This is a genomic window from Halalkalibaculum sp. DA3122 (assembly GCF_043951865.1).
Lineage (GTDB): Bacteria > Bacteroidota > Rhodothermia > Balneolales > Balneolaceae > JAMQKA01.
In genome coordinates, this window is the sequence record NZ_JBINJF010000005.1 from 57,672 (window position 1) to 115,342 (window position 57,671).

Genomic DNA, 57,671 nt, shown 5'->3' on the forward strand with positions numbered 1-57,671 from the left:
TCCTCCACGTTAAAGGGTTCTTCGAAGAAGTTTTCGGTATACACCTGGTTCCTCTTTTTCCGGTTCCGGTACCGCTTTAACTTTCGAAGAATGATGCGCCGAAACGATGATATCAGGTAGGCCTTTACCGAATGGGGCTGATTGATCCCCTCCCTTTTGTTCCAGAGGGTCAGGAACAGCTCCTGGATACAATCACGCACCAGCTCCCGGCGCGGTATTATATTGTATCCATAGTTGTATAAATTAGAGTAGTACAGGCAAAATAATTTTGAAATAGCCTCTTTGTTTCCCATCTGAAGTTCTGACCAAAGCTTATCCGGATCGATGTCATGCGTATCATCCCATTCCCTGGGTTTTGTAACATTTACTAACATTTAGCAACCCTTCCTGTTTTTGATTGATAATAACTTCGTTGCGATTGCTTACTATCCACCGATTTGTATGGAAATGATCGGCATCCCTTTTTTTTAAATTCGCAAGTCAGTATATTGAACATATGTTCATGACTGAACTATTGTTCTATTAAGTTAACAAAACTGGCTTTAATGTCAACCGGAAATAACGGTTATGAGCGACTTTCATTCAGGCCGTTCGGTAAGCGAAACCGTTGGCCTACTTGTGATAATCGATTTAATCGCTCAATTTTAGTCAGGGGTACAGTGACGTACTGAACCGGCAGGTTTCGTCTGGCGGTTCTGAACATACCGGACGCGTACCTGTACCGGAGCATGACACGTTAACCATCAATCTAATTTTCTATGCCCGGCAGCCAAAACTCGATCGATGTACGCCTGCTCAGCAAGGTGAGTTCACTATATTATGATCAGGATTATAACCAGCAGGAGATTGCCAACCGCCTGCATCTTTCCCGGCCCAAAGTCTCTCGCTTGTTGAAGCAGGCGCGGGAACAGGGCATTGTTCAGATATCTGTTGTCACTCCCAATGCCAATTTCGTGGAGCTGGAGAATGCCATGGAAAAAAAATACGGCCTTCAGGAAGTCGTCCTGGTAGAATCCGACGAGCAGCTATCCTCACAGGTTATCAAACGACAGATCGGCTCCGCCGCCGCTGAGTACCTGCACCGTACCGTTAAAGAGGGAGATTTAATTGGAGTTACGTGGGGTACCACGCTGCAGGCCATGCTGGATGCGATGCAGCCAAAGTCTATTAACGATCTGCATGTTGTGCAGGCGCTGGGTGGCGTGGGGGCCCCTGAAGCAAAAGCGCACGCCACGGACATATCGCGCCGGCTTTCCCAGGCGCTCAACGCCAAACTGACCCTCCTCCCCGCTCCCGGCATTGTCGGAAGCGTACAGGCAAAAGAGGTGTTGCTGAACGACCGGCAGGTTAAGGGGGCTGTCGACCAGTTCGCTGATATCGATACGCTGTATGTGGGGCTCGGGGCTCTTCACACCAACCCGGTTCTCACAGAAGACACGCACGAGATATCCGAGAAGGTGCGCAGGGAGATCACCAACTCCGATGCGGTTGGCGATATCGCCCTTCGTTTTTTTGATATCAATGGTAAAGAGATTGACACTTCTCTTAAAGACCTGGTTATAGGCGTTTCTCCGGAAGAAATGATGGGGATTGACACCGTAGTGGGCATGGCGGGCGGTCCCGATAAAGTAGAGGTTATAGAGGGCGCCCTTAACGGCAAGAATATCGATGTGCTTATCTCCGACAGCCTCACAGCGAAGCGAATCCTGGAGCAGTAGGCGGGGACTTATTGATTGATTGAGTGAGTGATTGAGTGAGTGAATGAGTTGGGTTTGTGGGCTTGAACAGTTCCTGGGACGGATTCTATGGGTACATCCACTGGACAACCGAATGTGCCCCGGTCACCCAACACTGCTTCCCTGTTTTTAAATGCAGGGTCGGGAATGATCGGCTTCCCAAATAGCTTTTAAATTAACAACGAAGGGCTTTGCAAAACCCTCAATTTCTCGTTCTGCAAAGATCCCTGCCAATTAATACTCAGGGTTGGAACCATGTACCTGCCCAAACCATTCGCCCGTGGCATCATTGCCTTGACAGCTATTTTACCGATGGCATGCGGCGAGACCGGAACCGGTACAGATTCAATCATGGAGGAATCCCGGTTTCAGATCAGCTCGATCACTCCTGTTGAAGGCACTTTTGGTACGGAAGTGACCATTTCCGGTCGTGGATTCAGTGACATCCCCGCCGAAAACGTCATCACTTTCAACGGCCTCTCTGCAGAAGTACTGGCCTCTTCCCCCACCGCGCTCAAAACAACAGTGCCAAAGGGAGCAGGATCCGGTGCTGTAAAGGTACGTGTAGGTAAAAAAACGGCGACGGGCCCCTCTTTTATCTACCTCCCGACCGTTCATGTAAGTACCTATGCGGGATCAGGTTCCCTCGGTTTCAGGGACGGGGAGAGCACCCATGCACGCTTCAACTACCCGGTGGGACTGGAACTGGCCCCGAATGGTGAGCTGATTGTCGTTGACCACTGGAACCACAGCATCCGAATAATCACTCCCGATGGCTATGTGCAGACACTGGCCGGCGACGGTACGGGTGGATTTCGTGACGGCCCGGGATCACGGGCGCGGTTCTTTCGCCCCACCGATGCAGAAGTGACAGGCGAAGGGAACATCTTTATTTCAGATTTTGGCAATCATCGCATCCGGTACCTGGCAAATTCAGGTTCTGTAACAACTTTCTCCGGGACGGTCCCGGGATACCGTGACGGTCCGCCCAATGTGGCGCAGTTTAACTTTCCGGCCGGAATTGCCCTCGCTGAAAATGATACGCTCTATGTAAGCGACTCGGGCAGTAGCCGGATCCGCTGGGTGACGTCGTCGGGTGAGGTAGGAACATACGCTGGTTCAGGAGAACGGGGCTTTGAAAACGGCTATGGACAGATGGCACAGTTTCACTTCCCTTTTGGGATGGATCTCGGGCCGGAACGACGAATATTTGTTGCAGATTACGGGAACAACAGCATCCGGCTTATCAGTTCAAAGCGTGTAGTCAGCACCTTTTCCGGGGATGGAGAACCGGGGTACATGGACGAGGCGGCGCGTGAAGCCCGCTTTAATGCCCCTTATGATGTGGCAGTCGACAAACACAACAGAATCTACGTAGCCGACTTTTACAATCACCGTATCAGGCGCATCTCTCCACAAAGAGAGGTGATCAATATTGCCGGCAACGGCGAACCGGGACTGGTTGACGGGGAGCAATCCAACGCCCGGTTTAACGGTCCCATAGGGTTGGCAATCAACGAAGAAGGAACCGTTCTCTTTGTTGCGGACCATCACAACCACGTAATACGCAAGGTTACTATTCAGTAAAAAACCTGAGTTCTATATAACTTCCAGCTTTACATTGATTCTTAGTTTCCCGGGGCAGGCCTTTAATCTTTCCTTCAGGGGAGGGGTATTTATTCTCTATGTCAGACCTGCACCTCCCGACCCACTTGCAAAAACCACGCGATTGGTCCACCCTCCTCAAAGAGGGACTGTTTTCTTGCCATTTCAAGGAAAACAGGCATTCTGTTTGAAATCATCATCTCGAACTCAGGTTAAAAAAGATTTTTACCCATGGATAAAGCCCCAGATTCCGATGTGCTCTCGGAAACAGATTTTGTAATCCACAATCGTGCACAAGCCCGATCCCTCCAGCCGAAGCCAATCGCTACTTTTCCTGGTCCCCGTGTTCTTTGCGTTGATCTAGTTTGAATATCCGCTCCATGAGCTGCCATTTTTCAGCGGCAGAAGCCTCTTCCGTGGTTTCCTGGAACCGGGCTACATGGGCCTCCCACTCAGCCTGCCGGGGTTTGGCTGCCAGCCTTTGCATCGCTTTGTCATGGTCGAAACCGGGCGCGGTATCCATAATCATAAACAGCCGGTTGCCATGAATATAGATCTCCATGTTCAGGATACCGACCTCCCGCATCCCCTTTTTGATCTCCGGCCACACATTCTCGTGCACCCGCTTGTATTCTTCGATCAGTTCAGGATCATTCTTCAGGGTAAGCGTTTTACAATAGCGTTTAAACTGATAGTCTGATTTTTGGCTATTCATCACTACTCATTTTTTGGGTATTGTACATAACTGAAATGCTCTACAAAGCTTTTTATTGTTAATGGTAATTTGTGCCTTAGCAAAGCAACAGCCAATAGTTTTTCTGCTCAGATCGGCATAATCGGTGTTATATGCATTCTGTCTGGGAAAGCCCGGATCCAGTGTTTGATCACTATACTACAGTTTTGCCGGATCATATTTTTTATTCAGCCATCCGTACAGGGCGATAATGAAAAAACAGATCAGGGGTATCCAGTATGAAATATTAATACTCCCGGTGGCATCCGAAAGGAGTCCTTGCAGCGGTGGCAGTGCAGCCCCGCCGCCGATCGCCATGATCAGTCCCGAACTGCCGATTTTGGTATCTTGCCCAAGTCCCTCTGAAGCCAGCCCGAATATGGTTGGAAACATCAGGGACATAAAGCCCGAGATGGCCACCAGCGCAATGACTCCCAGGTACCCGCTGCCCACTATGACCAAAAACGTAGATAGAACAGCCAGTAAAGCCGACCCGATGAGAAGATTTACCGGTTTGATAAATTTCATCAGGTAGGTGTTGATAAACCGGAAAATCGTAAAGACGACAAGAGCGGCAATGTAATAGTTGGAGGCTGCTGACTCAACCAGGCTCAGCTCCTCCATCACGTACCGTATCGTAAACGACCATACACAGATCTGTGCTCCCACATAAAAAAACTGGGCTAACACTCCCAGAACGTATTGCTTCCTTTTGACAAGTCGCTTGAGGGTGGGCCACAGGTCGATCGTGGTGCTCTCGGTTGAAGCCTTCGGCATTTTGGTAAAGGCGATCACAAGCCAGATTCCCAGCAGTATCAATCCCAGGGTGACGTAAGGACCCATAACAGCATCCAGTTCAGCCTGCTGGATCTGCTGCAGCTTTTCTGCGGACATGGCCGCCCTCTCCTCTGCACTGGCCACATCCAGGTTCGAAAGGATATAGAACTTGCTGATAACAACACCTGAAATCGACCCGATCGGGTTGAAGGACTGCGCCAGGTTTAACCGGCGGGTTCCGGTCTTTCGATCTCCCATCGCGATGATATAGGGATTACAGGCCGTTTCCAGGATTGAAAGTCCGCCCGCAAGAATAAAAAGCGATCCCAAAAAGAACCCGTAGTCCATCGCAATACTGGAGGGGTAAAACAGGAGGGCCCCGGCCACGTACATCCCCAGCCCCAGCAAGACACCTGATTTATAGGTGAATCGTTTAATAAACACTGCAGCGGGCAGAGCCAGGCAAAAATAGGAGCCGTAAAAAGCCATCTGGATCCAGGAGGTCTGGAAATCACTCATGCTCATGATCCGCTTGAAGGCGGCCAGCAGGGTATCGGTCAGGTTATTGGCCAACCCCCACATAAAAAAGAGGCTTGTTATAAGTATGAATGGCACCAAGGGGGCCCTCAGCCCCTTGCCTTGCTTTGTAAATACCTCTTTAATTTCTGTCATAGAAATCGGTTTTATCAATATTGCTATTGCTGTTCATTATTCAGACCCGGATCAATGTTCAGAGGGCTTTGTAAAACTGTTTTATTTGCCCAATTCCGGCATTTTCTCTCATCTACTCTGTTGAAATCTCCTGCCAGATTTTACCCTGTGGATAGGCATACTCGCGCAAGCTATTTTTCTTCATTTCGATACTGTATCCAGGTCGTTCCGGGGGCATATAATGAGCGTTTTTGATGATTACCGGATCCAAAAAGTGCTCATGCAGGTGATCCACGTATTCGGTCACCCTGTTTTCCATGCTTCCGCTGATGGCGATATAATCGATCATGGAGAGGTGCTGCACATATTCGCACAGCCCCACCCCGCCAGCATGGGGACACACCGGGACTTCATTCTTGGCAGCCATCAGCATAATCGCCAGGTTCTCATTGACCCCGCCCACCCGGCAGCTGTCGATCTGGCAAATATCCAGGGCCCCGGCCTCGAAAAATTGTTTGAACATCACCCGGTTCTGGCAGTGCTCACCTGTAGCTATGTTGATCGGCTCAATAGCCTTGCCGATCTCGGCATGACCCAGGATGTCGTCCGGGCTGGTCGGCTCTTCGATCCACCAGGGATTAAACCGGGCCAGCTTTCGCATATTGGCAATCGCCTCATCCACATCCCAGGTTTGATTTGCATCCATCATCAGCACCCGGTCGTATCCGATCTCCTCGCGGATAATGGCGGCCCGACGCATATCGTCCTCCAGATCGGCTCCCACCTTCATCTTAAGATGGGTCCATCCCTCCTGCACCGCCTGGCGGCATAAATTTCGAATTTTGTCGTCGGAATATCCCAGCCAGCCGGCCGAGGTGGTATATGCCGGGTATCCCTGCTGTTGCAGTGTTTCGATGCGCTGCTGTTTGGTGGGTTCCAGCTTTTTGAGCAGCCCCACCGCTTCTTCCGGAGTTATCGAATCGGTGATATAGCTAAAGTCAACGCACCGAACCAGCTCTTCGGGAGTCATATCGGCCAAGAGTCGCCAGAGCGGCTTTTCTTCCACTTTGGCATACAGATCCCACAGCGCATTGACGACCGCCGCTGTCGCAAGATGCACCACCCCTTTTTCCGGGCCCAGCCAGCGCAATTTGCTGTCCCCGTTTAATTTCTTCCAGTATCCGCCAAAATCACCTGTAATGTTACCCAGTGGTTCGCCCACCACTTTTTCAGCAATTAATTCAATCGCCGCCCCACAAAGGTCATTCCCTTTCCCAATCGTAAAGGTAAGCCCATGCCCTTCCAGTCCATCCCTATCGGTTTTAAAAATGAGGTAAGCCGCCGAATAATCGGGGGCTGTATTCATGGCATCCGAGCCGTGCAGTTCACGGCTGGTGGGAAAACGGATATCGTGTACGCTGAAATCGGTGATTGTAATAGGCATAAATTATTTTCCTTTAATAAAGCTGATTAAATCAAATACTTGTCAGCATCTTTGTTGTTAACAGTATCTTTTGTAGCGTTCACAAAGTAAAATTCAATTATCTAATAATAAATTTACTCTTTACCCCTCTTCTGCAGACAGGGAAAACTACTTTTTTGCAATATTTGTTTCACTCAGAATCTCTCACACTTTACATTTATAACATTTTAGTGCAGTCTTTCCAGTCATCTTCTTACCAATGGCAATACATTCTTAGCGACACTTCATTGTCTTTTTTCAAATGTCATGCTGTATCAAAAGATCTCAAATTGATCTTTTCCCACTGTTCTACTTACAGGATATTTATTAAAAGTATCTCGAACTACTAACTACTATTTTTTCAACGGATGATCGTACTTTTTTTGCTTTTGCTGGTTTAGTAGTCCAGATATTATTACTCTCATATTTTAAAATTCATATAGTTAAATAACATGGCGATGGATGATAAAAATAAACTAGACCGCAGGGAATTTTTAAAGCGGTCATCAAGCTCACTCCTGTTTCTTTCTTTACCGTCAATTTCAATCATAGGATCTCAGAACCAAAAAGGAAAGTCTCCTGTTTCCCAAACCAATCAACCTGCAAAACTTTGGTACGATGCCTCTGATTGGGAAAGTCTGAATCCAGGATATTGGCAGGCACAGGAACAAACACTTCGGCGAAAATTGAAAAACGTGGGAGACCGTGCCCGCAACACCGGATTTCCTTTTCATTATGAAACGCACCGGTTACAGTCCGGTCCCGATTCTCCGGAGGGTATTATGGATGTTGACTACGATCCCTCCCTGCCACTGGGCATCATGTGGAACCGGAAATGGAAATTGAAAGAGAATTACGCGATTACCCTGAGTGGTACGATCATGGCTCTGGCTCACGATCCGTTGCCAGATGACAACCCCGAGTGGCGCATGTATAAAAAGGGGAACGGTGTTATCGGTATTGCCATCGGCGGAAAGACCCAATTTGACAGCTTCCATCCTCATGAAAATGCTCCCTGGATGGCGGTGTTGGATGATGCCTCAAATTTTGGCATAAAACGACACACCCAATGGGAGCTGGAAGAAGTCGGTGGCCAAACTAATACTGAAATGGCCTCACTCGCCAAGGGAGACACCTTTACCATACGAATAGAAGTTCGTCCAGAAAATAAGGAGCAATCACGGGTATCTGCCTCCATTACTATCAATGACGGGGATCAACAAACAATTACAGCAGTTACGGATGATCCTGAAATGATAACAAATGGGTATTTTGGTATTGCTTGCAGGGGCCTGCTGGATGTTGAAATTAGGGAACTGAGCCTGACTCCCTTAAACAATACAAAACTGAATGCTCCCCTCAATGAGTGCCACTCCTGCTACGTGTTGGGCGATACCTTGCAACAGGATACCGATGGCAACTGGCAAGCGCGTTTTATGGGCCTCTTCAGAAATAACGGCCAACAGGCTTCCATTAAAATTAGTGACTCTCCCAACCCCAGCGGTGGATGGGAGCAGGTAGAAACAGCTGGAAACGGTCAAATAGTAAATAATGACTTTCGACTCAACACAGCTGTCATTGATGCCAAACTTCCCTTTAGTCCTGCTGAAAAAACGATGTATTACACCGTGTGGAAAGATGGGAAAAATGTGACCGGGGATCCCCGTATCGGCACGGATTCCTGTGGACCGGGTACCGGTTTAGTTGGGGATGTGCCATCTAATGGCAACTATGTAGGTCGACTTCCACAGCTTAAAGCCCCTTATAAACTTTGTGGATTAAGCTGCCACGCTATTCACCAAAATCACACAACCCTGCCGCAAAGTGAGTCCGGGGAAGGCTTTTTTGTGCACGACCAACCTCGCTACGGCTCTTTCGAGCATCTGGATGAATATGATTTTCAAATAATGCTTTGGGAGGATGATATCTGGTATATGGAGCTGCTGCTATACCCACCCAGCACACCCGATGCCTACAAGATCGTTACGACTACTATATGTGGGCCAACCAGCCGCTGGCAGATGATGCGTCACTGGAATGTCCTAAACCCGGGCGATCACGATCACGGTATGGATGATGTAAAGGGACCTGAACAGATCGCCCTCCGTAATATGAAAAACCTGGGGCAGGATCCTGAATACATGATTCGCAACTTCCAGATTGTAAGTCACCTGATGACGGGGAAAGAGGATCCAAGTGGAACGGACAACCCCAAAAGATGGCGAAAATGGAAGATGCCCAACCAGGATTTCACCCTCATGATTATGGATTCCCGGTTATGGCGTACTTCCCAGGATACCAACATATGGGACGATGAAGGCTGGGGACATAAGGAAAGTATCTACAAGCGTACCGACCCAACCCGGGCCCTGCTGGGCGAAGAGCAATTTGCATGGCTACAGGAAAACATTCGTACTGATTCATCCAACATTATCTGCCTAACCGGCATTAACGGGTTACATACCATCTGGGCTGGGATTCCCTATGGTCAACCTAAACCATGGCCGGAGTTTGGTCAACGCGACCGCGTGGCCGCCGACTATGCAGGATGGGTGACCGCAGGCGCCGATCGTGTAATTGAATTACTGGGAAGTAGAAGTGGCGTTGTCAGTGTCTATGGTGATGTACACGCGGGGAGCATCATCAAAAACAGTACGTACAATTTGTATGAGTGCTCCTTTGGTCCGATTGGGAGACATGGCGGGCGATTACTAACGGAGGACTGGGGGCCTGAAATGGAGGATTACGATGGACGTAAACTTGAGGCCATCGCCCTCTATCACCAGGATTATGACAACCCCAAACTGGAGAAGAAAGAAGGTCCGGTATACTGGAATTTCCTGGAAATGAGTTTTGATCCGACGAAGAAGGACCCAGAAATTAGTTTTAATATCAGGAATATCGCGGATCGTCCGGACGAAATTCCCCGGGGAGGAGGCTACGTTAAGACTACAGCCCGTACAACGGGCAAGGCTCCCAACAGTCATCTTCCGGCTATTAGCACGCTGGCTAATGCCGACGTTCGCTTTATGAGGCTGGATGGAATTCCCATCAGGGCTTGCCGCAGCTTTGAAGATGGCACGCTACCCAATATTGGACTGCCGGATGTCGTACCCGGAACTCGTATCCTGATGGTTGCAGAAGATGATAAACAGAGCAGGTCAGAAATTATACGAACTGTTTGATGCAATTAAATCCATATAATTCTGATAAGTTTTAATCTTCACTGACCTCATCTTGTGCCATTGTACCACGGCGGCGACACTGTAGATACACTTCGTCTTTACGACTTTTCTCTCATTTCATCTTATTTATAAACGTGAGCATGATTTAAGAATTCAGCAGAATATATCTTCACTTGTCAATAAAAACTTTGTGTTGTTGTTCATTTTTTGAACGACGAAAAAATGAACCAAAAACATCGCCGGCGGGTGAAATTTTTATTGCGTTCCTTGTGCCTTCGCTAAAACCATTTAACTCGATCCGCTGAGAAGCACGGATCTCAGATATAAATGGTTTCTTAACGCTTAGGCTCCAGTCACTCGGCCAACAAAAATTTCAAAGGCCGGAAAGAATAATTGCAACGAAATAATTGAGTATCCTTATCCTCAATTAACGGTATCTTGAAAATCGGTATTTGATCATTATTCAAAGGTCCATCCAGTCGAGCTCGGCCCACCGTTCCGGGCCGTCATTTTCCTGTGGAATGCCGGGTGTACTACGACCTTCCCGGATGTACTTTTCCAGGAGTGCTTTCAGTTCTTTAACTTTTTCAGGATAAATATAAATTAAATTTTTGGTTTCTGCCGGATCCTGCTCCAGGTTATATAACTGAAATGGAGGCAGTCCTCTTAACTGTTCTTCTGTATTGGGATAGCTCCACCCGCCGGAACCCGGCCATAGAATTAGCTTCCAGTCTCCTTTTCTGATGGCAAAACGCCCTTCAACAGAATGAAATACGGTAGCTTCCCGGAGCGGTTTATTAAACTGCTGTTGCATCAACACTGGAAGGAAACTATAGCTGTCCTCTCCCTCATCTTCCGCCAGGTCTTCTCCCATAATGTCGGCCATCGTGGCCATCAGATCTACCGTACTTATCGTCTCATTGCTGACAGATCCATTCGTTATTTTGCCCGGCCAGCTTACGATGAAAGGAACCCGATGTCCTCCTTCATAAATATCGGCCTTGTGTCCACGGTAAATATAACTTGGATCGTGTCCGGCTCTTGCAAGCTCCTCGAAATCTGCCCGGGGTGATGCCCCGTTATCGCTGGTAAAGATAATCAAGGTCTCCTTGAGCATCCCTTGCTCCTCCAATTGGTTCACAATTTCTCCGACGACGAGATCCACCTGCATTACGAAATCCCCGTATAGGTTGGCATTACTTCTCCCGATAAATTCCGATGTGGGAAGTATGGGGGTATGGGGAGCGGGAAGCGCATAGTACAGGAAGAAAGGCTTATCACCCTCTTCCTGCCTGGAAATAAATTCCAACGACTTATCCGTCATGTGCGGCAACACCTTTGTATGGGTAAAATCCGGAGCCGTTAGTCCTTTCCGCCAAAAGCCCTTTTCATCATAATTGACGGTCTTTTTTGTTGGGATTGATGTGGGGCTGCCGTTCTCAACATAAACATAGGGAGGCATATCGAGTGAACCGGAGATCCCATAAGAATAATCAAAGCCGTGTTCAGAAGGGCCGTTTTGTATGGGTTGGCTAAAGTCGACTTCGGGCCGGCTATCCAGTGCATCGATATTTTCCGGCTGTCCGGTGCCGGTGAACTCCCAGTTCCATCCAAGATGCCACTTCCCTACAAAAGCAGTCTGGTAATTGCGCTGTTTGAGCAGCTCGGGAAGAGTTAGCCGCTCTTGCTCGATAAGCGACTTTGAATACCCGCTGAGCACAAACTTTTTTAGTCTTGATCGCCAGTTATACCGCCCCGTCAACAGGCCGTACCGGGTAGGCGTACAGACCGCAGACGTGGTGTGCGCATCCGTGAATTTCATTCCATCTTCTGCCAGTTCATCAATATTCGGTGTTTGAAAAGCTGCTTGATCATTGTAGGATGAAATATCTCCATACCCGAGATCATCTGCTAGAATAACCACAATATTCGGCCGCTCTTGGCCTGGTCCCTGTGCGAAAAGCGAATTAAATGAACATAATAATGCTGTTAGCAGTAATAGTCTTTTAGAAACCATTTGTAATCGTTTTAATCGTGTTAAAAAACAATGTCCCCGTACACTTTAATTCATCCTAAAGGCCTGTATAATCTCATCATTGTTAACTATCAGCAGAACTTGCTGATTCTTAGTATTTATAATCTCCATTTTGCTAACCTGGTATGGAGCCAGCAGCCCACTTTCGAATGGGGACCGCTCGTTAAAGCCACCGTTTCCATCTCCAATTAATATCAATCCATTGCCGGCATCATTGCGGGCCGTTTCCGGCTCCGTGTAGTAGTTATTACCTGCTATAATAAGATCCAGGTTCCCATCCTTATTGATATCCGTTGATATAATATCATTGACTGATGAAATTTGTGCTGAATTTGGAAGTTCAGATACCGTAAATCCATCTTCTCCCCTGTTTTCAATATAAACACTCGCAAACGTATCTACCTGCAGGTGCAGTGCATCCTTCATGAGTTTGCTGCCCAAAATGTCTTCTATAGTCACCTCGGAGAAAGCTTTAAAGGTCTCAAAATTGTGATTAATGCCGGGGATGTGCTGTCCCAGCTTGGCCTTCCCGTAGTAAGGATAGTGCTCGCCGTCTTGCTGGATGGAAAACAGTAGGTCCATTGTTTGGTTTTTATCGAAATCAGAGGCATAGACCTCAAACTTTTGGTCTTCATTGGTTTGATAGGCGTAATTCATCCCCAAATTACCCGCTACAAAGTCCAGGTCACCATCATTGTCAAAATCTCCCTGTTCAAGGCTGTACCACCAGCCGCGGTTGGAAGTCATTCCCATCTCTTCAGTGACTTCAGAAAACGACCCATCGACATTTTTATAAAATTGAACCGGCAGCCATTCGCCCGTCGTTACCAGGTCTACCTGGCCATCGCCGTTGTAATCGCTCCACGTGGCATCAGTAATCATTCCGGGTTTTGTCAATTCAGGGGCTACCTGTGAAGTCACATCGGTGAATGTGCCATTATCGTTTCGCAACAGGTAGCTTCGGGGTGGTCTGGGATACTGGCGCGGGACCATTCGACCGCCAACGAACAGATCAAGATCACCATCACCGTCAAAATCGGCGGGTCTAACGCAGCAACTGCTTGTCAACATCCGGGGAAGTGCTTTATCATTTTTCACGAAACTGCCGTTACCGGTATTGAGGTAGAGTCGATCCTGAAGCATGCTCGAAGCAGGTGAAAACTCATAGCCCCCGCTTGCCACGTACAGGTCGGGGGCACCGTCACCGTTAGCATCAAAGAATGTGGCCCCGACATCCTCAAAATCCCTGTCTTTAACCCAAGGGGCATTCAGTTTATATCTCTCAAACGTACCACCTTCAGTCTGTATGAAAAGGGTTCCGGACTGACCAGCTGCACCACCAACAAATAGGTCTGCCCGTCCATCGTTGTTGACATCAGCAGTTGCGGCCGGCGGACCTGGTTTCGACAACTGATATGGCAGAAGGCCTTGGATATTGTAGTCATTATAGGTGTTCTCCCGGTGGTTATATTCCAGCCCGGTCCGACCGGTAATATTTGTCATCATTTTATCTGTTGAACCAAAATTTGACGGTCGTTCTTTTTTGCCGTCTGCCTCTGCATCTTCATAGTTAAGAGTAATCTGCCGGTTGGCTTCAACATCCGTTAGCAACTGCCGGCGCCCGTCGGGCCATATCACCTGGAGTGAATCAACCTGCTTTTGATCTTTTAAGCCAAAATGAATGCGGCTGTCCATCGACGACTGGTATCCTCTATAGGGTGATACATACTTATACTGCTGAGCACTCCCGTTGTTAAGGATTATTTTGGCTCCAATTCCGTCAATATTTAAGGGACTTCCGATAAGCTCAATCGACAGGTAGTTATGATTCCTCAGTGTATCCGAATTATTCCGGTATATGGTCACCGGTTCATTTATATTGTTGACGATGATATCCAGGTCCCCGTCGTTATCCAGGTCGGATTGTGAGGCGCCGTAAGAAAAGCCTGGTTCACCGAAACCCCACCCTGATGTTTGGTCAGAAAATGTAAGATCGCCTTCGTTCCTGAAGATGTGGTTTGGCACTTTTATCTCCTTGAGGTCTTCCAATAGTTCAAGCTTTTCCTGCTGGCGGTATTCCCCCGTCCCAAATTGCTGGCGTTGATTTATTTCAGTCAGGTAGTCGTAATTATTAATCGCCTTTGGGAATCCATTGGTGATTAACAGGTCTTTATAGCCATCATTGTCATAATCGCCAAACAAGGTACTCCAGCTCCAGTCGGTGTAGGCCACCCCGGCCAGACGGGCGATGTCACTGAAAATAACCTCTCCCTCCATATTTACACCATTACTCAACTGCAGGGTATTCATCGAGTATTGATAGGTCAATCCCATTTCAATCATCTCCTGGTGACGGCTATAGCTGATACCGCCACTCATCTGCTTGCGCTCTTCCAGCGCTTTGGGCATCATGTCTACCTGGGAGATATCGGGCCAGCCATCATTATTAAAATCAGCGATATCGATGCCCATGCCCGCAAAACTGGTATGCTTCAGGTATTCATCAATTTTATCGGAAAACGTCCCATCCCCGTTGTTGATATACAGCACGTCATCCGGTAATATGTCGTTGGAGATGTAGATGTCCGGCCAGCCATCGCGATTGATATCGGATACTGCCACCCCGAGACCAAAGCCTACTTCTCTCGATAAACCTGCCTGCTCAGTCACCCGGGTAAAAGAACCATTCCCGTCATTTCTATACAGTTCATCAAAACTTTGATAGGCTTGACCATAAAGCATTTCCGGTCTGCGTGTATCCTGGTTTCGAGAAAAGGAGCCCGGGGAATGATTTAGCAGGTAAACATCAAGATCACCGTCGCGATCATAATCCAGGAATGCCGACTGTGTGGTAAATCCTTTGTAATCTAGATTATAATCTGCTGCGGATTCGGTAAATGTGGAGTCGCCATTGTTTATAAACAGCAGGTTCGCCCGTTCGTCCGGCTCAATGTATTCGGGAGAAACCATCGACACGTAAATATCCAGGTTCCCGTCGGCATTGATATCTACCATTGCAATCCCGGAGGCCCACCCACGGGTTTGTACCCCGGCCGACTCTGTAATATCCTCGAATTGCAAATTGCCTTTATTCAGGTATAAGCGGCTCGAGACCATATTACCGGTTAAGTAGAGATCCGGCAGCCCGTCGTTATTTATATCTCCGATAGCGACCCCGCCCCCGTTAAACATGAAGGGATAGTTTTGGATATTCAGCGAGTCGAATGAAGTGACGGTATTGGTAAAATGAACGCCTGTTTCCCGAGGCTCCAGCGATTCAAAAAGCGTAGGTTCTTCTTTTCCACTACAGGCAGAAATTATCAAGACCAAAAACAGGAATAGTAATGTATGTTGATACCCATCTGCCAAATCGGAATAATCCTTAATTCTTAATATTTCACAGTTTATTTCTCGCTGTATTGACTATACAACTTTGCACCATAGAGATCAAAAATCTAATTTTTTATTTATCAATTACACCAAGTTTTAGACAAATTTTATAAGTATCTACAAATAGTCTTGTGATTATGAACAAAGAAAGGACATTTTTCAATCTAGTTTACCCAACGCCCATTTTGCAATGAGTACATATTAAAGAATGACCATACAAGAGCACTTCTGGGTTCCACTTTCTAAATGAATGGGAATCTCTTGTATGGTCACTAAATTAGCTGGTAAGAGGATCAACGACAGCTGATTCTCTTGTTCCGATATTTTTAGTATCCCGGGTTTTGTACCAGCTTGGGATTGGAGTCCATATCCTGTTGCGGTATGGGCAAATATTCGTGTTTACCTGCCTGGAAGTTCATGCCCGCATTCTCACGCAGCTCGGGATTGTTGGTAAAACGATCTGCCATGACGCCCCAACGCAGCAGGTCCAGTACACGATCGCCTTCCAAGGCCAATTCGAGCACACGCTCATCACGAATTTCCTGGCGCAGCTGTGATTGATTCAGCCCGGATTGGATATCCGGCATATTTACGCGCTGCCTGACTTGGTTAATCGCATCATAAACGGCACTAGAAGGGCCGTTAGCCTCATTTTCAGCCTCAGCATACATAAGCAGGACATCGGCATAGCGAATCATGCGGCGGTTGTTGTCGGAATAAGCCCAGCTGCCCGGTGTTAGCGAACTGGTTCGATCAAAATTCAGGTACTTTCTGACAAAAACCTTGTTCAGATTGTCTCCACTAAACGCTTCGTCAAAATTTTCCTGGTACACTTTTGCGTCCGGGTAATTCCATAGCAATGTAGCATAGGCGCGGGGATCGGTTTCACCCGCATTGGTCTGTTCCTCCGTAAAAAGATCGAAAACCCAGTCATTGATGGTAACACTCTGCTGGCTGGTAAATCCGGGAGGTGCGATGTCGGGCTCCCAGGCCTGTCCCCGCATGGGGTTGGGCGTTCCACTCCGCCCCCAGTTTCCATTGGGCGTACTCTGATATTGCAACTCAAATACGGATTCGGCGTTGTTATTCGTTTCTGCCATGAAATTGTCCTGGTAGTTGTCGACCAGTTCATATAACCCGGAATCCATCACCTTTTTGAATTCTACAGCAGCAGAAGACCAATTTTCCTGGTACAAGTATGCTTTGCCAAGCATGGCCGTGGCTGCCCCCCAGGTGGCTCTTCCCACATCACTTTCTGGCCATTCATCGGGCAAACGCGACTGCGCCTCCGTGAAGTCCGATATGATATTATCCCAAACTGCAGAGGGATCTGCTTGTTCTACATTGAGTTCGTCGGCACTGGTAATGGCGGTGGTCAATAATGGGATATTCCGCCACATATTTACCAGGTAGAAATGAGCAAATCCCCTGAGAAAATATGCCTCACCCATGATTTCTGATTTACGAGTCTCATCCATCTCAATATTAGGCACATTCTCCAGTACCTGGTTAGTTCGGGCTACAATCGCATTTAATTCGGACCATCCCTCATTCACACGTGCATCGTTCGGAGTTAGCGTAAACGTCCCGATATCATAGACGTTCGGTTGCGGATTGGTGTCAACAATATCCGACCGGTGAATGGTTAGGATGGCTCCAAGCATTCGGCCCCATCCCTGTATAGTCGTCAATGGACCATACGCACCTACAATGGCCTGTTCTGCATCTTCCCCACTTTGCCAGAACGTATCCGGTGTTAAACGATTGGGATCAGTTACTTTCAGGCTTTCATTGGTGCATGTGTTGACGGACAAGAAGAAAAGGATCAGGCCTGTTCCAACGACAATTCTTTGTATAAAGTTATTCATTCTAAAATCCATAATAGATTCCTGTAATTTCAATGGTTAAAAGGAGATATCAATACCGAGAGTGTATGTTTTCGGGTGGGGATGTGCATTGGTATCAACCCCCTGGCCGAACAGTCCTGTATTGCGGAATCCGCTGTTTCTACCTACTTCAGGATCATAGCCCGAATAGCTGGTTATGGTTAACAGGTTCTGGGCCCTCGCATATATTTTAACATTGCTAAGGTTGGCAATGCTGCTCACTTTTTGAATCACATTACTCGGCAGCCGATACCCGACCTGCAAACTTTTTACCCGCAGGTACGATCCATCTTCAACAAAGAAGCTGGATGCCCGCTTGTTGTTGGCCGGATCAGAAAAGGTGGCTCGTGGAATATCGGTATCCGTGTTCTCCGGCGTCCAGGAATCCAGCACATCGGTGATCTTGTTTCCACCGGCGTTATCCAGGATATATTGGAATTTCTTGGCATTCCAGAGCTCATTACCCTGTACGCCCTGCACAAAAAGACTTACGTCAAACCGCTCATACGATCCACTGAAATTGACGCCGTATTCAAAGTCTGGTTGATAGGTCCCCAGGTACGTTCGGTCTTCGTCGGTCAGCTGCCCATCGCCATTCAAATCCTTAAACCGGAAGTCGCCAGGCTGTGCCTCACTACGCCCATCGGCATCTACTTCTCCCTGGTTCTGGTAAATACCATCAACGACATATCCGTAAAAACTGCCGATTGGATGACCGGGAGCCGTACGAGTAGCCTGGAATCCCTGCTGGGTAAAGTTACCCCCGGATATCGGATTCACACCCTCACCCAATGCCAACACTTCATTGCGTATAAAGCTGATATCACCCGTAATTGTATAGTCAAAACCCGAGGATGCCTGGTGATGATAGGTGCCTGAAAATTCAAAGCCGTGATTTTTTATATTGGCTGCGTTGGTCAGTACGCTGGAACCGACTCCACCATACACCGGAATTGGCACCTCTACCAACACGCCTTCCGAGCGCTTGTCGAAATAGTCTGCAGTAAATGAAAATTTATCTTCCATAAAGGCTACATCGACTCCAACATCAAAGGTTTTGGAGGTCTCCCAGATAATATCGGGATTTGTAAAACTGGTGAGTGCCGTACCCTGCTGAACTCCCCCGGCAAAAAAGTAACTGGCATCAATATTAAGCCCGGTAATGGTGGCATATTCAGCAATATTTTGGGATCCCAGCTCCCCGTAACTGGCGCGAATTTTTAACTCGTTGAAGAAATCCGGGATAAACGGTTCTTCACTGATACGCCAGCCAATGGATCCCGACGGGAAGGTACCCCACCGATTTCCTTCTGCAAATCTTGATGACCCATCCGCCCGGAGTGTACCGGAAAGGAGGTACTTGTTCTTGAAATTGTAGTTAATTCGCCCGAACCCAGACTTCAATACACTTTTCAGCAACTGGCCGCTGGCATCTACCACTTCGGTCGCTGCATCAACCGTTCTCAAATCGTTATTTGGGAAACTTGTCACCGACGCTCCCACGGTGCGTATACGGTTTGTCTCCTGCGTATACCCGGCCAGCAGATCAACATTGTGATTGCCCAGCGAGACATTATAATTGAGTGTGTTCTCGATAAGCAAACCGACGGCCCGGGTTGAATATTCACCAAGGTCAGCTTCATCGTTAAAGGCTTCCTGGGAACGACTCTGGAAAAAGGCGGGCATGTAATTTACGTTTTGGTTCATCCCGTAGTCTAGTCCCAGGTTCAACTTGTATTCGAGCCCTTCGATAATTTCGTACGTGGTGGTCATGTTACCCACGATATTATCGGTTGTGATCTCATGATCATTCAGAACAGCCACACCATACCAGTTAATACCTCTTGCCACACCATGATATGAAGGCCGTACGCCCGCAAATCCACCCAGGTTTTCTTCATTATAGACCGGGATTACCGGCAATGCTCCACGCTCTCTGCCGAAATAAGAGTTTGGATGATTTATTTCCCTTGTAGCAGAGAAGGACTGATCTATCGTAAACTTATCCAGGGAAAAACTGGAGTTTACTCGCAGACCAAAACGCTGGAAGTCAGCCTGCTTGACCAAGCCCAGCTGGTTGAGGTGTTCGCCGGAAACATAGTAAGATGAATTTTCACTGCCCCCGGACAAACTCAAGCTATTTCGAACGACCGTGGCGTCAAATGGATCGTTTAACTGTACATCCTGGAAGTCAGTATCTACAGAAGGATCAAAATTTTGATCATTGTAGGCGGGTGCTCTAGGCAGACCGTCATTATCGTGGAAAGCATTATTGTGCTGTGCATATTGGCTGGCATTCAGGAAATCATATGTACTTGTTGGGCTCTGTATGCCTACGCTACTGCTGAAATTAATTTGCGTGTCTTGCCCTTTAGTTCCACTTTTGGTTGTAATAATGACAACGCCGTTCGCTGCCCTGTTTCCATAGATAGCAGCCGTTGACGCATCTTTAAGCACCTCAATCGATTCAATATCTTTTGGATTTATAAATGACATCGAGTTGGTAATCATCCCATCAATGACATACAAAGGTTGGTCATTGCCAAAAGTTCCGGTCCCCCTGATAACCACTGTTGCTTCAGCGTCTGGGGCGCCACCGCCACTGGTAACCCGCACTCCTGAAACCCGACCTTGCAACAGAGACGCCGAGTTCGAGGCGCTTACGTTCTCAATATTTTCACTTGAAACCGATCCAACGGCACCCGTCACATCTTCCCGACGCTGGGTCCCATAACCGACAACAACAAGTTCTTCACCACTTACTAATTGTTGTGCCATGGATACGTCAATATTAGTGCGACCTTCGATCGGAATCGTTTGGGTCACGTATCCTACAAAAGAAAACACCAGCGTGTCTGATAATGAGGAAACGTTGAGTTCATAATTTCCATCCATATCAGAGGTGGTTCCTGTAGTCGTACCCTGCACGATTATATTTACACCGGGTAGTGTTTCCCCGGTGCTACCGTCTGTAATAGTTCCGCTAACCTGTTGACCATAAAGATTTGTAGTCGATACAAAGCATATGGTCAAGAGGGGAATCAGGTATTCTATTCGTAGTTTTCGTAAATGTTTACGCATGTCCCATCCCTTATTTAGTTATTGTGAAAGATAGATTTTGTCTTCTCCTATTAAAGAGACAACCGTTTTATGATTCTACTTAAACCAGAGCAATAAATTTATGAGCTGCTGTTATCCCTAAGTTTATTACTGTGTAATTTGGCCTAATTTTGATATTGGCGATACTCTTCTCAACAAAAAACATGACTACCCCTGATACTATTTTTGCAGTTGCACCTTATTTACCGCCCGTTTTTCATGTATTTCCGAGTTGTGGCATCTCCATAATTTTTAATCAACGCTATATTTTGCGTACAAATGCTGGATGGCTGGATCATCTGAAATCTAGTACCTGTTACTGAGAAGTTCTCATCATACTATAAGGCTCAGGGGTAATGTTAAAACTGTAGGCCGGCGCTCCACTTTCGTAATCAGCCGGGAGTACAATTTGCAGGTTGTTGCCCTTTTGGGACCATTCCAACTCTTCCGAGCTCCCGAGCATTTGGATGGGCGTGTTATCGTCCACAACCAGTGATTGTATTTCAATAGGGTCGCCTGATGGTGCATCCAAAGGATTGCGTAGGTTGCATTTCCCTTACTTGTATATCGTACACGCAGGCTATCCACAGTCTGTCCGTGCGCCTGTACCCAGGGACGAGTTTCAAAAATAGCTTCCCCATTTATATCCAGCCAGCTGCCAAGTCCACACAGTCGTTCAACCTGTAACTCCGGTATAGAGCCATCTGCACGGGGACCCACATTCAGTAACAGGTTGCCATTTTTACTGACGATATCCACAAACATATCTACCACTTCATCAACGGTAGGCATCTGCTTCGGGGTTGAATTGCGGTTGAATCCGAAGGAATAATCAACACCACGGGTGGACTCCCATTTTTCAGGGGTGATCTGATCATATTGAGCATATTCCGGCGTCGTAAAATCGTGCACATCCCGACCCCAGCGGTTGTTGATTACTCCATCCGGTTGTTCATTATAGTAATCGGCAAATATGTTCAGCGCTTCTCCCTTTTCCGGGTAATTGATGTCATTCCTGAGTATGGCCGGTTCATATTCGTCAATGAGCTCACGCCAGTGGGCATCAACGTAGTCGGCGTATTGACCCGATTGAGGCGTTGAGATCCCAAACATTTTCATCCCAGCAATTACTACAGGTTTGAACGACCAGTCGATGCCACCGGAATAGTAAAGCCCCAGTGAATAAAGATACCCGGTTTGGCATCTTCAAACCATTATGGCACCTCATGGCTTTGTAAAGATTCAACCGTTGACTGGTATTGCTGTTGTTGACTCTGGGCCGACACTTCCTGTAACCCACCAATTAATGCTACCATCATCAAAAAAATTATGATGGTATTATGCCCTTTTAATGTGACCTTTATCTCCTTACGAATGTCCACATCAAATTCCCCCAATTATAAATTAAGGTTGAAATTACCGGAGTTGAACTCATAAAATAGTAACAGAACCTGCTAACACTACCAGTATACCGAGCCGACGTATTCCTCTCGCAAGGTCAGGTAATAATTCAACCCTGACTGAATTATCATTTTTCGAAACCCGTCCCCATATTTCTACTATCTGATTGACATTTGATTGTACTAATATTGCTTAATAAGTGAAAAAGTTGACTTTTAAATCAAAATTGTTCAAAGTAGAGTATTGAATAAGGGATTATATCGTTTATAAAAAAAGGGATTGTGATGGAAGCAGAACTCTTAAAACGGTCTATACACCACAACCGCTCGTTTGTCGTAGAAAACCATTCCTATAAAAACTTTTTAAAAGTATGGCATTATCATCCTGAAACTGAACTGGTCATTATTTTGGAAAGTTCGGGCACGCGGTTTGTGGGAGACAGTATAGAAAGATTTAAGCCGGGTGAAATTGTACTTATCGGTGAAAGTTTACCTCACCTCTGGCTCAATGATGATAAATACTTTGAGGAGGATTCCGACCTACAGGCCAAGGCAAATGTTATTCGGTTCAATAAGCAATTTGAGACGGGCTTGTTAAGTATCCCGGAGATGAGACCTATATTGAACCTTTTTGGTCGGTCTAAACACGGTATCAAATTTGAAGGGACGTCGAATCCGAAAATCCGGGAGCTTGTTAATTCCCTTTTTGACCTGCACGGATTAAAAAAAGTTAAAGTGTTATTGGATATCCTGGAATATTTGGCCCTGCAGGAAGAGTATAGCATCCTTTCCAGCCCAGGTTTTGTTCGCTGTTTTGAAAGAAAGAAAGACAGTAAAATTCTGCAGGTGTATGAATATGTAATGGAAAATTTCACTAATGATATCTCTCTTGACGATGTGGCGGACCTGGTAAATATGAATCCATCTGCATTTAGTCGGTATTTCAAGCGGATCCAGAAAAAGACATTTACTCAATTTCTAAAAGAAGTAAAGATTGGGTATGCCTGCAAGCTGCTGTTGGAACAAAAATATAATATTTCAGAAATATGCTACCGATCCGGTTTTAATAATATTTCCAACTTCAACCGGCAGTTTAAATCGGAAAAAAATATGACGCCGACTATGTACATCGATAAACACGCCGCTGCGGCTACAGACTAATGCAGCAGTATGTCTTGGGCACTGAAACTGACGATGTTTAAACTTTTACTCTACTCCCTGGCTCATAAATTTCCAGGTCACCTCACCCACGGTATTGGGTTTCCCAGGTTCGGGTGGTGAGATACTACCTTTTAGCTTCCCATCGCGGGTCTTTATTACGGTAAGTTCACGAAATTGGTATTCCCCATCCTCATAATCATAGGTGGTACCGTCGTCATCATACAGCCTGTAGCTCCCCTCTCTTTGACCATAATGACGGACTTCTATATCCACTGTTTGGCCAAGTTCGGGAGCGTGCATCATCGCCGGCATCATTGGAATTATCCCACCGTCTTTTACATATACCGGTATCTTGTCCAGACCAGGAGAAACAGTAATCACTTCTCCGCCACCCACGTAATCGCCGGTATAAAAATCATACCATCGTCCTTCCGGCAGAACCACCTCCCGGCTCTCTTGGCCTTCAAACATCGGGGCTACCAGCAGGTACTGACCCGCCATGTACTGGTCTGTGATCTCCTGTCGAACCGCCTCGGCATAAGGGTTTTCTTCGAGACTGGTTTCTGCTTGCTCCATCTTTAGATTCGAGCTAAACCCCTCCTCCAAGTTCATCGCCCGAAATGGCGGGATGCCTTTGAAATGATATTTGGCGTATTCGCTGTACCAATAGGGCATCATGCGCATGCGTAGCAGGAACATCTCCCGAACTTCATCCGCTACCTCGGGAAACGACCAGGGTTTGGTGCCACTGGACCACGCGTTGATCATGGCCATCGGTGAGAATACCACTGATTGGACTCGCCGCAGCCACTCCTCACCTGTATCAGAGGCACGCACTTCCGGTGTCCACAGCACCCCGGCGAAGCTGCTGTTGATCAGGGCCGTGATAAAATTCCGGTGATTGTAATAGTCGTTGTAAATTACGTACGGGAAGGAGGTTCCGCCCCCATTGGATGCCCGCACAAGCCCGAACGTACGCCGGTTGCGTTCCTCAAACATATCTTCACTATAGCGTTGCACAAGCAGGCCATAGGTCTGCCGCATCTGTTCACCCGTCAATCCAGAAGGAAATGTAGCCACATCGGGCCAGAGCCAGTGATCATAACCATCCACCTCGTCAATTTTATAGCCGCTTACCCCGATATCCACTTGGTCTTCTTCCAGCTGGGAGAAAAAAATATCTCGGCTTTGTTCCATCCTAAAATCCGGGACCATGCCCGCCCAGACCGTGTGAGAGCCGGTATAGGGTTCTATCTCTTCTGCAAATGAAGCGTCCGGAGACACATAGGGATTGATCCACAGATTTAGCCGAATGCCCCTATCCAGCATCTCCTGGGTAAACTCTTTAGGATGGGGGAACCGCCCCTGATCCCACTCAAATGTCCCGGGGTACGACTTGCTCTGCCAACCTGGTTCCAGCCCGATGAAGTCCAGTGGATATCCCCTTTTTTCAAATTCGTTGGCTTCCTTCCGGACATCATCGGCCGTAAACAACCGGTGCACCCGCTGAGTGAAGCCGAGTCCCCACCGTGGTGGTAAAGGACCTCCACCGTTAAACAAATTATACCGGCGCACGGCATCGAGCGGAGTAGGACCACCAAAGACATAAATTTCAGCTCCTTCTGCTGGAACCAGCACCTCCACCACATCCGAGTACGGGCGGGAAGTCCAGTCGGAGTCGGTATTGCGGTCGCGGACCACCGGCGGGTGCTCGCTGTCTTTTCGTACGGCCGTACCGGCATACACCGTTATGTAGCGCGCCGAGTTAATAAACACGCCGTAACCATTTGATGAGATATAAAAAGGGGTGGGCACGTGCGTCCTGCCGTTGTCTTCCCCCCCATAATGGTCCACATGCAGTCGCAGGATGCGCCCGCGTTGGTGAACCGTTTTAAAATTGAGTCCAAATCCGTAAATCTGCTCTCCCCGCTGTAGGGGAAATCGCAGGTAGGTTTCCCCGTCAATGATCCGGACTTTGATATCCTGTTTCGGCAAGGGGAAATCAGCCTCTCCCATTGCAGCCAATGCTGCTAGGCGGGGTTCTGCCCCGGACGCAGTCAAAAGGTCATACTCCTCGGGTTCTCCTGCTTCCGCTTTCCAGATGCCCGGTTCCACCTGTTGCCAAGATAAAGTTTGGGCTTTTGCATAAGAAAAAAAATGCAAGATTATAAAACAGGAAAGCGAAAGAAATCTAAGAAATCTCATCTTAATTAGGTTAAAAACGCTTTTAGGTTTCACCAGTACTGTTCCCAAATCACTCAGAGTGGGATTCTCCTTTCACACCCCATTTCTCATTCGGTTCAGGGCCTACCTCCAATGTTAGTTCTCCACCCTCAACAATCTCCTCATGTCTAATCCAGTAACGATTCAGCGGCTTCCCGTTTAACCTTGCGGATTGGATATACACATTTTCTTTCGGGTCTCCCTCAACATGGATCGTAAACGTTTTGCCGGAGTAATATTCAGCATCGAGATGGATTGTAACTTTATCAAAAATCGGAGTCGTTATTTCCCACTTGGGATTCACATCAGCCCCACCCTGGACATCAAACAATCCTATCGCCATCAGTACGCCCAAAGCCCCCATCAGGCCCTGATCCTCATCGCTGTTGTACCCACCAAAAGGGGTGGTGTCTCCAAAGGTATGTTCTTTAACCTGGCGAACCCAGTACTGGCTCAGCCAGGGAGCACCCGCAAAATTAAACAGGTGAGCCATCTGGCAGCTCGGTTGGTTGGAATAGTCAATCCAGCTCTCGGCGTGAAGTTTATCTTCGGCTATAAAACGGCTGCCTTTGGCTTTTTCAAACTGTTCATTCAATCGCGCTACATAAGCTTTAGAACCTCCAAATGCCTCAATAAGTCCTTCCATGTCATGGGGGACGTAATGAGAAAAAGTGGCGGCGTTTCCCTCTACGAAACCCGGTGCGTTGAAGGAGTCCGGCAACACCGGCTGAAATCCCTCCAGCCACGAGCCATCCGGATTTTTCGGGCGTATCCAGCCCGTCTCTGAGTCCCACAAGTTTTCCCAATTGTCGGACCTCTGCAAAAAGGTATCATGATACTCCTCTTTACCCAGTCCCCTGGCAAACTGTGCCAAAGTCCAGTCCTGGTAGGCATAGAACAGCGTTTGGGCGGCTCCTTCCCGGTGATACCCCTGGCCTTCAGGATGAACGGGGATCCACCCCTGATCAACATAATACTGCATTCCGCCCCCTGTTGCATTTGGACCCGTCTCATACCCAGCATGACTCCGAATTCCCCCGGGATAGGCGTTCTTCAGTGCTCCCTGCCACGCCGCTTCAATATCAAAATTTCGAATCCCTTTGTTATAAGCCGCGGCAATAAGAGGCGTAACCTGGTCTCCCACCATCACGTAGGTATAATTTCCACCGCTCGGACCCCGCGCAATCATCCCGGCATTTTTATAATACTCTACCATTGTAGCCACAAAGTCATTCATAACATCCGGATAGGCCAGCGACCAGAGCAGGTTAATGGTCCATTCCGCGCCCCAGAAGCTGTCTGAGTTATACATATGGCGCTTTGGTTTCCCATTTTCATCCAATGGAAGTTGGCGGACTACCGGTTCGGGGCCTGTATTATCTGTATATTTACCATTTACATCGCTGTAGGTCCGCCTGCCAAGCAGGGAATGCCACAGATCTGTATAAAACTTGACCCGCTGATCATGGGTTCCTCCTTCTACCTCAATTTTTGAGAGCCAGCGGTTCCATTCCGACCTTGACTCCTTCACCACCCTGCTAAAATTCCAGTGTGCAAGCTCCGTTTCGAGGTTTAGCCGAGCCTGCTTTTCACTGACATAAGAAAGTGCCACTTTCATTTTGACCGTTTCGGGTTCGTCAAATGAAAATCGCATAAATCCACCACTTCCGGCTCCTTCAATGCGGTTCGCATTATCAGCAACCACCTGCTTTTCCCCTCCGATCGACCTCCAGCCACCAAATCCTGACATCGGCCGGTCAATCCGTGCTACAAAATAGACCGTAGAGGGCTTCTTACGTCGAAATGTGGGAGCCATTACTGCATATCCCGCCACCTCCTGGTCAGAAACACGGCGGATCATTGCATCCTGCATCTCACCATGGCCCAGCTTTGCACCGATATCAAACAGGATATGCGCCTCTTGCTCCCCCGGAAACCGGTAGCGGTGAAACCCCACCCGCTTGGTGGAGGTAAGTTCTACATCAATTCCATAGTCCTCCAGGTGCACCTTGTGATAACCTGGCTTTACGATTTCGTCTCGATGCGAAAACCTGGATTCATACGCATCATACCCCTGGTGCCCCTTTACAGGTCCCGTTGTTGGCATTACCGGCACCCCGGAGAGCTGCCACGCATGGATATGGCTAAAAGCGCGAATGGTTCGGTCGCCATACCGATATCCCGAATTCCAGGTTCCATCCGTCTGCGTATCCGGACTCAGGTTGACCATTCCAAATGGGCGACTGGCAGATGAAAAATACAGCCAGCGTGGCTCAACCGTATCGATCAGGGGATCTACATAATCGACAGGTTCTTCTTGTATTTGTAGGGCACGTGCCGGTAGCATCGAAAGTGTGCTTAGCAGTACCAGTGTAGAGAACAAAACAGCTGAAAAATAATCTTTCATCATTGCCCGGCATTTAATCAGTACAGGTTATACGCAGCGATTGCATTTTTACCCATAATTAGTCCTTGTTCATATTGAGAGAGACCGGAAATATAATCTCCAATCAGTTCATACACTTCGCGATAGCCGGCCGCCAAGGTGCATACCGGCCAATCAGAACCAAACATCAGCCGATCCGCTCCAAAGGCGTCAAATACTACATCCAGGTAAGGTGTGAAATCCTCCGGTTTCCAGTGTTGCCAGTCCGCTTCGGTCACCATTCCGGAGATTTTACAATACATTTTGGGATGCTTCGCCAGCTCGCGTATTCCATTTTCCCATTCCTCAATCTCCTGGGTCTTGATCTCCGGCTTGGCGATGTGATCGAGCACAAATTTCTGGTCAGGGAACTTTGAGGCAAACTCCACGGCCACCGGCAGATGACGGGCGTAGATCAAAATATCATAGGTCAAATCGTAGTCTCCGAACGTCTTTATTCCCCGTAAAAAATCAGGCTGCAGCAGGAATCGGTCGTCCAGCTCATCCTGTACGATATGGCGGAGCCCCTTCAATGCTTCATGTTCAGCATAATGGTTCAACCGTTCCTCTAAATTATCAGCCCTGATATCCAGCCAGCCGACAACGCCTTTCACAAAATCGTGTTCCTCGGCTTGTTCCAGCAAAAAATCGGTTTCCCGTTCCGTCTGGTCCGCCTGGACGGCCACGCATCCCTCCACGCCCACCTTATCCATCTCCTTTTTGAGATGGAGCGGAAGGAAATCCTGTTTTAGAACCTTCATCTCCTCGTTAATCCACCCGTGGCGCTGAGGATCATAATTCCAAAAATGCTGGTGCGCGTCGATTTTCATTATTCCGGAACTTTTGCTGTTAACGTTTACTTTCGGCTGGGAATGTAAAGCCTTCAAATCACCTGGATAATGCTGTACACTCCGGCAAGGAGAATGGCAACCACGCTGATCCAAAAGGCGATATCGTAAAACCGGCCGGGCTTCAATTGGTCATCCAGCCGCACATACCTGAAATTGATCGCTGCAAACACAACAATAAGCAGCAGTATGGACGTAAAAAATCCCCCGATTATCACCATCAGAACAGGGAGCTGCATAAACAGAAACAGCAGGGCCCACAAGATCGGGAACACCCAGGCAAAAATGGCGATCGCCTTCCTGCGCTGCTCGATGTCATAAAAATCAAACACGCCAAGGGTGCCGAAACAGTCTGAAAAGATACGTGTCCAGCTTGCCAGGGCCGAAAAAAGAGTCGAGAACAGGACCACGACGGCACAGATCAAAAATACATTTTGGGCACCGACACCCATCGTTTCGGTGTACATGCCCGATAACGTCTCTATCATCTGGTACCCCTCGGGTACCACGTTTTGGGCATGCAGCACCGCCGCACCCAAAATATAAAAAGCAGCTGTAACCAGGGTATATACGACCATTGACAAGAACGCATCCCAGTACATCACCCTGATCCATCCGCGGGCGCGGCGAGTCCACTCTTCACTCTTTTCCACCGGACCTGTATAGGCGGCATATCCCTTTTCAAGACACCAGTAATGGTAGTACATAATTTCGTCTCCTCCCACCCCGGTAATGCCGAAAGCTCCGATGGCGACTCCGACCATCGCCGTTGGCAGGTTAAATTCCAGGCCAAACAGAATGTCTCCCCACCCTATGGCGTAACTGGTGTATTGCAAAAAATACACCGAAAGGAAGGTAAAGACCGTAAAAAAGGCGATCATCACCAGGCAAAAACGTTCAACAAACGTGTAGTATCCCCTGAAAACGAGCAGCGATGCCGTGATTGCGGTCAGGGCGGTCCAGAGGGTTACATTTACCGAGGGAAAGACGATATTCAGGGTAATGGCCACCCCGCCGACAATGCCGCCCACCTGCAGCAATTTGAATACCTGGATAAACAGCCAGGTCCATATCGACCAGTTGACCTGCCGGTAGCTCCATCCCGGCAGCTTGTTAAATGCCGTCATTACCGTTTCACCGGTACTTATCGCATGTTTGCCGAATTCAAGTTGTAGCGTCACCTTGACAAGGCAGCTAAGTATCACCACCCAGAACGTAACAAATCCGGCCCGTGCCCCGAGGGTGGTCGTGGCGATTAATTCACCGGAACCCACTATGGCGGCTGAAAGGACGAAACCGGGTCCCAGGTGTTTTATCGTTTCCCATACGGTTTTGGGAGGCTCTTTAATATCATCTTCTGTCAACAGGTAAGGATCGCGCGGGCGATCACTGTTTAATTCATCCATTTACTCGTATCTCCTGTAATCCCGATTCAGTATTCATTTTAAATCCCTTGCGAAACCAATCCCAGCTAAGAATACAAATTTCGTCTAACCAATAAAAGGGAGAAGAGGTTTTCTCAACCAGCCGTCATTTTAAACGAAACCATGTACTTTTTGGGAAAGCGAAGTAGTCGATAGTGGCTCCGGCAAAAACTGTGGCATCGCTGCCTCCACAAGCGCGTTGATCGTGCCGGACCGTTTTTTTATTTAAATCCCAAATTTTTATCCCGTTTCAAACGGATATACAGATTTTTGGAAATTGAGTGCTGGTTTGTATTCCCGGAAAAACATAATTTATTTAACCACGGAACTATCGGAGGCAGAGAACATTGCCAAACCGTGCCGCCCGTTTGAACGGGATTTCAGGTTCACTGTCCGGATTTTTTCAGTCGGATACCAGATCTGCTTTGCCCATTAAGAGATCGAGACCGATCAACACGTATGGCTTGGGAAAGGGCTCCGTTTTCACCGGCAGATTTCATCTTCATGATTAATAAGTTTAAGAAAACCTATTTATGGATCTCAATTTGACAGAAAAAGTGATCATGGTAACCGGCGGTGCGGGACTGCCGGGCAGTATCGGGGAAACAATTGTTCGACATATTGTGGAGGAGGGCGGCATCCCCGTCATTGTAGACAAAAGTACCCGCGGAAAAAAGATGGAGCAGGAGCTGTGGGAGCTCGGCCATAATGCCCTGTTTGTAGAAGCCGACCTCACCACGCCGGAGGGATGCCAAAATGCGGTAGAACAGGCCACCGATCACTTTGGACGGCTGGATGGACTGGTTAACAACCTCGGCGTCAATGACGGAGTGGGGCTCGACGCATCCTACGACGAATTTATCGATTCCCTGAAATTGAACCTGGTTCACTTTTTTACCGTTACCAAGGCCGCCCTGCCCTTCCTGCGGAAATCATCGGGATCGATTGTCAACATCGCCTCAAAAGTGGCGCTGACCGGCCAGGGCGAAACCTCCGGCTATGCCGCTGCCAAAGGAGGCGTGCTCGCACTGACTCGCGAATGGGCGCTGGAGCTCCGGGATGATGATATCCGGGTGAACGCCCTCGTGATCGCCGAGTGCTGGACGCCGGGCTACCGCCAGTGGCTGGAAAAATTTGACGACCCGGAAGCCCAAAAGAAGGAGATCGTCGCAAAGATACCGTTTCAGCAGCGTATGACCACCCCGGATGAAGTCGCCGACACCGTGCTGTTTCACCTTTCGGACCGCGCCTCCCACACCACCGGGCAGTTCATCCACATCGATGGGGGATACATGCATTTGGACCGGGCCATCACGTAATGGAGGTATCTAAATCTACTCAGGGCTATCTCAAAAAGTTTTGAAAACCAGTTCTCTTGGCAAAAGTGGCCTTTTGTAAAAACATTCCCAAAATCACTGCCGGGGATTAGTTATTGGTTATCAGGTATTCATTATTGGTTCAAGTAACGAATAACCAGTCCACAAATAACAAAACCGCGCCTGTGCTAGAACCATTGAACTTAATTCTAATACTGGTGCGAGCGTCTCGCTCGTGCCATCCCTGCATGCAGCGGAGTGGGGAATTATGAATGAAGGATTTCGAAGGAGCAGGTCGTATGAACGGGGTATTGCACCATGCCCCGACCGAAAGAATTTCTGTTTGATGTGGGGGGGACGACAATAAATATCCTGCTTTCCCGGCCTTGAATGGAGTGCGAAAACCGACCAAATCCAGTACAGACGCGACATGTCGCGGTCTCAACGAGCTTTCACGCCTGCTGAGACTGCAGCGGGTGCCCCATTCACCGCCTTTGTTTTTACGTTCCTTTTGTATCAAGACAAAAAGGGACACCACTGTTGGGAGAATAGCCTTTTCCCGTGTTGGGGCTGCTTCAATCAGCCAGTTCAATTTCTGGTGGGATGTTACGCTGCCTCATGTCCTCTCCAATATAGAAGCTGGTGTGAGGCGGCTGGTTGTAAGCCACATTTTGCCAGGCAATACTCAGGCGATAGGTCGGGTCATGCATCAAGGTATAAAAGCGGTGTTCAGTTGGAATTGCCGTGGTGTAAATACGGAGCTCGTCTCCCTCTTCTGCACGCCAGATCACTTCTTCACGCCAATCGCCAAACAGGTCTGCACTCAATGTCGGAGTTGCTTTGGTCCCGTTGTTCGAGGTGGCGCCTTCCGCTTCGAAGATCAGCTCCGTCGCCACTGCTCTCCAGTTCCATTTTGTGATCCGGTTCCTGTTCAGCAACTCCCGTTGAAGGTCGCCATCCCACCACACAGCAAAATTGCAGGAAGCCGGCTTCCGGTCAGATATCTTTTCTCCTTTGGCATTGAACAGCCCCTCAATTCCACCGCCGCGCACCCACATTTCAGTACCCGGATAGCGCGGATCGATATTGGCCGCCAATCCGCGTCCCGGTCCTTCGCCCTCGTCACTGGCAGTTACGGACGGCTTTTTCCACAGTATGCGGCCCGACTCCGCCTCCCGGAAGTTGGCCCCGGCATCATCAAAACGCTCTTGTATGTGGAATATCTCATGACCGGGATTTGTCGGATCAAGGTCCCCGTAGTGAAGCGCGTCTCCGTGGCCAATACCAGTGGAATGCAGGCCGGTACCGTCATGATCAATCACCGCCGAGCCATAGATAATTTCATCCTTCTGGTCGGCATCGACATCACCCACACTCAGGCTGTGGTTGCCCTGCCCGGCATAGTCGGGATATCCCTCATTTGTATCAAATATCCACTGGCGCGTGAGCTTCTGATCCCGCCAGTTCCAGGCAACAATTACCGAGCGCGTATAGTAGCCACGGGCCATTACCAGGCTGGGACGCTCGCCGTCCAGGTACGCCACGCCCGCCAGAAAGCGATCCACCCGGTTGCCGTAACCGTCTCCCCAGAGTTCCTCCAGCTGCTCACTGGTTGGAGTGAGCGTATCCGGATGACGCGGCGGGATATAATCTGTTGTGACCAGCTCGGCTCCCGTTTCTCCATTAAAAATTGTCAGGAATTCTGGCCCCTCAAGGATATATCCATCTTCGTTGCGGTGATCAGCGTCGGGATCGCCAATTACTTTGCCCGCTCCATCTACCGTGCCATCAGCCGTTTTGCAGGCCACCTCTGCCTTTCCGTCGCTGTCCAGGTCATACACTATAAACTGCGTGTAGTGCGCTCCTTCCCGAATATTCTTGCCCAGGTTGATACGCCAGAGATGCGTACCGTCCAGCTCGTAGGCGTCCAGTATCGGCTCGTCGGTAAAGCCGGAATGCGAGTTGTCGTGGGCACGACCGGTCTGATGCACTACAATCTCATATTGCCCGTCACCATCCAGGTCCCCGGCAGATGCATCGTTCGAGGTGTATCCGCGGGGCACGTTCACCGGCACGGAGATATACGGTTTATCGGGATTGAGTGTATAGGACCCGCTGGTCTCACCCTCCCGACTATCCACGACCGGCTTCACAAAGTATGTGATATCAGACGCCCCGGCGGGCACGCGTTCGTCCACAAAATTTGTACCTCCTGCCAGGGGCGACTCATTGAGTTTTACCGGGGGACGACCGTCTGATTTTCGGTATACATTGAATTTGGTGTGAAAGGAATCGGTTGCCAGCAGCCTCCAGCTGATAAAGGCGGAATCATCCCCGTCAGGTATCGCTACTACACCGCGATCAATTTTCTCCATCACGCGCTGAGCCTGTCCGCCGTGCGCGCTGATCGCCATTAACAAAGCTGACAGGCAAAATACTAATGGTATTTCTCTGGACTTGATCATTAAATATTTATCGGCTTTATAAGATTTATCACAAATTTCGAGCTGATTTCCCCCTGCTTGCGAATCCTTTTTAACTGCAGCGTGGACCGAGGCGCTTGTTACCTCAGCCAGCGATCCAGCCAGTCTATGGCGTCGTCCTGCATCGGGATGGTCATGGAGTGGGGCTCATCATAGTAGCTGGCCCGGAATTTCTCCGGCGCCCCCATCTTTTGATAGATAGTGGCAAGTTTTTCCTCCGCTGCCTTCATCCCTTTCACGGTAAACAGCTGGTCTTGCCGGGCGTTGAGAATCATAAGCGGTCTCGGGGCGTTCAGGGAGGCCACATCCGGCAGATCCAGGAAGCGATATTGACGGGGCACATACATCATCCAGGTATGGTTCCAGAAATGGCGCTGCAGCATCTCCCCGTATGTGCTGGAAAATCCCGCTATGACTCCGGCCTTGATGCGTTCATCCATCCCAAACAGGTACGTGGTTCGGAGTCCGCCGAGAGAAAGTCCCATCGCTGCTATCCGCGCCGTATCCACTTCCGGCCGGGAGTGAAGCAGATCGATCGCCCGGCGGTCGCCCTGCACGATGATGCCCGGCCAGGTGGTACCCGCCGCCAGGATCGTCTTTTCCACCGGCACTTCAAAGTCGCCGGCCAGATCGTTAAACGCCTCGATTTTTTTATTCAGGTCATCATGTTCCTGCTGAAGGTACTCGTCAATGCGGCCAGATGTAACTTGTTGGGGATCAAGACGTTGAGAACCGAAATAGATCGCATCCGGACTCAGTACCACATATCCGCGCCGGGCCAGCTCATCCGCGTAGGTACGCCCCCCGTAGAGTTGACCGATATACTCCTTCAAAATGCGGGGCTGATGGTCGGTCATATTATGCTTTTCCTTGCCGTAGTAGTAAAAGCCCCCGTGATCGTGCAGTGCGACAACAGCCGGGGCGGGCGCTTCCAGGTTATCGGGAATCAGCAGATACGCCTCCGTTTTTTGATAGGCATTTACATTATATCGTACCAGGTACTGCGTGTAGCCCTCACGCTGGTTTTTCTGCAGGACCTCGGTATCCAGCGGGGCAGGCTCCGGGTCGAACGCCAGCAGCGTCTCCATCCTGGAACGGGCCGTGGATCTCCACGTTTCCAGGCTGGTCCAGTCTTTGGCCAGGAACGAGAGGCTGTTCCGGTGTTGGGCGCTGTACTCTTTCAACAGGGGATAAAAATTGCCCACATCCGAAGATCCATCTTGTGCAGTGGAACGGCTGGTTGCTGCCATAGCTATCATCATTATGCTTAACATGAAGATTAATTTATGCGATCTTTTTTTCATACGGTCTCCCACGGGGGTTCAACGGTTAATATTCAATTTTTTAGCTTCACTTTAACATCGTAACCGTAATATCATGCCGGCTGCTGCCCTGCAGGCGCACCAGGAGCTCCCCGCTTTTCTCGTCATAAAACCATCCCGGCTGCCCGGAATCGGAAAATTTAGCGTACCCCGCGAATTTGGTCAGCCTGCGCTGCCCCTCGGCCATCGCCTTGGGAGATATTTCAGTATGAATTTTGAGCCTGTAATTCCGTTCGGGGACCTCATACTCTCCCTCCGGGGCTTGTATCTCTACCCGCAGCTGATCCGTATTGTCTATCGACCGGATCTCCGTAACTGCATAGTTCCCCTCGGTATACTCCTTGCTGGTACCGTCATCATCATATATTTCGTAGGAGGAGGTGTCGTGCGGAAAGATCTCCAGGGTCAGTGTGTCGGCGGGCATCTCACCCAGTTGCTCAATACGATTGCGCTGCGGAATAATACCACCGGCTTTTACAAAAATGGGGAGCTCCTCCAGGGGCGTGACAATATTGTAATACTGCCGGCCGGTGTATTGTTGCCCGCTCCAGTAGTCATACCATGTACCTTCCGGCAAGTAAATGGTGCGTGTTTGAGCTCCTTTCGTGGTAACCGGTGCTACCAGCAGGTTGTCCCCGAACAGGTATTGGTCATCGATATCATAGGTGTTGATGTCGTCCTGGTATTCGAGGACCAGGGCCCGCATCAGTGGCATGCCGGTGTTGTGCATTTTCCAGGCTTCACTGTAGATATACGGGATGAACCGGTAGCGCATCCGATCGTACTTCCTGAAAATGCGTTCTGCCTGATCCCCGTAGCTCCAGGGCTCCTTGTAGCCGGGATGATCCATCCCGAAAAGGTGCGCCACGGGGCTGAACATCCCGAACTGGCTCCACCGTATGTAGAGCTCCGGATCGGGTTTGTGTTCAAATCCCCCCATGTTGTGCGACCAGTAGCCCACGCCGGAGAGTCCCATGTTGAGTCCCGCGCGGATGACCGGCTCAAAATACAGCCACTCGCTGGGCCAGTCGCCCGCCCAGATGTAGGGATACCGCTGAATGCCGGCATAGCCCTCTCGCGTCAGGTTAAACCCGCGCATGTTGTTTTCTTCCTGGAATCGCTCAAATGGAACTTTTGCATAGGCGATCGGGAACAGGTTGTGCAGGCGTTCGGCCTCCTCCCCCTGTGGACCCACCTTGTCGCTTTCATTGGCTTTGTGACCAAAAGCGCTGCCTTCATCCGTCTTGAAAAACATCGCGCCCTGCTCCACCACCTTTTGCACGCCGTTTTCCCACCACCAGTCGACGGCGGCCGAATCAAAAAAATTGACAAATTCGCCCTTCCCATCGGGCTCCGGGTAGACGACTCCCGCCTCGCGGGCGCGGTCCAGCAGGTTATACTTTTCGCCGTTGTCGTACCGGGGACGCACATGCAGCCCCACCATGTCAAAGTTCATGGCATAAAGGCTGTCGAACATGGCGGTGGGATTGTCAAAAGTTTCTCTCCATTCAAATGTCGTGGAGCCGTGACCATTGGGCCCAAAAATACGCCAGGTGGAATCGAGATGGAGCAGGTCTGCCGGAATCCCGGAGTCCTTGAATTTACGACCCAGGTTGACCACGTATTCATCAGAGGTATGCTGCTCATGTCCCCAGGTGCCCCCGCTGTAGGTACCGACATGAAGTCCGTGGGCAAATTTGGGAATCAGCGGTGCCTTGCCGGTCAGGGTGGTATACTGATCCAGCAGTTTCGGAAAGTCCGGCCCGTATATAAAATAGTAATCGACGGCTCCCCCTTCGGCTTTAAACGAGTAGCTGTTTTCCCGGGTGTGTCCCATATCCCATTCAGTTGCATAGGGCGTGTGGAAAAAGATGCCGTACCCCCTGGTGCTCATAAAAAACGGTACGGGTGCATAATTCGCCTCCAGAATATTATATGCTCCCACAATATGAGGGCGACCGGTGCCCCGGCCCACATTCAGCTGTATCTTCTTACCTCGCTGATCGACAAAATCCATCCGTTCGCCAAAACCGAAAAAGTGCTCTTCCGGCAACAACTTTTTCTGTACCCAAACCGCTTCCCCCTGCTTCTTCATGCCGCCGGCCGACTGCGTTTCAAGGATTGTCTCGGTATTGAGCAGCGTTCCGTCCGGCTTTCGAAATTCAACAGAAAGCGGATATTTCTTCACCCTGACCACAAGTTCCCCGGTATCGACAATGAGCTCCTGGTCCGTTTCATGCAGTTCCATGTTGACAGCCGCCCACCGGTTCTCCACCAGCATCCACTCTTTGCCGGCAGTATCAAACGATCGCTCCCAGCTGGCGCGGACCCGCACGATGGAAGGCGTACAAAATTGCATCTGGAGATCGGCATGTTCACCGCTGAACAGTATCACATTTCCCTCCCGGCTGAAATCCGACCGGAGATCTCCGAGAGAAGTCTGGGCCCTGAGGTTACCGGTTAAGAAGACGCTTAAAAAGATCAGCACTGACAGTCCCCATCCTATGGTACTGCTGCGATACCTGATGGTTAAAAAATTATTATCGTTTCCTGCAATTTTCATAATCCAAGTTGTTACCGCTCTTTTGTATATTTACCAGGAGGTTCTGCAAAACCCTCAATTCCCCGTTCTGAGGGAGTTGTACTCGCGTTTAAAAGATCAATACGGTCGGTGGTACAACCACTTTCCAACACAATAGCAGGTTCTGCAAAGGTCTCTACCACAGTAAAAATATGTTGTGTGTAAATAACACTATTTAGGGAGAACTAGCAACCTGTCCGCCACCCTGTCCGGGATGAAATTACCGGTCAGATGCAGCAATCCCGCCTTATTTATTCGGAATGATACTTGATTATGGTTGAACAGATCGATATCAACCAATAGGATACAATAAATATTATCAACCTTTAACTACTCATATTTGATTCACCCACTCACTTGCACCGATTATTGCGGAAATCGATTCACCATCTGTTTTATCCTGTCTCTTCTTATTGTACTCTGGAGCGCTCCCCGAGGCGCCACTGCACAAAATCCTTACGAGACGGGCAAAAAGTGGTTCCAACAGCGTTCCGCAGAGGCCGATTCCTTTCGCGCCCAACCTGCCTATATAAATAAAGCGCTAGAGAGCTTTGAGGAGGCACGCAAAAAAGAAATCAATCCCGAAGAAACAGCTACATTTCTGCTGCGCTCCTATTATTTCAAGGGAATGTTCCTGGGATTACCCGAAGAGCGACAAAAAGAGCTGTATGACCGCGGTAAAAAGCTTGGAGAAGAGATGATGGAGCGCTTTCCCAGGTCGGTGCCGATCAAATTCTGGTATGGGGCGAACGTGGGTCGGTGGGCGGATGTACACGGTTTTGTTGCGGCGGCCACCAACGGCATCTCCAAAAAGCTGCGGGCGGTCTGCGAGGAGATTATTTCCCTGGACGCCGACTACCAGGGAGGCGGCGGCTATCGTATTCTCGCACAAGTGCATTTCCACTCCCCGAACATACCGCTGGTGATGGGCTGGCCCTCTGATCAAAAAGCCCTGGAGTTGGTGGAAAAAGCAGTCAACATCGCGCCGGAGCATCCCACCAACTTGCTGCTGTATGCGCAGCTGCTGCTTGAATTTGATCGCGGTGAGGAAGCCCGGAACCAGCTCAAAACAATACTTAATCTCGAACCACGCCCCGACAACCTGGTGGAGGATCGGTATGTCCAGTACCGGGCGCGGCAGTTGCTTGAAGGGTCATTATAAGCTATCTCAGCAGGTGCATCATAAATCCTGCCAGTTCCCGGCTGAGCATCTCGTCTTTCAGTCGACCGTTCACCTCCAGCCTACTCTCATCATTTAACACTGGTTCTGCAGGAGAGGAAAAAGTTGCTTCCCGCTTTCTCTCATCGGGAGTTTGCATGGTAGCTACGATATCACACTGATTGGCCGGCTTCTGAAAATCCACACCATTTTGGTTGGGAATACGAATCGTGAAATCGAGGATGGCATCCCGGAATCCGCCCCCGGTATCGATGGCGGAAAATTCCAGCTCTATGGTTTGGGAGGCGGGCAATTCCAGTGATCTGCCGTTCAGTGAAAGCGCCTTGAGCTGAGCCGTCGTTTGTATTTTCATCTGCATTATTTGCTTTTCGACCACCACGGTGGCGGTCGTTAACTAAAACCTGATGTGAACCTGAACATTTTCTCCCTTGAATGCGGGAACGTCTTTGACTGATATTGAAGGAAGATAGAGAAACGACATGTTAAGTGACAAAAAAAGAGGCCGCACTGCATGCTGCAGGGACAGCCTCTTAATCTTATTGATTATTGGAAGACTTTGTGAACCATCTTTTTGCCAATTCCGGCATGTTTGGCCTTGGACAAAACCCTCAATCAGAAAGCATACTCAAAACTCAGGCGAAAGTTTCGGCCCGGCTCGCTTTGCCAGTACACATAGCTTCCGTAATTGGCACCGGAATACAAGTATTCGTCCAGCAGGTTATTGATATTCAGTGAGATGCTGTAGTTGCGTTGTTCCCAGGAGAGGGCTCCGTCCATCCTGAAGTAGTCCGGCAGGTACGACTCGTTCTCAGCATTCCAGTTCCATGAGGAACGATCCACCTGGTATTGGTAGCCGAGTGAAAGTCCCAGTCCCTCAAGAGAACCTTCCCGCAACGTGTACGTCAGCCACCCATTGGTCAGATGGCGCGCATGACCCGCCACCCTGGTTCCCACATTTTCCGGATTGGTGTCTTCCGTAATCTTTACGTCGGTATTGGCGTAGTTAAGCACCGCCCTGAGTCCGGGAGCCACCTGTCCGCGGAGGTCGAACTCCACACCTTTGGATACAGCTTCGCCCAGCTGAATAGAGTAATTCTGGTTTTCAGGATCGCCAACCAGCATATTCTCTTTGGTCATGTGGTAATAAGTGATGGTGGAGTACCACCGCCCGTTGGCCCACTCGCGCTTGATGCCGCCTTCCAGGTTGTTGCCCCGCTCGGGATCAAACGCCTCTCCCCGGGCATTTTGGCCGGTTTGAGGGATAAAAGACTGATCGTACATTCCGTAGATACTGGTATTTTCAGTGACTGAAAAACTGAGCGCGGCACGGGGCGAAAACACCTGGTCTTCCGTACCGGAACCATACGAGGAGCTCTCGTAATCGGTCAGCCGGCCCGCAAGCGTAACGCGAATGCGGTCGTCGAAAAAGCCGAGCTGGTCCTGCAGGTAATACGAAAGGTACTCACTGCGGACGATGTTGCCACCCGCCCTTTTTCTGAGACTGGTCTCGCGGTCAAACTCGGGAATGGTGGCATTGGCGTTACTCGGATTATAGATATTGAACGGTTGGCTCTGGGAGTCCAGGGCACCGGATTGATTCCAGTCGGCAAAGTAGTTTTTATAACCGAAATCCAATCCTGCCAATATGTTGTGAGAAACACCCCCGGTTTGCTCTTCCCCGCGCAGAAACAGCTGCCCCAGCTTGGCTTCGTCACGGGCATCCCAGATGCTCAGGCGCCGGATCATATCTCCATTATTCTGGATGCTGTCGAGCCACATTGAGTTGCCCACCTGGTCGTAATTCATATATCCCAGCTGACCGGTAATACTCCAGTTGTCATTAAACTGGTGCGTCAGGTTCAGATGGGCAAACTGTTCCTTCATTTCGGTAGGTTCAATTCGGGGATCAAAGATGGAAAAATCCCTCGGCAGGGTTCCAAAATCGGTCGGGGCAAACACATAGGCAGAACCGATATACATCTCAGAATACTGCAGCGAATACTGTGCCGTCACCGTGGTATTGTCGCCAATACCGTAGCTGAGGGAGGGTGCCAGGGTGTAGCGGTCGTTAAATCCATATTCCCGGTGCGAGTTTTCAGTGGTGCCCGCGCCGTTAAAACGATAGAGCAGACGGCCGTCTTCACTCAGTTTTCCACCAACATCTACCGTAGCTCTCAGCGTATTGTAGCTGCCTGTGGTCAAGCCGACTTCACCTATAGATTGACTGACCGGCTTTTTCGTGACCACATTATAGAGTCCGCCGGGCTCGCCGCTGGAAAGCATAAAGGCGGACGGACCTTTTACAAATTCAATACGCTCAACCATCACCATATCTTCCGCAAGCGGTCCCCAGCTGGACTGCACATTCATGCCGTTGCGGAAGGCCGGAATCCGGAAGCCCCGCATGTTAATCCGCGCAAAATTTCCCCAGTGCTCAATCATCTGTGCCCCGCTCACGTTTCTGCTGACCGACTCCAGCATATCAATCGATTGCTGGTCGTCGATCAGATCCTTGGTGATAACCTGAATATTTTGGGGAGCACTGATTAACTCCTGATTGAGCCGCAGCGACTGCGAAATGCCCGCAGTATTGTAGTTCGCCATGCTTCTGCCTGAAACGGTGACTTCCCCCATCGCCTCAACCCGTTGTTCCAGAGTTGCATCCAGTTCCAGGTTTCGATCAACAGCCAGGTTGCGGGTAAAGCGCTTATATCCCACTGTTGAGATCACGAGCGTATAGTCCCCTTCCGGGACGCCCGCAATTTCATACCTGCCTTCGACTGTAGTCGATGCCCCGTGAGAAGTGCCCTCAAGTACCACATTGGCATTTACCACCGGATCGCCATTGGCGGTGGTTACCGTTCCTGAAATTGAAAATTGCTGATTTTGCTGTGCCAGTGCTGAAATGCACGTAGCAGCGAATAGAAGTAGTATAGACGTAGCTCTTTTCATTTTCCTGCTTTATTTAGATTTAGTTTAAATAAGGGCGGAAATATACCTATGCCAGCTTAAACACAAAAAATTTTAGCGCCCACGATCTCTTCAGCGTCCCCGCAATCGTCAGCCTGTACTATCGATCAGTGATGAAAAATTCGGTTTAAAGAGAATGAGGACAGATCTCAACTGCTATGGATGGGAATAAACCAAGGCAGATTTAGCTGGGCTGAGGTGTTCTACTTGACTAGGAATAGTTACGTGCCGTATAAATTGTACCGTGAGCAGATCCATAAAAAAAGCTCATCCCAACTAGCAGGATGAGCTATGAACGGTGGTTGTGGAGGTGCGGGGAATCGAACCCCGCCAGATTTCGGTCTTAGAAGCCCGTAGAGCCTGTTTTTTGACTACCTTTCATTAATGGTCACCGAATAGTTCACTACTAAATATATAATAGTCGAACTATAACAGTAAGACAAAACTTGTTTTAATTTAGTTTTTATGGGTTTATAAACCCGCGTTTTCATAAATCCAATTCTTCTTTCAGATAAGCCCTGTCTTTGTCCAGGTTTTTTATGGGGAATAGTGAATCTTTTTTCATGAGAGCTTCACCATAATTTTCTATATGTACAATTACCTCGTCACTAGAGCCACTATTCTTTGGGATTATTTCAACCATATCTAAAGGTCCTAAATCAACAAAATATTCACTATCAGTTTTGACATTTTTAGCAATTATATCTTCTACTTCCTTAACTACAAAAGCGTCTACTGGCTTCTCAAATAAATCATCTCTGTTTTCTAACATATTCGAAATAATTTCTAATTAGAATTATCCTACTTTTAAACTTACAACTTTGTAGCGAATATTTTAAACATAAAAAGTCTTTTGAAAATAAGCTCAACATACCAAGAACAGTTACGATTCCTCACATTATGTTTACACCAATCTCAATCCTTTCCTTTTATCCCAGCAATAGCAGTAGATGGGTATAAGAACGTACATCCCCCCGATATAGAACAAACATTTAAATAAATCCCTGTAATTACTGTCATAAAAATATTTTCTTCTGTATAGAAGAGTTCAAGAAGTAAATGACACAATATTATCTGGATTTTCAGCACCACATAATTCCAAATAATATGGAATAAACCGCTATTATTGACTTAAAACAGAACTTTTCCAACCTTATGTGGAATTATTCAGTCGATGGGCGTTCCACTTAAGACTATGTTAGGCTTACAAATAAACAGTTATACACATGAGTAAAGATAAATTCCCCTTTCAGGAACTAAAATCATTAATTCTTGAAGAATTAAATAATCAGCCACAAGGTAATTTTCGTAACCTAGTTGGAGGTGTCATTGAATTAGCCATTACAAAAGGAATTTACAATGGTAAATTAAATTCGAGTCATAAGTTCCAATATATAAATCAATTAAAGCAACACGATAGAAATAGTCTTAAAGAGGCAACTAGAGAAATCCTTTGGCAATTACTTGTGCAAGGTATAATTATTTTTGGTACTGACGAGAATAACCCATCCTTCCCTAATTACCGAGTTACATCTAGAGGGATGAAATTTCTAGATGACAAAGACCCACAACCATATGACCCAGATGGTTTTTTAAACTATTTCAAAAACGAAAATCCAAGTGCATCAAAGAAAGTTTATAGTTACTTAGAAGAAGCTGTTAAAACATATAATCATGGTTGCTTGAGATCCTGTGCCGTAATGCTGGGAGCTGCATCAGAAGCGGCAATTATTGAATTGCATGAAGAGTTTAAAAATGCTATTTCAAATACAACAAAAAAGAATAAATTTGAAAAGGACAGTGGCTTATTTATTAGCTCTAAGTTTAGAGTTTTAGAAGATCGGCTTAATAAAATGGTCGATGCAAAGAAATTCCCACATGATTTAAAAGAAATTGTGACTGGGTACTTTTCTAGCATCTTTCATCTAATCAGGAGGACAAGAAATTCGGCTGGTCATCCAGAAATACTTAGAGATATCGAAGAGGATGAGTTGTTCTTAAATCTTAGAATGTTTACAACTTATCAAAGCTGCATATTGAAAATAATTGACCACGTATCACAAAATGGTGCAGATTGGTAAGCCTATCACGCGCATTAAGGGGACGCACCTCGCCAATTAGTTGTCCCTCTTGGTTTTAAGATTCTACTTTCGTTAGTTGCTAATTCAACAGTAATTCGCGTTCAGCTTATGCGCAATGACGTTATACAACTTTACTGAGATGACTAATCCAGAAGAAACCTTAAAACAATATCTTCGAACTTTAGTAGAGAATTTCGTTTATCTAAATTCAATTCTTGACCAAGTAAATGAATTTTACTCTTGGTTTACTGAAAATGGTGATCAAGCAATTAGAACTGGTGGATGGTTTTATAAAGTTTCTCTTTTCAGTTTTAAAAGAATCCTAACCATCGAAACGTGCAAGTTTTTATTGGACCGAGAAGAAAGGTCGCTGATCGATTGGCTTAACAAAGCTAAAGAACATGCAAACTCATTAAATCCAACAGAATATCGTAGAGAGGGTTTTGAACACAAATTAGTGCCTTTAACAGTTGAAGAATATCAATCGATAATTGACGAACAAATTGAAGCTCTCTCAAACCATGATGATCTAAAAAATGATCTCAAAAGTCTCAGGGATAAAGGATTTGCTCACGCTGACAAAGAATATTTTGAAAACCCTGATAAGTTGGAAACTGATTTTTTAATTACCTGGGATGATTTCAATATGATATTTAAACTTATTAGTGAAATCTTAAGAAGACATCATGTTTTGATTTTAAATGCTGATGTAAATTTGCATTTATCTGCTGCTGGTACAATTGAAAATATCTTAAAGCATACTCGAGCTTTTCAAAGAATTTGGTCAAACAAGAAGCTAAATGATATAAAGTTGAAAAAGTATGCCTTCAAGCTAGATGAAGGAAAATACGATCCAGATGATATATTCCTATCATAAAGTTGTATAACCAGCTCTTCAAGCGCATTAAGGGAACGCACCTCGCAAATACTTTGCCAATCTTGGTTTTAAAACTCTTCTTTTGTTAGTTACAATTTTAATAGTAACCCATATACCCCAAGTCACAAGTCATTTTTCTATAATTTTGAATTACCTTATTCCCTCCCACATCTCCACGAAAAAAGTACCTAAAGAACCAATTACACGAAACTTCACTAATACCAATCAGACAATAGGTAATTGCAACAGGTACAGCTAGGAGACAAATAATAATTTTAACTATTCTGTTCAATCAATCATACCTCTAAAATGGGTTTAACTTTTACCTAATAGACCCCATTCAATTCCTTACAAAATAATTTAGAAAAGTCCTTTTTGCTCTCCATTTATTTGAATCGGCTGTTCTACTGGCTTTCGTAATCCTTTATCGCTCAATCCATAATCGAACTGTTTGTTCACTTGATGGAACTGCATGTCTTCATCTGCCAAGGGCTTGAATATATTTGCATCAAACAGGTCTTCCGGTTTATCTACTTTATTGAGCCATAAATCATAAGCGGTTTCAGGAAGGATTGTAGCCATTCGCTTGCTGGAGTTATGAATTTTTGCTACTGTCTCATTGGGATCAGTTGTGATAATGGCATGACTCAACATTTCCCTTCCTGATTCTTTGTCAACCCAAATATTCCACAGACCGGCAAATCCGAAAACATCGGTTGATTTCAAACTTATTCGGTACGGTACTTTATTGGTTTTCTTTTTAGAACCTTCAATCATTACTTCTTCATTCAATGTATGGTGCTCATAAAAACCACTTACAGGTACTATGCACCTCTGTTGCTTCTCAAATATGGGTCTCCACATTCTACTACTGAGTATCTTGTCATCCCTGCAATTCATCGTGGAATACTTGTGATTCATAGTATCCGCAAAATCGGGAACAAGCTTGAAAAATGACTCTTCTGCAACACGTTCCCCATCTTCATTTACCCTAATTATTGGTGAGTATCCTGTAGGAGTAACCTTGTAATCACCGTTATAGGTTTTGGGGAGGTTTAATTTGGCACCGAAAATATAGCCTAGTTTTTTGGGTGGATAGTGGGCATCATAAAAATTACACATACGAGCTCCTCTTATTCTTCGTCAAAAATATCAGTTTGAAACAGCTTCTTAACATCAATATTTCGAGATCCTTTCTCATAGGCTTCTACCAACAGAGAAATATAATTTGTAACCAAATTTAAATACTGTCTTGTATTATAGTTCATGGACTTGCTGACATGACTCATGTAGTCAATATCTTTATCCACATGCCAGAAATTAGTTGTAGTGGATGGCATGTAAGAATCAATAACCTCTTGTATCCGAGGCTTAAAATTCTCCAGGAAATTTGGATATTTCGCCGCCTCAGAATATGCTTTTTTAACCTTGGATTTAATTTCCCTTTTGTTCATTCCAGCATATTATCTTAACATGAAATAAGCCTATAACATCAGTTACAATATATCAATTATGGACAAACAAGAATGGGTGGAACTATCAATTGAAGAACGCTTAAACTGGTATAACAACGAGCTTGATAGCTTGTTTCAATATTTAGTGGACAAAGAACCCTTTGAAGACCACGAATTCCTGGAATCAAGTACCCAAACACTGACTAATATCAAAGAGGTGATGGAATTTGAACTTACTACTGAGCTGGAAGAGGATTATAAAATTTGTGTACAAAGGGCGTACAGAAATTTACCCAACAAGTTCACTGACAGATCAGAATGGTTTGACAAGTTAGGAAGAGCCAATGAGCTACTTATAAGCCGAAAAAAGCAGACATCTTAGTTCTCTTCTATTACTGGTGGCTATGTTAACTTCGTTCCAGGAAATGAGTTTTTCCCATAACCCCATATTTCACAGATGCTTTCTGTATCGTTCCCTTCCCATATTTGTTGTTAATGGCGTCCTGGATCAAGTAGAAATCCCTGACTTTGTCATCCTCATCAAAGAATAGCTCCAGTTGATCCGTATGCTCAAATGACAAGGCTCCGATACCTATCCCCCTCATTGCAAATCCATTTTTCAAAAGTCGCCTCATATACGGTTTAGCTTTCTTCAAACATTCAAAATAGATGTAATCGTCAAGATTAGTCTTCCCCTCGGTGTTAAACCGGAATTGAATACCTGACCAGCTTTGATCTTGTACTCGCAAGTAACAGTAATATTTATCGGCTTTTAGCCCATATCCTCGCATCCTGTACCCCAATTGGGTTATACCCTTCATGATTTCCCCCTGAACCCTGTCAGCGTTCTTAGTCCAATTACTAAAGGTGTGCATATAATTGAGTTGTTCCGGTGGAGGAGAAAGGTCTTCACCAGTTAAGACTTTAGCTCGATCTTTACCCGCCACCATCTCCCACATCATCTTGCCCATGTATTCCCCAAAAATAGACTGGAATATATGATATCCCCGCTGGATAGCTTCACCGATAGTTTTCAGTCCCTTCCCAACAAGTTTTTTATATCGCCTGCTACCTATTCCCCAAACTTCATCTAATGCCAGTGGGTATAGTTTATCTTCAACGTCATTTTCAGTTAAGACCAGTGTAATCCCATCTGGTTTCTGAAGGTCACTTGCTAGTTTAGAGTACGTCTTTGAGGTACTTACGCCAATTGAGCATACCAAGCCAATCTCATCTTTAATCAGATCCCTCAGTTCCTTGCAGTAGTAATGTATTTCTTTTCTTGATTCATCTTTTTTAAAATTTATATCCAAGAAATATTCATCCATACTGTACTTTTCAACATCCATTGCAAAATTGTCAAGTACGTCCTTGATGTCATTGCTGATAGCCTTGTACTTCTCATAATTTGCCTGCAAGCCAACTAAGTAAGGACAGATTTTTTCCGCTTCATAAGCAGACATTCCTGTTTTTACGCCAAATGCCCTTGCTTCGTAGCTTGAAGTAGCTACGATGCCTCTTGGTATCCCATTGGGCTTGTACCAACCACCTATGTAGATAGGCATCCCATACAGGTTAAAACAAAGCTGTTCTACCTGGGCATAGTAGCAGTTGAGATCAAGATGAAGATATAGGCGCTCTTTTATGGATTTATGCTGCATATCACGGTTTACACAACTATAATCCGTGATTTTATGCACTCCCTCATCTACATCATAAGACCCTGTATCAATCGAATTTTTATTACTCATATCTCTTGCACATTTATATTGAATTCCGCTATATTATATGAACGATTTATGAACTTTTCTAACTGATGATCGTTGCTCTATGCAGAATCTTATCAAAGAGTCGATTAATGTAAATGCCGTTTTCAGAGGCTTTAAGGATGGTGAAAATTCGCTAGGTGGTGACTGGACTCACAAGCGCATTGAACCCCTGAGTTTTAAACAGAAGAATGGGAAAATCTTCAAAATAGCTGAAGTCAGAAAATCATACGCACAAAGAAAAGGTGGAAGCCTGCATGTTCATTTTGTGGTACGGACAACGGAAGATCGCTACTTTGATCTGGTTTATGACAGCGAAAAGGTGACGTGGATACTGATGTATGAGTTTGATGATCAGCTATTGTTTAACTGATTCAGTCGATATATTTAATCCTGCCATTATTGAAATGTGCCACATACCTACCTAATACCTTCACTTCTTCAAACTCGTCAGGTGCTATTACTATAGGGCTATGATTTTTACTCTTAGGGGTTAACACCACCTCATTATTTCCTATGTGAACCTCTTTCAGTGTAGTTTCTCCATCATACAATATTGCCCCAATATCACCGCTCTGTAGCTCAGAATCATCAAGAATAACTAAATCTCCATCTTTGATTCCAATTTCCTCCATACTACTTCCAGAGACCCTAACACAGTAGGGAGATTTTGCCTTGGGAAACAGGTCTCTTACGGAAAGGCTTCCGAGATCTGATTCAACTGCTTCCTGCATGACACCAGCAGTTATTACTCCCTTCACAGGAATGGGATTCTCTGGAGAATTGACAAAATGCTTTTTGCTTGGATGTAACTCATAATCTCCCCAATCAGTAGAAATCAGATACTTTTTACTATAGAGTACTTTTAGGTATTGGTGCACTCCATTTTTGGAACTGATCCACGTGTCTTCTATGATAGTTTGGTAGGAGGGAAAACTACCATGCTCTTTTGCATAGCCTAAAATATAGTTGAATAGTTTTGACTGTTTCTCTGTAAGACCGGGCGTAATCATAACATTTTATACATGAACGATTTATGGATAATATAGAGAATATAATGGTAGGAATAAACAACCTTCACTACATGTACCTTTATTAATCACAGTAGTAAAAAAGACCTTAAAATAGAGGAAATTTAATTTCAGTTTCGATAAGAGAATTTTTATTTAATCTGCTATTAAGCACTTTTGTAGGCTGCCTATTAACCGATTTGAATAGAATAATGATATTTGATAGTGTTCTCATTAGAACAACAGTTTATGAAAACTTTATTTAATATGGCAAGAGTTCATTTTTTCCAGCGCTACTCGAATAAAGAAAATGTTGTAACAAATAATACCCTTCTCCTTTTATCACATGTATATGACAATAGCCCTGAATTACTTGAAAACTTAATAACAGAGTTAGGTGAAGATTCAGGATTCCAGGTTGGACCCGTTTTTGGACAACAGGTAAGAGAACCTAAGAGTGTCCCTGACGGTGAAATAACTCAACAGAGTTTTAAAATTGTAGTAGAAACAAAGCTAGGTCAAACGACCAATCCTGGACAATTGAAATCTCACCTAGAAGCCTTTAACAATAAAGACTATCAAATTTTATTAATCCTAAACAAAGGCAAAGTAAAACCCAAAATTCGCAAAAAAGTCGAGAAAATAATCACTTCATATAATACTAATTCATCATCTTCTGTTACGGGCATCTGGTTGCGATTTCAAGATTTAATTTCGGCAATCAAATCTGTGTTGGGAGACCAACATATTCAACTACAAGATCTTTTGGATGACTATGAAGAATACTGTGTGGAAAGTGGTCTAATTCCCAGAACGGAATACCGGATGAGAGCTGTACCCTGTGGAAAAAGTTTCACCCAAAATATGGAATACGGAATTTATTATGAACCTCCAGGTCGTTCAGCTACACCGTACACTTACTTGGGTATCTATACACAAAAAGCTATTCATGGTATCGGAAAGGTAAAAAACCGTGTTCAAGTAAACTTCAAAAACAATAAATTATCAGTTATTAACAATGAAAAAAAGATACCCTTAAATGAATCAGAAAGATTACGGATAAAGGGTATTATCGAGGAGACAGTAGAAGAACGGGGATGGGATATTTCAACCGGTCACGAATTTGTTATTCTTGATGAGATCTACGAAACACATTTTAAAAAAGATAGCTCAGGAGGAATGAGAGGGACCCGATATTTTGATTTGGGTGAAATTCTAGATACAGAAGAATTACCACCAGTAAATGAGATTGCAGATTTACTAAATAATTTTGAATGGTAAATATTAAATAGTGTTTTAGACAGTCAAACAAAAAGATAGACATTTCAAAATATGAATAGTAACTGGACCAACGAGGATTTAAGAGCTGCGATCAAAGCATACCTTGAAATGCTTGATCATGAAAGAAACGGTACATCTTATGTCAAAACAGAGTTTTATAAAAAATTGTCAAAGAATCATGATCCTTCAGCAAAGTCATTTGAATATCGAATGCAAAATATATCACATATTCTGGATACTCAGGGAAGACAATGGATACCTGGTCTAAAGCCTGCGCGAAATGTAGGTACAAATGTAACTGCCCGTATTGAAAGAATACTTTCCGAGGTAGAAAAAAAAGTAATAGAGACCTCGGCATCATTCGAAGAAGAAGTGCGAAATATACAGTCTAAAATTGGTTCTGAACCACCTAAAGGTACTAAAAAACCTCATTCAACAAGCTACCAAACAACCCATTATGAAAGAGATCCTAAGGTAGTTGCATGGGTATTAAATCAAGCCAATGGAATTTGTGAATGTTGTGAAAAACCTGCTCCATTCAATAAAGGAGACGGAACTCCCTTTTTAGAGGTACATCATATTCAAAGATTAGCGGATGACGGGGAAGACACTGTAAATAACGCAATTGCTTTATGTCCAAATTGTCATAGGGAGCTACATTTTGGCTCAGGAAAGATGAACTTGGCAAAATCACTTGTTGACAAAATCGATAGACTTAACTCGCCTGCTATACAGGCTATGAGTCAAAAGAGCAGTAAATAATTCATAAATATCGGTGTCAAATAATCCCATTGTAGTAGTTAAAAAATCCCAATTCAGGACTATTAATAGTGCCAACTAATAAAGCTCTATCCAAGAATCTGTTAATATTTTCACAACAGCTCTCTGGCAACATACAACATGAGTGACATGCTGCAAGATTCACTCCCATGAATCCCTGTCCCTTATCATTTTCTATGCATAAAGGATCAGAGGAACACCATTTCGCCTTTTCCACACCTTTCCTGAATAGATCTTCCAGCTTCCCCGGTTGACCGTGATTTACCAGCCCTCCCAATGTCCCTTCTGCATCTGAACTTGAGGTATAAATCAATATACCATTCATCTCCTCTGTTGTATTTTCTTTATCTCGATTCGAATAAATAATTTCAGAGAGTGAAGCGGCATTATAACCGCTATACTGAGCTATTTGATCAATTAAAATGTGAGATAAGGTATGCAGCAACACATATCTTACATTGATGAAATCAAAATCAGTTTCAACAAAATCAGAATTAAATTTTTTTAGATTTGTGATGTAGTTCTTCCTTATCCTGTTAACTCTACTTCCAATTTCATTTTCACTTTCAATCCATTCTTCAATAATTGAGTTCTTAAGGGTTAAAAAGACACCCTCCCCCTTTACCACATTAGCTGGCAGCCAGTCAGTTTCGTCAGGTTTCCTTCGTATATCCTGAATCCGATTAAATTCCTGTTGTAGATTTGGTCTTGATCCAAGTTCAGACTCATTATCAGCAAATATAAGTTCAGATAGTGCCAACGGCTTAACCCGTGTAAACCCTTTTAAAACATTAAGTTGTTTCAACTTATGTAGCAATACGACCTTGTCAATAAATTCTATACCTGAAAATTCGCTACTATCCAAGATAGTCGATTTGCACCAATCTTCAGGACTGGATTTTTTATCATCAAACTCAAGAAAACATTTGTATTCTGTGATTCTATTCTTTTCCTCAGCATCGGTAAGTGCGTTGTGATCCTTTATTTCACTTCTAAGATACTTTTTTACCAAACCGACATCATCATCTTCATTTAAAACCTGCTTGAATAATTTATTTATCTCATTATCCTTTTTTTTAAGAATGGCTTTAATCATTTCATTTCTATTCATTCCCTCGAATTCAATCCCCTCAGCCCTGAACTTGAGTGCCATATCAAAATTACTCTTCATTTCAGGTGTGATTTCAAGACTATAGCTTTCTTGTGGTAAACTTATAGCCCGATGTGTAATTGGGAAATGGACATTCCCTGCACCTCTCTGAAGCGTCCTGGGGGAAATTCTTTTCCATTGTGCCATTTCTTCTTTGCCAAAATCTTCTGCGTCATCGACATTCATATATTCTACTCGCTCCTGGTAGAAAACAGAATCTTCGTTATTTGAATATCCCTTCCAAGGTGCTGACATATATCCATTTGTATAGGACAAATAGTTGTCACCTTTCTTCATAAAGGTTTCGTCTTGGTTAAAAATACTCCCCAAATCTTCCTCAGCACCACACTCGGTGCAATGTACTGACATGTCACTTAATGAGGCTCTACCACCACCAAACTTCAATTTCAGATGTCTTCCTTCTTTACCCTTTTGGGCATAATAGCAACTATCCTTACTATTTTTCTTTCTGTTATGTCTGTAGCTTTCATTACGATGACAAAACCAATCCCATGGAAAATCGTCAATTAAACCATACTCATTTGCTATAATAAATCTGGAAGGTGTTAACTTAATTTTTTGAGTTTGATCACTGTCTTCAAAGCAGGTAGGACAAAAATAACCCTTATTTAATCTATCAAAGTGTAAGTTTTTATTCCCTCCTCTTTCTATGTAATATTCCGAATCTAAAAGCTCTTTCAAAAAATGAATAGTCTTGCAGGAAGGACAGAACATGGAGGCTGGAAATCTGACTGCTCTTATCCCGTATCTGGGTGTATTATTAGGCTTGGGTGGTTGTACAAAATACTCGACATTAAAAAGATCAGCTATTCTGTCATCTAAAACCTTATCCCTATTAAACTTATGATTAGGGTTATCAGTACCCCATGCAGTTTTATAAACATCCGGACTGCAAATCATAACTGAAACTTCAGGGAAATCAGCAATGCTACCACCAGCATAGTTATACAAAGCTTGTGATTTTCGTACTTCTAACTTGTTCATTCAACTCAAGAGTTTTTTAAAATTTTTATCTCAGATCCGCTCTCTACATTCCTTATTGAGGTCATACAGCCTGGTTTGTCAGCAAAATCATCACTGTATTCACTTTTTACATAAACCGACCTGCCTACTTTCTCTTCTTTGTAATCCTCAGAAGAATAGTATGGATAGTCTGCATATTCAGAGAACCTAATATTTTTATTCCGGTTGCTTAATTCTATCCATTTTTCTTTAACCTGATTACACACTGAATTCACATTTTGCTTTATCTCAACTAATTCCTCTTTTCCGTAATCCGGCACACTCTGAATAGTTTTAACTATCCTTTGAAGTAGATAATCTCGTATTTCTTCGAAATCTGTATTCGCTTCATCAGACCATCGAGCATTCTCGACTTCCCCTCCAAAATGATATGCTTGCATCAGGGAATATATTACTGCCGGTAAAGCTTTCTCCAGAGCCGGTAATGAATATGGAGTTACTGTTGTAGGTTCTACATCTTTATAAAATGCTTGATGATAGTCCTTGAACCTTTCGTAATGTGAGCGGTCTCGATTCTTTGCAGGATTATATGTAGTAATAACAATACCAGGTTGCCTACGCCCCACCCTGGAGCTTGCCTGAATATATTCGGAATGAGTTCTCGGTTGACCTGTTACCTGCATAACGTTTAACCTTGGAATATCAACACCAACAGATATCATACTGGTAGCAGAAGCAACCTGAACTACATCCCATGATGTATCGGGTAAAATTTCTTTAGCCTTAGATACGAAATTATCCTCATTCTCAACGATAGCTTCAGGCTTATCGTCATCATTAAATTCTACACCAATTCGTTTAAATATATCTTTTTTGTTCAGTTTGGTGAATTCACCCTTGAATTTCAGACGACCTCTATCATAATCCCGTTCTAACCATTCACCTGACTTATCAAGAATATCAATGTCGTTAATTCTTCTTATTCCCAATTGATAAAATTCTTTCAATTCAGGATAGTCGGTATCTTCGGGAAGTGTTGCTTTTTCAAGCTTTTCAAGGGCATTGTTAATCTGATCAGAGTCAAGCGCACTTGACAACTCTTCCGTCCTCTCCTCCTTATAACCGGTATTTATACTTTTAAACTGTTTTGAAAGAAAATTTCGGTAAGCAACAATATCATCTTCATTTAAGGTTCTGAATTTCCCCAACTCTCTCAGTGTATTGAAATAGACCAGCACCGTGTAGTATTTATCAATAATGTCATTACCAAACCCCATTGATGATATTCGTTGCAACAAAGTCGCCACTAATCTGATCTGCGCCACTGTATTTGTAAAACCGGAGGGTTGTAATCCTAGATAATATCTGCCTAGTTCCTCATCGCTCGTTATTTTTCTCGAAAAAAAGGAGTCATCTATATCTATACCTGAAGGGGGAAACTGTAGGAAGTTTTCTCGCCCGTATATTAGCTTACACTGTTTTTCGGCATTGCGTGCAGTTGCAGTTGCTGAAACAACCTTCGGTTTAATTCCATTTCGACTACAAAACTTGTCTATTGCCATCTCATAAACACCATAAATTGTACCAAGAGATGAATTTATAAGATGTAGCTCATCCTGGACAATCAGCTCAGGTGGTGGAAATTTTGCAACTGTTTTTTTCCCATCAGTTGAGAGATTAAATAAATTGAAAGTGTCGCTACGCCAGTTGATTGAGGCGAATTTATCCGCAGTGGCAAATAATAAAGTAGGTCTTTTCTTATATACCACTTCGTCAACAAAGTAAATTGGGAAACATTTTTCTTTAACTGTACCAAAATCTCTTTTTTCTGAATCGGATATGTTAAAACTACATTTCAAATTGGGGCAGTAAAGATACAGTGGCTCCCTAAAGTCATTACCTCTACTGGGTCTGCCAACAATTCCCCACTCACCATCTGCATCCTTAGGTTTCATTCTCGTTCCGCAACAAGGACACTCAAAAAGTGGAAGTGAATAATCAACTTTGTCATCCGGATTTAATCTAAGTTTGTTCATGCATTCAACAAACTGATCCCATCTATTTGGAGTTAAGGACATTCCCACCCAGATGCCTAATGAAATCTCTTCAGTGCCATATTTTTCCAGATTATCTCTTCTAATCAATTCACAAGCACATATAAGAGGCGCAGCTCTGTTAAATTGTTGTTTATTCAACAACCTCAAAGTGTAGCGCATAATAGCAGTCACACCAGCTCCATTATTTGGATTACCGGTATTTTCGCCCTCCCGCAACCTACGATAGAAAATCGTAAATGCTATTAATCCAAGATAGGCTTCGGTTTTTCCACCACCGGTTGTAAACCAAATTAAATCTACAGTATCTCTATCCTGACTTTCAGGATTTACTATACCTTCGATTTGAGATAGTAAAAAAGCTAACTGAAAAGGTCTCCATTTAGCCAACTTTTCATTATCCGCAGGTTTGTATGGATAATCCTCTTTGAAGTTCGGGAGTGATTCATTTACTGAATCTTCAGGAAATATTTTATCGCCATGCTTTTTCTTACGTTGCTTTATAAATGTGTCCATAACCCTCTGCATGAACATGGCTTTATTTGCCTCCGAAAATGCCTGGTACACTAACGGATTATTATCATCATCCAATAATTCGATACCACGATCCATCCTGGATTTCAAATAATCGCAGGTATCCAAGTTTTTAAGTCCCCGCTCAACTAGTTTTTCCTTGTCCTCCTCTCTAATGTTCAGTTTGTCAATTTGAGCCTCAATTATAGCTTTCTGACCTTCTATCCAATCCCCATAGACACTTGAAAAGTTCTTTAATTCAGCAATCAATTGTTCTTTGGGTACTGAATTTTCATATGAGGCATGAAAGTCATTACCGGACAGTCTCTTCATGTATAGGATTTCGCAATCCTCAATAAGATTATCTTCCTTGTCGCGCTTGATCAACTCTTCAGGTTCGAAGTCATTCCCCTTGACCTCATAAAGCGGTATAACCTGTGATTCGACTCTTTTTGTTTTTTGAACTTCTTGATCCGGTTCATCCCACGTAACTGAAGCACCATGCCCTGTACCGTAACTCTGATAATTTTTATATAACAATTTAAGATTTAACTCTTCCTGATTTTCTATCTTCGACAGATCCGTGTAATCATCAAAAGAACAGAAAGTTGGACTACTGGAAAAAACCTTAATTTCAGGTTGATAGTATGATTGTGTAGGATTATACAGGTCACCTTTACTGTCGGCTATATATTCATTTACTAAAGTAAAGGTGAGAATATGTTTATCTATCCGTCTTTTAGACAGATCCCTTCTCGTTACATGAAGATTTAAATTGTCATCCAGATCTACTTGTAAGGTTTTTTTGTCCGAGCCTATTAATTCACCATTCGCCCTGAATAATCTTATTTCTCCTTCAGTAACTTCAACCTTTAGTACATCGGTTTCCACCTTATTCCTTTCATACCGTTTGAATTCAGCGGGAATAAAATTTTCTTTTATTGAGCCATTCTCAATTTTCTTGTTTAGCTCCTCTTTTCTCTCCGGTATTATTGATTCAACATAAAGACCCGCTGAGGCTTCAAGAAAAAATTCTGCCTCCAACTCAGTCATCACAGAAATGCCAAAAGCTGACGGCTTAAAATCGGTGGTCATTACCAGCTCATCATTTTCCTCCTCAATACCTGTATCTCCAGTATTACCATTCGACTTAACTTGAGCTTTTGTTTCCTCCTCTTCGTCCTCTAGACCTCCCTGCTCGTCATCATTACCTGATGACAAATCTTCAAAATCGACCTCACTTGTTGTTTGAGGATAAATAATCCCAGTGAGATAAAAATCTCTGGGTGACTTTTCTAGTATTTCATCCTCTCCAAATAAAGGTCCACAAAGAGTGTCAACTACAGTTTGACGAATTTTTTCTCTTACTTCTGAATAGATATCCATATTTAGATCCTTTTTGATATATCCAAGTCAATCGTTCTATCGGAAATCTCTTTTAAACTATCTTTTATAGATTCATTGAAAACTAAATATAATTGTGTCCTTGCTCGTGTATAGGAGACGTAAAACTCCACCTGGAGACTCCGGTCATCCGGCTTTAGATAATCCCTTCCAGTATAAATTATAAAATCGTTTTCAAGTCCTTTAAAAGAGTGAGGAGTTGAAAAACTTACTTTATCTTTAGGAAAGTGGCAGCCATTTCGGTTTAATTTCACATATAATTCCGGTTTACGATTTATAAATTGATCTATCTTATTATTATTTGTTAAAACAGTAATAGAACCAGGATTTACATTGTCTTTTATCAGCTTGCCAACGATTTCATCTATTATTTTGAAAAGCTCCTGAGTTGTACTGTAGAATCTCAATTCAGGCTTTAGACGATC

38 protein-coding genes and 1 pseudogene (2 of these 39 cut by a window edge) are annotated in these 57,671 nt (G+C 45.6%); 12 read left to right on the plus strand and 27 right to left on the minus strand.

What is annotated here, in order from left to right; genetic code table 11:
* Positions 1–374, minus strand: partial view of an RNA polymerase sigma factor gene (locus ACG2F4_RS04895; RefSeq protein WP_395259093.1) — the 5' portion only. It extends 223 nt beyond the left edge of the window; the window shows 374 of its 597 coding nt (coding positions 1–374); the start codon lies at positions 372–374; its stop codon lies beyond the left edge, outside the window.
* Positions 375–758: 384 nt separating this feature from the next.
* Here ACG2F4_RS04895 and ACG2F4_RS04900 point away from each other — a divergent pair, with 384 nt between their 5' ends.
* A complete protein-coding gene (locus tag ACG2F4_RS04900; RefSeq protein ID WP_395259094.1) occupies positions 759–1,718 on the plus strand; it encodes a sugar-binding transcriptional regulator in 960 nt (319 codons plus the stop codon).
* A gap of 273 nt (positions 1,719–1,991) precedes the next feature.
* Positions 1,992–3,323, plus strand: coding sequence for an IPT/TIG domain-containing protein (locus ACG2F4_RS04905; protein WP_395259095.1), 1,332 nt, complete (start codon positions 1,992–1,994; stop codon positions 3,321–3,323).
* Positions 3,324–3,666: 343 nt separating this feature from the next.
* Here the strand turns inward: ACG2F4_RS04905 and ACG2F4_RS04910 are convergent, their stop codons facing one another.
* From ACG2F4_RS04910 to ACG2F4_RS04920, 3 genes are all read right to left on the minus strand, one after another.
* The gene (locus tag ACG2F4_RS04910) at positions 3,667–4,056 is read right to left on the minus strand and encodes an L-rhamnose mutarotase (RefSeq protein ID WP_395259096.1); all 390 of its coding nucleotides are present in this window, start codon (positions 4,054–4,056) and stop codon (positions 3,667–3,669) included.
* Between the two features lie 177 nt (positions 4,057–4,233).
* Entirely contained in the window at positions 4,234–5,523 is a 1,290-nt protein-coding gene (fucP, locus tag ACG2F4_RS04915; RefSeq protein ID WP_395259097.1) for an L-fucose:H+ symporter permease, read from the minus strand.
* A gap of 112 nt (positions 5,524–5,635) precedes the next feature.
* Entirely contained in the window at positions 5,636–6,946 is a 1,311-nt protein-coding gene (locus ACG2F4_RS04920; protein ID WP_395259098.1) for an L-fuconate dehydratase, read from the minus strand.
* A 704-nt stretch (positions 6,947–7,650) separates the two neighbouring features.
* Here ACG2F4_RS04920 and ACG2F4_RS04925 point away from each other — a divergent pair.
* Positions 7,651–10,149 (plus strand): hypothetical protein, encoded by a 2,499-nt coding sequence (locus tag ACG2F4_RS04925; RefSeq protein WP_395259099.1) that lies wholly within the window; start codon positions 7,651–7,653, stop codon positions 10,147–10,149.
* A 463-nt stretch (positions 10,150–10,612) separates the two neighbouring features.
* On the opposite strand, the gene ACG2F4_RS04930 is transcribed toward ACG2F4_RS04925, so the two are convergent.
* The 6 genes and pseudogenes from ACG2F4_RS04930 to ACG2F4_RS04955 all read right to left on the minus strand — a co-directional run.
* Entirely contained in the window at positions 10,613–12,073 is a 1,461-nt protein-coding gene (locus ACG2F4_RS04930; RefSeq protein ID WP_395259100.1) for an arylsulfatase, read from the minus strand.
* Positions 12,074–12,211: 138 nt separating this feature from the next.
* Positions 12,212–15,508: a VCBS repeat-containing protein gene (locus ACG2F4_RS04935; protein WP_395259101.1), complete on the minus strand. Its 3,297-nt coding sequence runs from the start codon at positions 15,506–15,508 to the stop codon at positions 12,212–12,214.
* 392 nt (positions 15,509–15,900) lie between these two features.
* Positions 15,901–17,442 (minus strand): RagB/SusD family nutrient uptake outer membrane protein, encoded by a 1,542-nt coding sequence (locus ACG2F4_RS04940; protein ID WP_395259102.1) that lies wholly within the window; start codon positions 17,440–17,442, stop codon positions 15,901–15,903.
* A gap of 36 nt (positions 17,443–17,478) precedes the next feature.
* Entirely contained in the window at positions 17,479–20,541 is a 3,063-nt protein-coding gene (locus tag ACG2F4_RS04945; protein ID WP_395259103.1) for a SusC/RagA family TonB-linked outer membrane protein, read from the minus strand.
* Positions 20,542–20,875: 334 nt separating this feature from the next.
* Positions 20,876–21,046, minus strand: coding sequence for a hypothetical protein (locus ACG2F4_RS04950; protein ID WP_395259217.1), 171 nt, complete (start codon positions 21,044–21,046; stop codon positions 20,876–20,878).
* A 158-nt stretch (positions 21,047–21,204) separates the two neighbouring features.
* Positions 21,205–21,738: pseudogene (locus tag ACG2F4_RS04955) on the minus strand (alpha-L-fucosidase); the annotation flags it as partial.
* A 506-nt stretch (positions 21,739–22,244) separates the two neighbouring features.
* On the opposite strand from ACG2F4_RS04955, the gene ACG2F4_RS04960 reads away from it, so the two are divergent.
* Positions 22,245–23,120, plus strand: a complete 876-nt coding sequence (locus ACG2F4_RS04960; protein WP_395259104.1) for an AraC family transcriptional regulator — start codon at positions 22,245–22,247, stop codon at positions 23,118–23,120.
* A gap of 45 nt (positions 23,121–23,165) precedes the next feature.
* On the opposite strand, the gene ACG2F4_RS04965 is transcribed toward ACG2F4_RS04960, so the two are convergent.
* From ACG2F4_RS04965 to ACG2F4_RS04980, 4 genes are read right to left on the minus strand one after another with little or no spacing between them, the layout of a single operon-like run.
* Positions 23,166–25,325 carry a TIM-barrel domain-containing protein gene (locus ACG2F4_RS04965; RefSeq protein WP_395259105.1) on the minus strand — a complete coding sequence of 720 codons (2,160 nt, stop codon included), beginning with the start codon at positions 25,323–25,325 and terminating at the stop codon, positions 23,166–23,168.
* A gap of 49 nt (positions 25,326–25,374) precedes the next feature.
* Positions 25,375–27,753, minus strand: a complete 2,379-nt coding sequence (locus tag ACG2F4_RS04970) for a GH92 family glycosyl hydrolase (protein WP_395259106.1) — start codon at positions 27,751–27,753, stop codon at positions 25,375–25,377.
* A gap of 14 nt (positions 27,754–27,767) precedes the next feature.
* Positions 27,768–28,598, minus strand: a complete 831-nt coding sequence (locus ACG2F4_RS04975) for an amidohydrolase family protein (RefSeq protein ID WP_395259107.1) — start codon at positions 28,596–28,598, stop codon at positions 27,768–27,770.
* A 53-nt stretch (positions 28,599–28,651) separates the two neighbouring features.
* Positions 28,652–30,022, minus strand: a complete 1,371-nt coding sequence (locus tag ACG2F4_RS04980) for an Nramp family divalent metal transporter (RefSeq protein WP_395259108.1) — start codon at positions 30,020–30,022, stop codon at positions 28,652–28,654.
* Positions 30,023–30,573: 551 nt separating this feature from the next.
* On the opposite strand from ACG2F4_RS04980, the gene ACG2F4_RS04985 reads away from it, so the two are divergent.
* Positions 30,574–31,359 (plus strand): SDR family oxidoreductase, encoded by a 786-nt coding sequence (locus ACG2F4_RS04985; protein ID WP_395259109.1) that lies wholly within the window; start codon positions 30,574–30,576, stop codon positions 31,357–31,359.
* Positions 31,360–31,931: 572 nt separating this feature from the next.
* Here ACG2F4_RS04985 and ACG2F4_RS04990 read toward each other — a convergent pair.
* The 3 genes from ACG2F4_RS04990 to ACG2F4_RS05000 form a co-directional block, all read right to left on the minus strand.
* Positions 31,932–33,770 carry a rhamnogalacturonan lyase gene (locus ACG2F4_RS04990; protein WP_395259110.1) on the minus strand — a complete coding sequence of 613 codons (1,839 nt, stop codon included), beginning with the start codon at positions 33,768–33,770 and terminating at the stop codon, positions 31,932–31,934.
* Between the two features lie 149 nt (positions 33,771–33,919).
* Positions 33,920–35,089 (minus strand): dienelactone hydrolase family protein, encoded by a 1,170-nt coding sequence (locus ACG2F4_RS04995; protein ID WP_395259111.1) that lies wholly within the window; start codon positions 35,087–35,089, stop codon positions 33,920–33,922.
* Positions 35,090–35,189: 100 nt separating this feature from the next.
* On the minus strand, positions 35,190–37,724 hold the full coding sequence (locus ACG2F4_RS05000) for a glycoside hydrolase family 31 protein (protein WP_395259112.1): 2,535 nt from the start codon (positions 37,722–37,724) through the stop codon (positions 35,190–35,192).
* Between the two features lie 358 nt (positions 37,725–38,082).
* Here ACG2F4_RS05000 and ACG2F4_RS05005 point away from each other — a divergent pair, with 358 nt between their 5' ends.
* Positions 38,083–38,904, plus strand: a complete 822-nt coding sequence (locus tag ACG2F4_RS05005) for a tetratricopeptide repeat protein (protein WP_395259113.1) — start codon at positions 38,083–38,085, stop codon at positions 38,902–38,904.
* Position 38,905: 1 nt separating this feature from the next.
* Here ACG2F4_RS05005 and ACG2F4_RS05010 read toward each other — a convergent pair whose 3' ends face one another.
* The 3 genes from ACG2F4_RS05010 to ACG2F4_RS05020 all read right to left on the minus strand — a co-directional run bounded on the left by ACG2F4_RS05010 (position 38,906) and on the right by ACG2F4_RS05020 (position 42,664).
* Entirely contained in the window at positions 38,906–39,274 is a 369-nt protein-coding gene (locus ACG2F4_RS05010; RefSeq protein ID WP_395259114.1) for a hypothetical protein, read from the minus strand.
* 260 nt (positions 39,275–39,534) lie between these two features.
* The gene (locus tag ACG2F4_RS05015) at positions 39,535–41,874 is read right to left on the minus strand and encodes a TonB-dependent siderophore receptor (protein ID WP_395259115.1); all 2,340 of its coding nucleotides are present in this window, start codon (positions 41,872–41,874) and stop codon (positions 39,535–39,537) included.
* Between the two features lie 505 nt (positions 41,875–42,379).
* The gene (locus tag ACG2F4_RS05020; protein ID WP_395259116.1) at positions 42,380–42,664 is read right to left on the minus strand and encodes a hypothetical protein; all 285 of its coding nucleotides are present in this window, start codon (positions 42,662–42,664) and stop codon (positions 42,380–42,382) included.
* Positions 42,665–43,118: 454 nt separating this feature from the next.
* On the opposite strand from ACG2F4_RS05020, the gene ACG2F4_RS05025 reads away from it, so the two are divergent.
* The gene (locus ACG2F4_RS05025) at positions 43,119–43,973 is read left to right on the plus strand and encodes a hypothetical protein (protein WP_395259117.1); all 855 of its coding nucleotides are present in this window, start codon (positions 43,119–43,121) and stop codon (positions 43,971–43,973) included.
* Between the two features lie 139 nt (positions 43,974–44,112).
* Positions 44,113–44,850 carry a hypothetical protein gene (locus ACG2F4_RS05030; protein ID WP_395259118.1) on the plus strand — a complete coding sequence of 246 codons (738 nt, stop codon included), beginning with the start codon at positions 44,113–44,115 and terminating at the stop codon, positions 44,848–44,850.
* A gap of 360 nt (positions 44,851–45,210) precedes the next feature.
* Here the strand turns inward: ACG2F4_RS05030 and ACG2F4_RS05035 are convergent, their stop codons facing one another.
* Positions 45,211–45,972: an SOS response-associated peptidase gene (locus tag ACG2F4_RS05035; protein ID WP_395259119.1), complete on the minus strand. Its 762-nt coding sequence runs from the start codon at positions 45,970–45,972 to the stop codon at positions 45,211–45,213.
* Positions 45,973–45,983: 11 nt separating this feature from the next.
* Positions 45,984–46,304, minus strand: a complete 321-nt coding sequence (locus tag ACG2F4_RS05040) for a hypothetical protein (RefSeq protein WP_395259120.1) — start codon at positions 46,302–46,304, stop codon at positions 45,984–45,986.
* 58 nt (positions 46,305–46,362) lie between these two features.
* On the opposite strand from ACG2F4_RS05040, the gene ACG2F4_RS05045 reads away from it, so the two are divergent.
* Positions 46,363–46,686, plus strand: coding sequence for a hypothetical protein (locus ACG2F4_RS05045; protein ID WP_395259121.1), 324 nt, complete (start codon positions 46,363–46,365; stop codon positions 46,684–46,686).
* Positions 46,687–46,711: 25 nt separating this feature from the next.
* Here the strand turns inward: ACG2F4_RS05045 and ACG2F4_RS05050 are convergent, their stop codons facing one another.
* Entirely contained in the window at positions 46,712–48,055 is a 1,344-nt protein-coding gene (locus ACG2F4_RS05050) for a hypothetical protein (protein WP_395259122.1), read from the minus strand.
* 79 nt (positions 48,056–48,134) lie between these two features.
* Here ACG2F4_RS05050 and ACG2F4_RS05055 point away from each other — a divergent pair, with 79 nt between their 5' ends.
* Positions 48,135–48,443: a hypothetical protein gene (locus ACG2F4_RS05055; RefSeq protein WP_395259123.1), complete on the plus strand. Its 309-nt coding sequence runs from the start codon at positions 48,135–48,137 to the stop codon at positions 48,441–48,443.
* A gap of 1 nt (position 48,444) precedes the next feature.
* On the opposite strand, the gene ACG2F4_RS05060 is transcribed toward ACG2F4_RS05055, so the two are convergent.
* Positions 48,445–49,083, minus strand: a complete 639-nt coding sequence (locus ACG2F4_RS05060) for a LexA family protein (RefSeq protein WP_395259124.1) — start codon at positions 49,081–49,083, stop codon at positions 48,445–48,447.
* A 246-nt stretch (positions 49,084–49,329) separates the two neighbouring features.
* Between ACG2F4_RS05060 and ACG2F4_RS05065 the strand changes: the two genes are divergently transcribed.
* Complete coding sequence (locus ACG2F4_RS05065) at positions 49,330–50,361, plus strand: hypothetical protein (RefSeq protein ID WP_395259125.1); 1,032 nt, start codon at positions 49,330–49,332, stop codon at positions 50,359–50,361.
* A gap of 51 nt (positions 50,362–50,412) precedes the next feature.
* Positions 50,413–51,123, plus strand: coding sequence for an HNH endonuclease (locus tag ACG2F4_RS05070; protein WP_395259126.1), 711 nt, complete (start codon positions 50,413–50,415; stop codon positions 51,121–51,123).
* A 16-nt stretch (positions 51,124–51,139) separates the two neighbouring features.
* Here the strand turns inward: ACG2F4_RS05070 and drmB are convergent, their stop codons facing one another.
* The 3 genes in view from drmB to ACG2F4_RS05085 are tightly spaced (at most 5 nt apart) and all read right to left on the minus strand, a layout consistent with a single transcriptional unit that may run on beyond the window.
* Complete coding sequence (gene drmB, locus ACG2F4_RS05075) at positions 51,140–53,296, minus strand: DrmB family protein (protein WP_395259127.1); 2,157 nt, start codon at positions 53,294–53,296, stop codon at positions 51,140–51,142.
* Positions 53,297–53,301: 5 nt separating this feature from the next.
* Positions 53,302–57,228 carry a hypothetical protein gene (locus ACG2F4_RS05080; protein WP_395259128.1) on the minus strand — a complete coding sequence of 1,309 codons (3,927 nt, stop codon included), beginning with the start codon at positions 57,226–57,228 and terminating at the stop codon, positions 53,302–53,304.
* 2 nt (positions 57,229–57,230) lie between these two features.
* On the minus strand, positions 57,231–57,671 hold the 3' portion of the coding sequence (locus ACG2F4_RS05085) for a UvrD-helicase domain-containing protein (protein WP_395259129.1). It continues 1,365 nt past the right edge of the window; 441 of the gene's 1,806 nt are visible here — the last part of the coding sequence; its start codon lies off the right edge, out of view; the stop codon is at positions 57,231–57,233.

Coding starts and splice junctions, on each gene's coding strand:
- ACG2F4_RS04900 (WP_395259094.1), top strand. CDS start 759: ATGCCCGGCAGCCAAAACTCGATCGATGTACGCCTGCTCAGCAAGGTG.
- ACG2F4_RS04905 (WP_395259095.1), top strand. CDS start 1,992: ATGTACCTGCCCAAACCATTCGCCCGTGGCATCATTGCCTTGACAGCT.
- ACG2F4_RS04910 (WP_395259096.1), bottom strand. CDS start 4,056: ATGAATAGCCAAAAATCAGACTATCAGTTTAAACGCTATTGTAAAACG.
- fucP (WP_395259097.1), bottom strand. CDS start 5,523: ATGACAGAAATTAAAGAGGTATTTACAAAGCAAGGCAAGGGGCTGAGG.
- ACG2F4_RS04920 (WP_395259098.1), bottom strand. CDS start 6,946: ATGCCTATTACAATCACCGATTTCAGCGTACACGATATCCGTTTTCCC.
- ACG2F4_RS04940 (WP_395259102.1), bottom strand. CDS start 17,442: ATGAATAACTTTATACAAAGAATTGTCGTTGGAACAGGCCTGATCCTT.
- ACG2F4_RS04945 (WP_395259103.1), bottom strand. CDS start 20,541: ATGCGTAAACATTTACGAAAACTACGAATAGAATACCTGATTCCCCTC.
- ACG2F4_RS04960 (WP_395259104.1), top strand. CDS start 22,245: ATGGAAGCAGAACTCTTAAAACGGTCTATACACCACAACCGCTCGTTT.
- ACG2F4_RS04965 (WP_395259105.1), bottom strand. CDS start 25,325: ATGAGATTTCTTAGATTTCTTTCGCTTTCCTGTTTTATAATCTTGCAT.
- ACG2F4_RS04970 (WP_395259106.1), bottom strand. CDS start 27,753: ATGATGAAAGATTATTTTTCAGCTGTTTTGTTCTCTACACTGGTACTG.
- ACG2F4_RS04975 (WP_395259107.1), bottom strand. CDS start 28,598: ATGAAAATCGACGCGCACCAGCATTTTTGGAATTATGATCCTCAGCGC.
- ACG2F4_RS04980 (WP_395259108.1), bottom strand. CDS start 30,022: ATGGATGAATTAAACAGTGATCGCCCGCGCGATCCTTACCTGTTGACA.
- ACG2F4_RS04985 (WP_395259109.1), top strand. CDS start 30,574: ATGGATCTCAATTTGACAGAAAAAGTGATCATGGTAACCGGCGGTGCG.
- ACG2F4_RS04990 (WP_395259110.1), bottom strand. CDS start 33,770: ATGGCGATCAGCGCGCACGGCGGACAGGCTCAGCGCGTGATGGAGAAA.
- ACG2F4_RS04995 (WP_395259111.1), bottom strand. CDS start 35,089: ATGGCAGCAACCAGCCGTTCCACTGCACAAGATGGATCTTCGGATGTG.
- ACG2F4_RS05000 (WP_395259112.1), bottom strand. CDS start 37,724: ATGAAAATTGCAGGAAACGATAATAATTTTTTAACCATCAGGTATCGC.
- ACG2F4_RS05010 (WP_395259114.1), bottom strand. CDS start 39,274: ATGAAAATACAAACGACGGCTCAGCTCAAGGCGCTTTCACTGAACGGC.
- ACG2F4_RS05015 (WP_395259115.1), bottom strand. CDS start 41,874: ATGAAAAGAGCTACGTCTATACTACTTCTATTCGCTGCTACGTGCATT.
- ACG2F4_RS05020 (WP_395259116.1), bottom strand. CDS start 42,664: ATGTTAGAAAACAGAGATGATTTATTTGAGAAGCCAGTAGACGCTTTT.
- ACG2F4_RS05025 (WP_395259117.1), top strand. CDS start 43,119: ATGAGTAAAGATAAATTCCCCTTTCAGGAACTAAAATCATTAATTCTT.
- ACG2F4_RS05030 (WP_395259118.1), top strand. CDS start 44,113: ATGACTAATCCAGAAGAAACCTTAAAACAATATCTTCGAACTTTAGTA.
- ACG2F4_RS05035 (WP_395259119.1), bottom strand. CDS start 45,972: ATGTGTAATTTTTATGATGCCCACTATCCACCCAAAAAACTAGGCTAT.
- ACG2F4_RS05040 (WP_395259120.1), bottom strand. CDS start 46,304: ATGAACAAAAGGGAAATTAAATCCAAGGTTAAAAAAGCATATTCTGAG.
- ACG2F4_RS05045 (WP_395259121.1), top strand. CDS start 46,363: ATGGACAAACAAGAATGGGTGGAACTATCAATTGAAGAACGCTTAAAC.
- ACG2F4_RS05050 (WP_395259122.1), bottom strand. CDS start 48,055: ATGAGTAATAAAAATTCGATTGATACAGGGTCTTATGATGTAGATGAG.
- ACG2F4_RS05055 (WP_395259123.1), top strand. CDS start 48,135: ATGCAGAATCTTATCAAAGAGTCGATTAATGTAAATGCCGTTTTCAGA.
- ACG2F4_RS05060 (WP_395259124.1), bottom strand. CDS start 49,083: ATGATTACGCCCGGTCTTACAGAGAAACAGTCAAAACTATTCAACTAT.
- ACG2F4_RS05065 (WP_395259125.1), top strand. CDS start 49,330: ATGAAAACTTTATTTAATATGGCAAGAGTTCATTTTTTCCAGCGCTAC.
- ACG2F4_RS05070 (WP_395259126.1), top strand. CDS start 50,413: ATGAATAGTAACTGGACCAACGAGGATTTAAGAGCTGCGATCAAAGCA.
- drmB (WP_395259127.1), bottom strand. CDS start 53,296: ATGAACAAGTTAGAAGTACGAAAATCACAAGCTTTGTATAACTATGCT.
- ACG2F4_RS05080 (WP_395259128.1), bottom strand. CDS start 57,228: ATGGATATCTATTCAGAAGTAAGAGAAAAAATTCGTCAAACTGTAGTT.